This is a genomic window from Kitasatospora sp. NPDC056446, assembly GCF_042796115.1.
GTDB lineage: Bacteria > Actinomycetota > Actinomycetes > Streptomycetales > Streptomycetaceae > Kitasatospora.
Genome location: NZ_JBHTRF010000023.1, coordinates 57,672 through 115,342, shown reverse-complemented (window position 1 = coordinate 115,342; position 57,671 = coordinate 57,672). Strand labels below are relative to the sequence as shown.

Sequence of the window (57,671 nt, the reverse complement as noted above, 5' to 3'; positions counted from 1 at the left end):
GGTTACCCGCGTCGGCGCCGGTGGAGCGGGCGTTCGTTGCCCCGGTAGCGTCGTTGCTCACCGGAGGCTCCTTTCACTTTGTGCGCGCGCAGGGCGCAGTGACGCTGTGGTGTGGGTTCGACGAGTGGATGCGCGCGACCGCGCCGAGGGCGCACGGCTGAGAGCGTGCGCGGGCTGCGGTCAGAAGTGATGGGCCAGCGGAGAGCCGCTGGTCACGTCCCCGCCGGGGGATTCCCCGGTGAGATCGGTTTACCCGGGCCCGGACGCTTGTACCCTTGTGAAGATAACAATTTGTGACTGCGTCAGTCGTGGAACGCTCAGGGCTCCCCGGGCGCTCAGGACTGGCGCTGGGTGGGCACCCGCAGGGTCAGGATCGCCATGTCGTCGGACGGCGGCTCGGGAGCGAAGCGTTCGACCGCGCGCTGGACCCGGGCGGCGACGGCGCCCGCGGTCAGCCCGGTGCAGCCGGTGAGCACCTCGGCGAGGCCGTCGTCGCCCAGCATCCGTCGGCCCTCCCGGCGTTCGGTGACGCCGTCGGTGACGCACAGCAGGACCTCGCCGGGGGAGAGCACCAGCGTCTCGGCGACGAGGTCGAGGTCGTCCATGACGCCGAGCAGCGGCTGCGGGGTGGCGGCGCGGTCGACCCGGCCGTCGGTGCGCAGCCGCAGCGGCAGGGGGTGGCCGGCGCAGACCAGGGAGAGCTCGGTGCTGCCGTCCGGGCGGGGCGTCAGCTCGCCGTAGAGCAGGGTGAGGAAGCGGCTGCGCGAACCCTCGTCCAGGATGGCCGCGTTGAGGCGCCTCAGCACCTGCGGGGCGTCCAGGCCCTCGCGGGCGAGCAGCCGCAGCGAGTGCCGGGCGAGGCCGGTGACCGAGGCGGCCTCCGGGCCGGTGCCGCAGACGTCGCCGATGGCGAAGCCGTAGGTGCCCTCCCGGATGGTGAACAGGTCGTAGAAGTCCCCGCCGACCTCGTTCCCCTCGCCGGCGGCCTGGTAGTAGACGTCCACCTCGACGCCGGGGATCTCCGGGAGGTCCGGCGGGAGCAGGCTGCGCTGGAGGGCCTGGCTGGTGGCGGTGCGCTCGGAGTAGAGGCGGGAGTTGTCGAGGGCGAGGGCGGCGCGGCGGGAGAGGTCCTCGGCGAGTTCGAGGATCTCCTGGCGGAACCGGACGCCGGACGGGACGCCGAGCGTCAGCAGGCCGATGACGCGGTTGCGGGCGGTCAGCGCCAGGACGACGGTCTCGCCGAGCAGGCCGGCCAGTTCGGGGCTGTCGGTGAGGCCGCCGGCCGCGGCGGTCTCGGCCGGTGCCGTCCAGAAGCGGACGCCGTGGGTGGGGCCGGTCTCCGGGACGGGGGTCTTGTCGAGCAGGTCGCGCAGCGGGTCGATGCGGTCCTCGTCCTCGTGCAGGACGAAGGCGAGCCGGGCCGGGGAGGTGTGGTCGCCGGTGGTGTAGACGGCGCACCACGAGGCGAGGGTGGGGACGGCCATCTGGGCCATCAGCGCCAGGGTCTGCTCGTGTTCGAGGGTGCCGGCCAGCAGGTCGGAGGCTTCGACCAGGAAGGAGAGCGAGCCGCGGCGCAGCCGTTCGAGCTCGGTCAGCCGGGTGCTCTCGACGGCGAGGGCGACCCGGTCGGCGGCGAACTGGAGGCGCAGCGCGTCCTCGTTGTCGTAGCGGCCGGGCGCGGTGGCGGCGATGCCGAGCGAGCCGATCAGGCGGCCCTCGACTTTGAGCGGGACGGTGAGCAGCGAGCGCATGCCGCTGTCGGAGAGCAGGGGCAGGCCGGTGGGGCGGGTGGCGAGGTCCTCGTGGACGGAGGGCAGCCGGGCGGAGTCGTAGCGGTTGCCGGTGCCGACCGGGAAGCGGGCGTGCCGGCGGTGTCCGGCGGTGAGCCCGGTGGCGGCGCGGACCTCGAACTCGGTCTCGTCGTCGGTGGTGAGCAGCAGGTAGGCGGCGTCGCCGTCGAGCAGGTCGCGGGCGCGTTCGACGGTGCGCTGCAGCAGGGTGTCGAGGTCGTCGGTGGCGAGCGGGCCGGCCAGCAGGTCGAGCCGGGGGCCGGCCTGGTCGGGGCGTTCGCCGGGCAGGGTGCGGGCGGGGGAGCGCAGCACGGCGCGGTCGGGTTCGAGGACGAGCAGACAGAGGGTGGAGGGGACGCCCTCGGTGTCGCGCACGCGCACCTGGACGCCGTACACCTCGACCTCGCTGTCGTCCGGTCGGCGGACCCCGTAGCCGCCCTCCCAGCGGGCCATCCGCAGGGTGTCGGCCAGGCCGGGGCCCCGGCCCGGGGACTGCGGCCAGACGGCGAGGTCGGCCCAGGGGCGGCCGAGGACGGCGGCGGCGGGGTGGTGGAAGAGGGCCTCGGCGTCCGGGTTCCAGGCCAGGACCCGGCCGTCCTCGTCGAGCTGGACGACGGCGACGTGCACCGGGCCGGGCCCGCTCGGCAGGTCGCTGCCGGGGGTGGCGGGAACGGCGTAGCGGGTGCCGACCACGTGTGCGGGCAGCTTGAGGCGGAACCAGACGGTCTTGCGGCCGGCGCCGTACTCGACGCCCCAGCGCTCGGCGAGGGCGGAGCACATCAGCAGGCCGCGGCCGCCCTCGCCGTCGGGGTCGGCGTAGCGGTCGGAGGCGGTGACGGGCCCGTCGCCGAGGGAGGGCAGGCCGCGTTCGGGATGGTGGTCGGTGACCTCGATCCGGACGGTCTCCTCCTCGCGCAGGCAGCAGACCTCGGCGGCGGTGCCGGCGTGCACGACGGCGTTGGTGACCAGTTCGCTGACCAGGACGACCGCGTCGTCCACGACCTCGGGCAACCCCCAGCCGAGCAGCGCGTCCCGGACGAAGCCCCGGGCGGCTCCGGCGGACCGGCCGTCGGGGTCGAAGGTGGCGGCTGCGCGCGCGGTGACCACGTTGCCACTTCTCCTCTGCTGCTCTTGCGCTGGCTGTCCGGGGTGCGGCGCCGACTTCCCGGTGTGCGCCGTCGGGATGAGCGGCGCCGCTGGGTCGGGTCGTGGCCCGGTGCAGCGCTCCACCCTACTTTCCGCTTGGTTCCCCGTGGGGGCGGGGAGTCGAAACAGGCACCTGAGGGTGATTCTGCCCACCTGTTTCGGACGGTGCGGCACCAACCGTGCGCAACCGGCCGTACACCCGGCGCCGGTGCTGCCAGACTGGGGGGTCCGCGACGACCGGTACGAGCAGTACGGTCGTGTGGTGCCGGTGCGCCGCGGGCCGCCGGTACGCAGCCCAGCCGGGCCGGTGCCCGGGCGCGTGCCGGGACCGGCACGGGTGGTCACCGGACGGTTCACGATGTGGGAGGGGTCCGTTGAGTTCGGCCACCAAGGACGCAACCGGTACGACGGCGCCCGCCCAGCGCGGCGGCCGCTCCGGGACCGCGCCGCGGAACGCGGCCGGCCGACGGGCGAGCCACAACCGCGGCGCGGAGCCCGCCGAGCTGCGCAAGCTGCTGTCGGCGCTGACCGCGATGCGGGACGGCAACTTCCGCCGTCGGCTGACGGTTCCGGGCGACGGGCCGCTGGCGGAGATCGCCGCGGTGTTCAACGAGGTCGCCGAGCGCAACCAGCACCTGACCGGTGAACTGGCCCGGGTGCGTCGGGCGGTCGGCCGGGAGGGCCGGCTGAACGAGCGGCTGGAGACCGGCGCGGGCGAGGGCGCCTGGATGGCGGCGGTCGACAACTGCAACGCCCTGATCGACGACCTGGCGCGGCCGATGGCCGACGTGGGCCGGGTGCTGACCTCGATCGCCGAGGGCGACCTGGACCAGAAGATGGAGCTGCGCTCGCTGCACAGCAACGGGGTGAGCCACCCGCTGCGCGGCGAGTACCTGAAGATCGGCCGGACCGTCAACGGACTGGTGGACCAGCTCTCGGAGTTCACCGACGAGGTGACCCGGGTGGCCCGCGAGGTGGGCACCGAGGGCAAGCTCGGCGGCCAGGCCAAGGTCCGCAGCGTGTCGGGCAGTTGGAAGGACCTGGCGGACTCGGTCAACACCATGGCCGGGCGGCTGACCGCGCAGGTGCGCAACATCGCCCAGGTGACCACCGCGGTGGCCAAGGGCGACCTGTCCCGCAAGGTCACCGTCGAGGTGGCCGGCGAGATGCTGGAGCTGAAGAACACCGTCAACACGATGGTGGACCAGCTGAACGGCTTCGCCGCGCAGGTCACCACGGTGGCCCGGGACGTGGGGACCGAGGGACGGCTCGGCGGCCAGGCCCAGGTGCCCGGTGTGGCCGGGGTCTGGCGGGACCTGACCGACTCGGTGAACGGCATGGCCGACAACCTGACCGGCCAGGTCCGCAACATCGCCCAGGTGACGACGGCGGTGGCGCGCGGGGACCTCTCGCAGAAGATCGAGGTGGACGCGCGCGGCGAGATGCTGGAGCTGAAGAACACCATCAACACGATGGTCGACCAGCTCTCCGGCTTCGCCGAGCAGGTGACCAGGGTGGCCCGCCAGGTGGGCACCGAGGGACGGCTGGGCGGCCAGGCGCAGGTGCCGGGCGCGGCCGGCGTCTGGCGTGATCTGACCGACAACGTCAACTTCATGGCCAACAACCTCACCGATCAGGTGCGGAACATCGCCCAGGTGACGACCGCCGTCGCCAAGGGCGACCTGTCGCAGAAGATCCAGGTGGACGCGCGCGGGGAGATCCTGGAGCTGAAGAACACCATCAACACGATGGTGGACCAGCTGTCGGCGTTCGCGGACGAGGTGACCAGGGTCGCCCGGGACGTCGGCACCGAGGGCATCCTCGGCGGCCAGGCCAGCGTGCCCGGGGTGTCCGGCACCTGGAAGGACCTGACCAACTCCGTCAACCTGATGGCCAACAACCTGACCAGCCAGGTCCGCAACATCGCCGAGGTGACCACGGCGGTGGCGCGCGGCGACGTGTCGAAGAAGATCACCGTCGACGCCCGGGGCGAGATCCTGGAGCTGGTGACGACCGTCAACACCATGGTCGACCAGCTGTCGGCCTTCGCCGACGAGGTGACCCGGGTGGCCCGCGAGGTGGGCACCGAGGGGATCCTGGGCGGCCAGGCCCGGGTGCGCGGAGTGTCGGGCATCTGGAAGGACCTGACCGACAACGTCAACCTGATGGCCAACAACTTGACCGGTCAGGTGCGCAACATCGCCGAGGTCGCCGGTGCGGTGGCCCGTGGCGACCTCTCCAAGAAGATCGCGATCGACGCCCAGGGCGAGGTCGCGGCGCTCGCCGGCACCCTCAACACCATGGTCGACCAGCTGTCCTCCTTCGCGGTGGAGGTCACCCGGGTGGCCCGCGAGGTCGGCACCGACGGCACCCTGGGCGGGCAGGCGAGCGTGCCCGGCGTGGCCGGGATCTGGAAGGACCTGACCGACAACGTCAACCTGATGGCCAACAACCTGACCGGTCAGGTGCGCAACATCGCGCTGGTGATCACCGCGGTCGCCCGCGGCGACCTCTCGCAGAAGATCGACGTCGACGCGCGCGGCGAGATCCTCCAGCTCAAGACCAGCATCAACACCATGGTCGACCAGCTCTCCGCGTTCGCCGACGAGGTCACCCGGGTCGCCCGCGAGGTGGGCACCGACGGGCGCCTCGGCGGCCAGGCCCGGGTGCCCGGCGTGGACGGCACCTGGCAGGACCTGACCGAGTCGGTCAACGAACTGGCCAACAACCTGACCCGGCAGGTGCGCGCGATCGCCCAGGTCGCCACCGCGGTGACCAGGGGCGACCTGAGCTTGCGGATCGACGTGGACGCGGCGGGCGAGCTCGACGAGCTCAAGGACAACATCAACCAGATGATCGCCAACCTGCGCGAGACCACCCGCACCAACCAGGAGCAGGACTGGCTCAAGACCAACCTCGCCCGGATCTCCGGCCTGCTCCAGGGCCGCCGGGACCTGGAGGCGGTCGCCTCGCTGATCATGACCGAGCTGACCCCGGTGGTCTCCGCCCAGCACGGCGCCTTCTTCCTCGCCCAGCCGGCCGGCCGCACCGCCGAGCTGATCACCGAGGACGACGACGAGAACGACACCGTGCTGCGCCTGATCGGCAGCTACGGCTACCAGCGGCGGGCGATGCCGACCACCTTCCGCCCCGGCGAGTCGCTGATCGGCCAGGCCGCCGTGGAGAAGCGGGCGATCATCCTCAAGGAGGCGCCGCCCGGGTACCTCAAGATCGCCTCCGGCCTCGGCGAGGCCTCCCCGGCCCACATCGTGGTGCTGCCGGTGCTGTTCGAGGGCAGGCTGCTGGGCGTGATCGAGCTGGCCACCTTCAGCTCCTTCACCACCGTCGCACTGGACTTCCTGAACCAGATCGCCGACCTGATCGGCGTCACGGTCAACACCATCAGCGTCAACACCAAGACCGAGGGCCTGCTGCTGGAGTCCCAGCGCCTCACGGCGGAACTCTCGATGCGGTCCGCCGAGTTGGAGGCGCGCCAGGAGGAACTGGAGCGCACCAACGAGGAGTTGCAGGAGAAGGCCGAGCAACTCGCCCAGCAGAACCGGGACATCGAGATCAAGAACGGCGAGATCGAGGAGGCCCGGCAGGTCCTGGAGGAGCGCGCCGAGCAGCTCGCCCTGGCCTCCCGGTACAAGAGCGAGTTCCTCGCCAACATGTCGCACGAGCTGCGCACCCCGCTCAACTCGCTGCTGATCCTGGCCAAGCTGCTCTCCGACAACAACGAGGGCAACCTCTCGCCCAAGCAGGTCGAGTTCGCCGACACCATCCACGGCGCCGGCTCCGACCTGCTCCAGCTGATCAACGACATCCTCGACCTGTCCAAGGTCGAGGCCGGGAAGATGGACGTCCGCCCGGCCCGGATCGCCCTGGTCCAGCTGGTCGACTATGTGGAGGCCACCTTCCAGCCGGTCGCGCTGGACAAGAACCTGGACTTCGCCGTCCGGGTCTCGCCCGCCCTGCCGGTCACCCTGCACACCGACGAGCAGCGGCTCCAGCAGGTGCTGCGCAACCTGATCTCCAACGCGGTCAAGTTCACCGACGCCGGCGCCGTGGACTTCTCGATCCGCCCGGCCGGCGCGGAGGTCCCGCAGCACGTGCGCGAGCGGCTGCTGGAGTCCGGGTCGATCCAGGACCCGGACGACCGGCTGATCGCCTTCTCGGTCTCCGACACCGGCATCGGCATCCCCGACAACAAGCTGCGGGAGATCTTCGAGGCGTTCAAGCAGGCCGACGGCACCACGAGCCGCAAGTACGGCGGCACCGGCCTCGGCCTGTCGATCAGCCGGGAGATCGCCCGGCTGCTGGGCGGCGAGATCCACGCCGAGAGCGAGCTGGGCAAGGGCTCCACGTTCACCCTCTACCTGCCGCTGCGCTCCGAGGCCCCCGGCCCCACCGGGGAGCCCCGCTCGGGCGAGCGCCTCTCCGGGGCGGGATCCCCGGCGCTGCGCGCCTCCGTCGGCGTGACCCCGGTGGGCCTGCCGGTGCCGGTCGGCGAGAACCCGGCCGACCACTGGGCCCAGGAGGTCCGCGAGCTGGCCGAGGAGCGCCGCCGGGGCGCCGTGGAGCGCCGGCGCGGCGTGGCCCTGGAGAGCGCCGCCGGGCCGCGCGCGGTGGAGCCGGTGCAGCCCCGGCCGGTCGGCACCGGGCGGCGGTTCGACGGCCAGCAGGTGCTGATCGTGGACGACGACGTCCGCAACGTGTTCGCCCTCACCAGCGTGCTGGAGCAGCACGGCCTGACCGTCCTGTACGCCGAGAACGGCCGCGAGGGCATCGAGATGCTGGAGCAGCACGAGAGCGTGGCGCTCGTCCTGATGGACATCATGATGCCGGAGATGGACGGCTACGCGACCACCGAGGCGATCCGCCGGATGCCCCAGTTCGCCGGCCTGCCGATCATCGCGCTGACCGCCAAGGCGATGAAGGGCGACCGGGAGAAGTCGCTGGAGGCGGGCGCCACCGACCACATCACCAAGCCGGTGGAGACCGACCACCTGCTGTCGGTGATGCACGAGTGGCTGAGCGGGGACCGCTCGTGAGCGGACCGGACGGGACGCGCGCACCGGCCGGCGGGCGCGTGACCGGCAGGGGAGGCGCGAACCCGCGGCCGGGCCCCGGGGTTCGCGCCTCCCGGCCGGTCGGTTTGCTGGCGGTCGGGCCCGGGAACCGGGTAGGGTCACCGATCGTTGCGAACAGTGACCGGATGGCAACGCCCTGCTGAGCGTGCGCCGGAGCACTGGCCGCGCGCCGCTCCGGATCGGGTCACGACGGGGCGATGTGCCGGGCGAGGGGGTGCGGCTAGCATGACCGGGGTAGCGGTGGGCAGTACGCGGGTGCCTGCACCGGGCAGCAGGCAGGCGACAGGAGGGCGGGCCCTGATGCAGAAGGCGAAGATCCTCCTGGTCGACGACCGACCGGAGAACCTGCTGGCGCTGGAGGCGATCCTCTCGGCGCTGGACCAGACGCTGGTGCGAGCCGCGTCCGGCGAGGAGGCGCTCAAGGCGCTGCTCACGGACGACTTCGCGGTGATCCTGCTGGACGTCCAGATGCCCGGGATGGACGGCTTCGAGACGGCCGCCCACATCAAGCGCCGCGAGCGCACCCGGGACATCCCGATCATCTTCCTGACCGCGCTCAACCACGGTCCGCACCACACCTTCCGCGGCTACGCGGCCGGGGCCGTGGACTACATCTCCAAGCCCTTCGACCCGTGGGTGCTGCGGGCCAAGGTCTCGGTCTTCGTCGACCTGTACGTGAAGAACTGCCAGCTGAAGGAGCAGGCCGCGCTGCTTCGGCTGCAACTGGAGGCGGGCGGCGCCGAGCCGGCCCTCGGCGGGGCGCTGCTGGGCGAGCTGTCCGCACGGCTGGCGGCGGTCGAGGAGCAGGCCGAGGCGCTCGGCAAGCAGCTGGACGGGGTCGACGACGCCGGGGTGGCCGCGACCGCCGCGCATCTGGAGCGAAAGCTCGCGGGGCTGCGCCGGGCGCTGGACGCGATGCGTCCCGGCAGTGCGTGATTCCCTGCCGTACGTTCACCCGTCCGAGTGGTTCGGTGTGGCGGCCGGGTGAAACCCGGTCAGTGTGACGGTGTGTCTGCGACACGACCGGGCCGCCCGGCTCGGCCGCATGTGCACGGGTGGTCCACACCGGTAGGCTGCTGACCCATGGCCACTCGCACGCCCGGGAACGCAGCACGTAAGACGAGTCCGGGACCGGCGAGGAAGGCCGCGGCGAAGGCCCCGGGCAAGCCGCCCGCGAAGAAGGCGGCGGCGAAGAAGGCGGCTCCCGCGAAGAAGGCCGCGACCAAGTCGGCCGCACCCCCGGCACCGCCGTCCAGGTCGGTGCTGATGGGCGCGCTCAACGCCCTGGCCAGCCCGATCGCCGCGATCTTCCGGAGCTTCGGCCACGGCGCCAAGAACCTCGACCCGGCCCACCGCAAGGACGGGGCCGGCCTGCTGCTGTTCGCGCTCGCGCTGGTCACCGCGGCCGGCACCTGGTTCAGCGAGCAGGGCTGGCTGAACGACGCCGCCACCGCCGTGGTCTCCGGGCTGTTCGGCCGCCTCGACGTGCTGGTGCCGTTCCTGCCGGCCGGGATCGCGATCCGGCTGTGGCGCCACCCGGACCTGCCGGAGGCCAACGGCCGGATCGCGATCGGGCTGAGCACCCTGCTGATCGGCGTCCTCGGCCTGGTCCACATCGGCTGCGGCGCGCCCATGATGGGCAGCGGCGCCTCCCGGATAAGGGCGGCGGGCGGGATCATCGGCTGGGCCGCGTCCACCCCGATGCTGGCCGCCGCGGGGCCGGCGCTCGCCATCCCGCTGCTCCTGCTGCTGGCCTTCTTCGGCCTTCTGGTGGTCACCGCCACCCCGGTCAACCGCATCCCGGAGCGGCTGCGGGCGGTGGGCATACGGCTCGGCGTGGTCGAGCCCGGGCCCGAGGACGAGCTGTCCGGGGGGCGTGCGCCGGACCGCGAGCTGTCCACCGACCCGCCGGAGGACGCCGACCCGGACGCCCTGCCGTTCACCGTGGACACCGGCGGCGAGGGCCCGACGGACGAGGTGGCCGCCCGTCGGCGCCGCCGCCGGCGCGGGCAGCCCGACGCCGACGACCAGGCGGAGGCCGTCCGGGTCTCCCTCGACAAGGAGCCGCAGGACCCGTACGCCACCCGCGACCTCGCCGCCGGCGCGGCCGCGGACCTGGACGGCGCGCTGGTCTACGGCGTGCCCGCCTCCTCCGCGGTGGCGGACATGATGCACCAGGTCCAGGACCACACCGCCCCGCCCGAGGAGCCCGCCGTCCCGGCCGCCCGCAGCGGCGGCCCGGGCGCGCCCGAGGAGCACGGCCCGGCGCCGGTGCGGATGGAGCAGCTCCAGCTCGTCGGCGAGAGCACCTACACGCTGCCCCCGCTCGACCTGCTGGAGCGCGGCGGCCCGGCCAAGGCCCGCAGCGCCCTCAACGACGAGGTGGTCGCGCAGCTGACGTCCACCTTCAACGAGTTCAAGGTGGACGCCCGGGTCACCGGCTTCACCCGGGGCCCGACGGTCACCCGCTACGAGGTCGAGCTCGGCCCGGCCGTCAAGGTGGAGCGGATCACGGCGCTCGCCAAGAACATCGCGTACGCGGTGGCCAGCCCGGACGTGCGGATCATCAGCCCGATCCCGGGCAAGTCCGCGGTGGGCATCGAGATCCCCAACCGGGACCGCGAGATGGTCAACCTGGGCGACCTGCTGCGCTCGCGCACGGCCGCCGAGGACACCCACCCGATGGTCGTCGGCATGGGCAAGGACGTGGAGGGCCACACCGTGATGGCCAACCTCGCCAAGATGCCGCACATCCTGGTGGCCGGCGCGACCGGCGCGGGCAAGTCGTCCTGCATCAACTGCCTGATCACCTCGATCCTCGCCCGGTCGACCCCGGACGAGGTGCGGATGGTCCTGGTCGACCCCAAGCGGGTCGAGCTGACCGCGTACGAGGGCATCCCGCACCTGATCACGCCGATCATCACCAACCCCAAGAAGGCCGCCGAGGCCCTCCAGTGGGTGGTGCGCGAGATGGACACGCGCTACGACGACCTCGCCGCGTTCGGCTTCCGGCACGTGGACGACTTCAACGCGGCCGTCCGGGCCGGCAAGGTCACCCCGCCGCTGGGCAGCGAGCGGGAGCTGCGGCCCTACCCGTACCTGCTGGTGATCGTCGACGAGCTGGCCGACCTGATGATGGTCGCGCCGCGCGACGTCGAGGACTCGGTGGTCCGGATCACCCAGCTGGCCCGCGCGGCCGGTATCCACCTGGTGCTCGCCACCCAGCGGCCCTCGGTGGACGTGGTCACCGGCCTGATCAAGGCCAACGTGCCGTCCCGGCTCGCCTTCGCCACCTCCGCGATGGCCGACTCCCGGGTCATCCTGGACCAGCCCGGCGCGGAGAAGCTGATCGGCAAGGGCGACGCGCTGTTCCTGCCGATGGGCGCCAGCAAGCCGGTCCGGATGCAGGGCGCGTTCGTCACCGAGGCCGAGATCGCCCGGGTGGTGCAGCACTGCAAGGACCAGCTGGGCGCCGCCTACCGGGACGACGTGTCGGTCGGCGGCGGGCCGAAGAAGGAGATCGACGAGGAGATCGGCGACGACCTGGACCTGCTGATCCAGGCGGCCGAACTGGTGGTCTCCACCCAGTTCGGCTCGACCTCGATGCTCCAGCGCAAGCTCCGGGTCGGCTTCGCCAAGGCGGGCCGGCTGATGGACCTGATGGAGTCGCGCGGCATCGTCGGCCCCAGCGAGGGCTCCAAGGCCCGCGACGTCCTGGTGAAGCCGGACGAGCTGGACGCGGTGCTGATCACCCTGCGGGGCTGACCGGGCGCCGACGGGCCGCCGACGGGCCGGGGCCGGCCGCTGATGGGCGCCCGGGCCGCCGCGGCCCGGGCGGCGGGCCGAGGCGTGGGCCGGACGGCCCCGTGTCCCGGACGAGGTGTCACTCGTTCGGAGGAGGGTAGGCGCGCGGTGGGGAACCGAACGCCCGTGCGCCGCGTCACAGGCCGGAAAGCGAACCCCGGGTTCCGCTCGCACCGCTCCGCTGACGTCCGGTCAGCCGGGTGCCGTACCCGGGTCGGCCCGGGTGCGCGCATTCGGTCCCGTTCCGCTTGAGAAACGATCCGCCCGCGCCCCTAGACTGTTCCCCAGCAGGTGGCCATCCGCTCGAAAGGCGTGCCCCGTGACCATCGGCAAGTCTCCCGACCGCGAGAACGCCCCGTCGTCCGTCGAGCCGACCGACGACACGGCGCAGGCGGCCGATGCCCCGAGCATCGGCCGGGTGCTGTCCGCCGCCCGGATCGACGCGGGCCTCACGGTGGACCAGGTGAGTACCGCCACCCGTGTGCGGGTGCCGATCGTCCATGCCGTCGAGGAGGACGACTTCGGCCGCTGCGGGGGCGACTTCTACGCCCGCGGGCACATCCGTCTGATCGCCCGCGCCGTCGGCGTGGACGGCGACGCGCTGGTGGCCCGCTACGACGCCGCGCACGGCGGCCCGCCGGCCGCCAAGCGCCCGGCGACCCCGCTGATCGACAGCGGCCCGATCAAGGTGCCCGGGCGCAGACGGCCGAACTGGGCGGCGGCCATGGTCGCCGCGATCGTCGCGGTGGTCGCCCTGATCGGCTTCAACCTGGTCAGCGGCAAGGGCGGGCACGGCACCACCGGTTCCGCCAGCGCGCCGCTGCCCAGCGGCTCCGGCACCGGCTCGGTCGCCCCCGCCGTGACGCCCGCCGTCCAGCCGCCGGCGCCCGCGCCCAGCGCCGCCGCGATCGCCGCCGTCCCGGCCGACAAGGTCACCGTGAAGCTGGTCGCCGAGGGCACCAGCTGGGTCTCCGCGATGGACGGCAACGGCAAGTCGCTGTTCCAGAACAACATCAGCGACGGCCAGGACCAGACCTTCACGGACGGCAAGCAGATCAAGCTGGTGCTGGGCAACGGCGGCGCCGTGCACGCGTACGTCAACGGCAAGGACCTCGGTCTCCTGGGCAAGGACGGGCAGGTGGTGCACGTCACGTACACCCCCGGAGATCCGCAGGCGGGCTGACCACAGGGGCCGACGAGGTCCGATGATGATCAGTTGATCCGAGGCGCGCGGCCTCCGGGGCGAACGGCACCGGAGGCCGCGCGTTAATCTTGGCCCTATGCCTGAACGCCGTACTGTCGCCCTTGTCACGCTCGGATGCGCCCGCAACGAGGTGGACTCCGAGGAACTCGCCGGGCGACTGGAAGCCGACGGCTGGTTGCTCGTCGACGACGCCGCCGACGCGGACGTCGCAGTCGTCAACACCTGCGGCTTCGTCGAGGCCGCCAAGAAGGACTCCGTGGACGCCCTGCTGGAGGCCAACGACCTGAAGGGCCACGGCCGCACCCAGGCCGTGGTCGCGGTCGGCTGCATGGCCGAGCGCTACGGCAAGGAACTCGCCGACGCGCTGCCCGAAGCCGACGGCGTGCTCGGCTTCGACGACTACTCCGACATCTCCGACCGCCTCCAGACCATCCTCTCCGGCGGCCACCACGCCCCGCACATCCCGCGCGACCGCCGCAAGCTGCTGCCGATCAGCCCCGCCGAGCGGCAGTCCGCCGCCGAGTCCGTCGCGCTGCCCGGCCACGGCACCGAGACCGCCGCCGAGCCGATCACCGACCTGCCCGCGGGCCTCGCCCCGGCCTCCGGCCCGCGCACCCTGCGCAAGCGCCTGGACGACAACCCGGTCGCCTCGGTCAAGCTCGCCTCCGGCTGCGACCGGCGGTGCTCCTTCTGCGCCATCCCGGCCTTCCGCGGCTCCTTCATCTCCCGCCGCCCCTCCGACGTCCTGAACGAGGCCCAGTGGCTGGCCGGGCAGGGCGTCCGCGAGGTCGTCCTGGTCAGCGAGAACAACACCTCTTACGGCAAGGACCTCGGTGACATCCGGCTGCTGGAGACGCTGCTCGGCGAGATCTCCGCGATCGAGGGCGTCGAGCGGGTGCGGGTCTCCTACCTCCAGCCGGCCGAGATGCGCCCGGGCCTGATCGACGCGATGACCGGGACCACCGACGTGGTGCCCTACTTCGACCTGTCCTTCCAGCACTCGGCGCCCGCCGTGCTGCGCCGGATGCGCCGCTTCGGCTCCACCGACCAGTTCCTGGAGCTGCTGGGGACCATCCGCGGCAAGGCCCCGCAGGCCGGCGCCCGGTCCAACTTCATCGTCGGCTTCCCCGGCGAGACCGAGCAGGACTTCGCCGAGCTGGAGCGCTTCGTCACCCACGCCGGGCTGGACGCGATCGGCGTCTTCGGCTACTCGGACGAGGACGGCACCGAGGCCGCGACCTACGACGGCAAGCTCCCCGCGGACGTGATCGCCGAGCGCCTGGACCGGCTGAGCCGGCTGGCCGAGGAGATGACCGCCCAGCGGGCCGAGCAGCGGGTCGGCACCGAGGTCGAGGTGCTGATCGAGTCGATCGAGGACGGCGTGGTCGAGGGCCGCGCCGCCCACCAGGCCCCGGAGACCGACGGCCTGACCACCCTGGAGGGCGTCGAGGCCCCCGAGGTCGGACAGTTCTGGCGGGCCAAGGTGGTGGCCAGCGAGGGCGTCGACCTGATCGCCGAGGCGCTGGAGCAGGTGCGGGTCCGCCAGGTCCCGGGAGCCGGGGAATGACCAAGGGGCCCGGCGCCCCGGCGGCGGCCCACCCGGGCAGACCGGCGGCCGCCGCGGCGCCGTCGACCCCGGGGGTCTGGAACATCGCCAACATGCTCACGATGGTCCGGGTGCTGCTGGTGCCGGTCTTCGTGGCGCTGCTGTTCGCCGACGGCGGGCACAACCCCAAGTGGCGCGCGGTCGCCTGGGCCTCGTTCGCGGTCGCGATGATCACCGACCTGTTCGACGGCGAGCTGGCCCGGCGCAAGGGTTTGGTCACCGACTTCGGGAAGATCGCCGACCCGATCGCGGACAAGGCGATCATGGGCGCGGCGCTGATCGGCCTCTCGCTGCTCGGCGACCTGCCGTGGTGGGTCACCGCGGTGATCCTGGCCCGCGAGCTGGGCATCACGCTGATGCGCTTCTGGGTGATCCGCTACGGGGTCATCCCGGCCAGCCGCGGCGGCAAGCTCAAGACGCTCACCCAGGGCACCGCCGTCGGCATGTACGTGCTGCCGCTGACCGGCTGGCTGGCCACCGGGCGGGCCGTGCTGATGGGGCTGGCGGTGCTGCTGACCGTCGGCACCGCGCTGGACTACGTCGGACAGGCGCTGCGACTGCGCCGCGAGGGACGGGCCGCGGAGCGCGCGGGCCGTTGAGTGACGGGGGAGACCGGATGGCCGAGGACGACTACCCGCTGGCCGAGCGGGCGCACGCCGCGCTGCGGGCCGAGGGCGCCACGCTGGCCGTCGCCGAGTCGCTGACCGGCGGCCTGCTGGCCGCCGCGCTGGTGGACGTTCCCGGGGCGTCCGCGACCTTCCGGGGCTCGGTCACCGCGTACGCGACCGGGCTGAAGGCCTCCGTGCTCGGCGTGGACGAGGGCCTGCTGGACGTCCACGGGCCGGTCCACCCGGTGGTGGCCCGGCAGATGGCCGAGGGCGTGCGCCGGCTGCTGGGCGCCACGTACGGGCTCGCGACGACCGGGGTGGCCGGCCCGGAACCGCAGGACGGGCAGCCGGTGGGCACCGTACACCTGGCGCTCGCCGGACCGGGGGGAACTCTGGTCAGTTCGCCCCTGCTGTCGGGCGGTCGTGCCACAATCCGTCACGGGGCGGTGACTGCGGCACTGGAGCTGCTGGTCGGCCGGCTCGCACGGTAGCGGCGGCTCCGCACGGCAGGACGCCCGCTCCGGCGGGACGACCCCGCCCGCTCCGACGGGACAGGGCGCCCACTCCGACGGATCTCCACCGAACCGAGATCTGCCGGTCTGGCGCGCGGGTATGGCACAGCTGGAGGATCGTGTTACATCCAACGGCCTGGTTGGGCAGAAACCAGGTGGCGAACGAGTTGCGTGACGGTGGCCGGGTGGCCCGCGTCGGGTACCACGAGGGGCCCGCGGACCCGGGTAGGACACCGGAACGAGGAGGGGGACAGCCTTGCAGCCCAGAGTGAACACGACCAGGGTCCCCGCACGCGAAGCGGGCAAGGCGGTACGGTGGGGTCGTGACATCTCGATCCGCAGTCCGAGGAGGGAGGCACCGATGATCCTGCTCCGTCGCCTACTGGGCGATGTACTGCGTCGGCAGCGCCAGCGCCAGGGCCGCACACTCCGCGAGGTGTCGGCGGCAGCCAGGGTTTCGCTCGGATACCTCTCCGAGGTCGAGCGGGGACAGAAGGAGGCCTCCTCGGAGCTGCTCTCCGCCATCTGCGACGCACTCGACGTCCGGATGTCCGAGGTCATGCGCGAGGTCAGCGACGAACTCTCGCTCGCCGAACTTGCGGCGATGGCCACCCTCTCCGAAGGTGATCTGCTGAGGCCGGTTCTCGAACCGGTTCCGCTGCCCGCCCCCGGCACCGACCGGGCGAACCTCTCGCCCAAGGCCGCCGCGATGGACGTGGTCGCCGCCTGATCCCGGCCTCGACTCCCGGGCGTCCCTGCCCGGGGCGAGCGAAGGGAGGGCGGTCGTGCGGACAACCGCGATGACGCGCCCGGCGGCCCGAATACGGGCGCGGGCGCTGCTGTTGCTCCGGGTACGGCATCCGGTGCGCTGGGTCCTGGTGGCCGTGGCGGCCGGACTCGCCTGGTGGCTCCTGGTCGTCCGGGGCCAACTGGCCGACGGTGCCGCCCTCGGGCTGCTCGCGGCCGGCGGCTGGGGGCTCGGTCTCATCCCGGTCCACGCCGACCGGAACGCGACCGGACCGGTCCGCCGTCGAGCCGGGCAGGGCACGGTGCCGGTGGAGACCACCGGGTCCGTGGCGGTGACGGTGCCGACGGAGCACACGGTGCCGGTGGAGGCACAGCCGCCGCCGACCGGGTGATGTTCGGGTGATATGACGAAACCGGAGGCCGCGGGGCCCTACCCCGCAGCCTCCGGTGCGTTCAGGGCCGTCCGCCGCGGTGCGCCCGGGCCCGGGCCGCACCGATGGCTCACGGGCGCAGGCGCAGCCCGCGCGGGGTGGCGTGGAAGCCGGCCTCCTCCAGGGCGCGGCCCAGCTCCGAGCCGAGCGCGGGCTCGCCGTTGGCCCGCTCCACCGTGACACTGCCGAGCGCGCCCTCGCGGACGGCCCGGGCCAGGGCCTCGGCCGCCGCCGCCCGGGTGGCCCCGTCCTCCGGCCAGGCCAGCAGGGACTTGCCGCCGCGCTCGACGTACAGCGCCAACTCGCCGTCCACCAGGACCACCAGCGCGCCCGCCTTGCGGCCCGGGCGGTGGGCCGAGGACTCCTTGCCCCCCGGGGCGACCGGCGGCTCCGGCCAGGGCAGGGCGGCGCCGTAGGCGTTCGCCGGATCGGCGGCGGCCAGCACCAGCGCCTGCGGCGGCTCGCCGGACGGGGCGGCCGGCCACTCGGCGGCCCCGGCCCGCTCCAGTCGGCCGTTCACCGAGCGCAGCCGGTCGGCCGCGCCCTCCATGGCGAACTGGGCACCGCCGAGGCCCTCGACGAAGTAGCCCCGGCGGGCCCGGCCGCGCTCCTCCATCGCGGCGAGCACCCGGTAGACCCCGGCGAAGCCGCCGGGCACCCGTTCGGCCGCCACCGCGCCCCGGGTGAGCAGGCCGTGCCGGTCCAGCAGGTTCTGCGCCCGGGAGGTGGCCCGGACCGTCGGGTCGGCGGCGAAGGCCGGCAGCAGCGACCAGCGCCCGGCCACCGTGGGCGGACCGCTGCGCAGGGCGCCGCCGGCCCGGCCGAAGGGGCGGCCCGCGCCGCCGTAGCGGCCGCGCGGGGTGGCCCGGGGCGCGCGGTGGGCGGTGGCGCCCGCCGTCCGGCCGGAGCCGAGCAGGGCGCGCAGCGGGGCCAGGGTGTCATTGGTGACGTACCCGGCCCAGACCAGGTCCCAGAGGGCCGCGACGGCCTCCGGCTCCGGGGTCTCCTCCGGGAGCTGCTGGACGAGCTGGCGGAAGAACAGGCCGTAGCCGCCGGCCAGCGCGGACATCAGGGCGCTGTGCAGCGGGGTGAGCGTAGGCGGCACCGGCTCGGGGCGCAGCAGGTGGGCGTTCTCGGTGAGGTGGAGGCTGAGCCAGCCGTCCTTGCCGGGCAGCGCGCCGGCGCCGCACCAGCCGATCTCGCCGGCCGCCGTCAACTCGTCGAGCAGGCCGGGGGAGTAGTCGGCCAGCCGGGCCGGGAGGACCAGCTTCTCCAGGGCGGAGGCGGGCAGGGCGGTGCCCTGGAGCTGCTCGACCACCCGGAGCAGGCCGTCCGGGCCGCGCAGCCGGTGGCCGGCCAGGTGCTGCCACTGCGGGAGGAAGGCGGCCAGGGCGCGCGGCGGGACGGGCTCGACCTCCTGGCGCAGGGCGGCCAGCGAGCGGCGACGCAGCCGGCGCAGCACGTCGGTGTCGCACCACTCGGGGGCGGTGTGCTGCTCGGCGGGCCTGTACTGGCCCTGGACCAGGCGGCCGGCGGCGGTGAGGCGGTGCAGGGTGCCGGTGACGACGGCGGCGCCCAGGCCGTAGCGGGCCGCGGCCTCGGCGGCGGTGAACGGGCCGTGGGTGCGGGCGTGGCGGGCGATCAGATCGCCCAGCGGGTCCTTCACCGGCTCGGTGAACGCCTCGGGGACGCCGACCGGCAGCGGAGTGCCGAGCGCGTCGCGCAGCCGCCCGGCGTCCTCGATCGCGGCCCAGCGCTGCTCGCCGGCGATCCGGACCCGGATCACCCGGCGGGCGGCCTCCAGCTCCAGGGCCCACAGCGGCTCGGCGCCGCGGGCGGTCAGCTCCGCCTCGGTGAGCGGGCCGAGCAGGCGCAGCGCGTCGGCGACGCCCTCGGCGTCCTTGATCCGGCGCTCGGGGGTGAGCCGCCGGAGCTCGGCCTCCAACTCGGCGAGCACCCGGGGATCGAGCAGTTCGCTCAGCTCGGCCTGGCCGAGGAGTTCGGACAGCAGCCGGGAGTCGAGGGAGAGGGCGGCGGCCCGGCGCTCGGCGAGCGGGGAGTCGCCCTCGTAGAGGAACTGGGCGACGTAGCCGAAGAGCAGCGAGCGGGCGAAGGGCGAGGGCTCGGCGGTGGTGACCTCGACCAGGCGTACGGCGCGGGACTCCAGGTCCGCCATCAGCTCGACCAGGCCGGGGACGTCGAAGACGTCCTGGAGGCACTCCCGGACGGCCTCCAGGACGATCGGGAACGAGCCGTACTCGGAGGCGACTTCGAGGAGTTGGGCGGCGCGCTGGCGCTGCTGCCACAGCGGGGTGCGGCGGCCGGGGCTGCGGCGGGGGAGCAGCAGGGCGCGGCCGGCGCACTCGCGGAAGCGGGAGGCGAACAGGGCGGAGCCGCCGACCTGGTCGGTGACCAGCTGCTCGATCTCGCCGGGGTCGAACAGGGCGGCGTCGGCGCCGACCGGGGCCTCGTCCGGTGCCGTCCGGTCCGACGGGGTGGCGAAGTCGAAGTCGGCGGTGAGCAGGTCGGCGTCCGGCAGCCGGAGCACGATGCCGTCGTCGGCGTGCATCACCTGGGGGTCCAGACCGTGCTTCTCGCGCAGCCGGGCGCCGAGGGCGAGCGCCCAGGGGGCGTGCACCTGGGCGCCGAAGGGGGAGTGGATGACGATCCGCCAGTCGCCGAGCTCGTCCCGGAAGCGCTCGACCACGATGGTGCGGTCGTCGGGGAGGTGGCCGCAGGCGGCGCGCTGCTCGGCGAGGTAGTCGAGCAGGTTGGCGGCGGCCCAGTCGTCCAGGCCGGCCCGCCGCAGGCGCTCGGTGGCGTCCTCGGGCCGCAGCCCGCCCAGTTCGCGGGTGAACGCGCCGAGGGCGCGGCCGAGTTCGAGCGGGCGGCCGAGGGTGTCGCCCTTCCAGAACGGAAGCCGGCCGGGGACGCCGGGGGCGGGCGTGACGAGCACCTTGTCGTGGGTGATCTCCTCGATCCGCCAGGAGGTGGTGCCCAGGGTGAACACGTCGCCCACGCGGGACTCGTAGACCATCTCCTCGTCGAGCTCGCCCACCCGTCTCCCACCGCCGCCCTTCTTCTCCGTCTCCCCGTCCGGGCCGGTCGACCCGGCGATGAAGACGCCGAACAGGCCGCGGTCGGGGATGGTGCCGCCGGAGGTGACGGCCAGGCGCTGGGCGCCGGGGCGGCCGGTCACGGTGCCGGCCACCCGGTCCCACACCAGGCGGGGGCGCAACTCGGCGAAGGCGTCCGAGGGGTAGCGGCCGGCCAGCATGTCGAGCACGGCGTCGAAGGCGGACTGCGGGAGCGTGGCGAAGGGCGCGGCGCGGCGGACCACGGCGAGCAACTCGTCCACCGGCCAGACGTCCAGGGCCGTCATCGCGACCAACTGCTGGGCGAGCACGTCCAGCGGGTTGCGCGGGACGCGCAGCGCCTCGATCCGGCCGGCCCGCATCCGCTCGGTGACCACGGCGGACTGCACCAGGTCGCCCCGGTACTTGGGGAAGAAGACGCCGGTGGAGACGGCGCCGACCTGGTGGCCGGCCCGGCCGACCCGCTGCAGGCCGGAGGCGACCGAGGGCGGGGACTCGACCTGGACGACCAGGTCGACGGCGCCCATGTCGATGCCCAGCTCCAGGCTGGAGGTGGCGACCACGGCGGGCAGCCGCCCGGCCTTCAACTCCTCTTCCACCAGCGAGCGCTGCTCCTTGGAGACGGAGCCGTGGTGCGCCCGGGCGATGACCGGGGGCGCGCCCTTGGCGGCGCCCGAGCCGCCCATCAGCTGTGCCGGGGCGTGCGCCGCCGGGACGGCGGTGCCGGTGGCGCGCTCGTGGGCGATCTCGTTCAGCCGGTTGCACAGCCGCTCGGCCAGGCGGCGGGAGTTGGCGAAGACGATGGTCGAGCGGTGCGCCTCGACCAGGTCGACGATCCGCTCCTCGACGTGCGGCCAGATCGAGGCTCCCCCGGCCTGGGGGCCGGGAGGTGCCCCCAGGCGCTGCGGGTCGTCGGCGCCGTCGGTGGCGGGTGCGGCGGGCAGGTCGTCCAGGTCGGGGACGGGGACGACCACGGACAGGTCGAAGACCTTGTCGGCGGGGGGCTGGACGACGACGGCGCCCCGCCCCGGGCTGAGGAAGCGGGCGACCTCCTCGACCGGGCGGACCGTCGCGGACAGGCCGATCCGGCGGGCCGGGCGGTCCAGCAGCTCGTCCAGCCGCTCCAGGGTGAGCGCGAGGTGCGCGCCGCGCTTGGTGCCGGCGACCGCGTGCACCTCGTCCAGGATCACCGTGTCCACGCCGCGCAGTGCCTCCCGGGAGGCGGAGGTGAGCAGCAGGAACAGCGACTCGGGGGTGGTGATCAGGATGTCCGGTGGGTGGGTCGCGAAGCGGCGGCGGTCGGCGGCCGGGGTGTCGCCGGAGCGCAGGGCGACCCGCACCTCCGGCTCGGGCAGGCCGAGCCGGACGGCGGCCTGGCGCAGGCCGGCCAGCGGGGCGCGGAGGTTGCGTTCGACGTCCACCGCGAGGGCCTTGAGCGGGGAGACGTAGAGGACCCGGCAGCGGCGCTTGGGCTCGGCAGGGGGAGGGGTGCTGCTGAGCCGGTCGAGGGCGGAGAGGAAGGCGGCGAGCGTCTTGCCGGAGCCGGTGGGGGCGACCACCAGGACGTCCGTCTCCCGGCCGATGGCGCGCCAGGCCTCGGCCTGGGCGGTGGTGGGGGCGGCGAAGGCACCGGTGAACCAGGCCCGGGTGGCCGGGGCGAAGCCGGCCAGCGGGTCGTCGGCGGGCGGGGTCGGGTGCTGGGGCGCCATGCCCCCATGGTGCCGGGTGGGACTGACAACCGGGCGCGGGGCGGGGCGGGCGCGCGGGTGGGGCGGGCGCCGTCGGGCGGGGCGGGGCCGCGAAGGAGGGGGTGGGGCCGCGAAGGAGGGGCTGGGGGTGCAAGCCGGGGAGCAGAATCGACAATCCGCTCATATGGTGATGATTCGGACTCATGATCCACCCGTGACCCACCGGACCGACGAGCGGAGGCCGTGCGATGGCGCAGGCGCACCCGCCGGGACCCGCCCGCCCCGTCCGTCCCGCCCGGCGCCGCCGGGTCCGCGGGCCCGTCCGGGCGGTGCTCGCGATGCTGCTCACGGCGCTCGTGGTCGGCGGCGCCGTCCCCTCCGTGTCCGGGCCCGGGCGGGCCTACCTCAGCTACCTGGTGCTGGCCGAGCGGGAGGATGCCTCCGGGGCGGACCGGGCCGCGGCGGAGAGCCGGGCGGCCGGCGGGCAGGTGGTGCAGGAGTACCCGCAGATCGGGGCCGTCCTGGCGTACGCGGTCGGAGGCTTCGCGGACCGGGTGCGGACCCGGCCAGGCATCGCGGCCGTCGGCGCGACCAGGACCGCGCCGGTGGTGGCGCCGCCCAGGGCGGTCGCCGGGGCCGGGGACTTCACGGCGGGCTCGGGTTCGGGCTCCGGCACGGGCCTGGGCGCCCGCCCCGGTGCCGACCGGGCGGACAGCGGGACCAGCACCGTGCCCGACCCCGCCGAGGGCGGCGCCTGGAACCTCGCCCTGCTCGGCGCGGCCACCGCCCGCGCCGGTGACGCCTCCCCGGTGCCGAACGGCACCCCGGCGGCGAACGGCACCCCCGCGGGCGGACCCGGCCCCGGGGTGCTGCACCGGGTGCTGGTCGCGGTGCTGGACTCCGGCGTGGACGACACCCATCCGGACCTGCGCGCCGCCGTCGACCCGAAGGCCTCCGCCTCCTGCGCCGACGGCCGCCCCGACGCCCGCACCGGCGCCTGGCGGCCCGACCCCGGGGTCGGCGAGAGCGGCCACGGCACCCACGTCGCCGGGATCGTCGGCGCCGCCCGGGACGGCCGCGGCGTCACCGGGGTCGCGCCGGGCGTGCGGATCGCCGCCGTCCGGCTGCTCGGACCGCTCGGCCAGTACTACGCCGAGAACATCGTCTGCGGCCTGCTCTGGGCCGCCGACCACGGAGCCAAGGCCGTCAACAACAGCTACTTCGCCGACCCGTGGAAGTACAACTGCCCCGAGGACCGGGACCAGGCCGCGCTGGTCGCCGCCGTCGGCCGGGCCGTCGGGTACGCGCGGCACAAGGGCGCCGTGGTGGTCGCCTCGGCGGGCAACGACGCGCAGGACCTCGGTGCCGCCCGGACCGACGAACGCAGCCCCAACGACCGGGTCTCCGGCCCGCCGCGCACCCGCTTCCTGGGCACCGAGTGCGTCCGGCTGCCCGGCGAACTGCCCGGCGTCGTCACGGTCACCGCCGTCAACCGGGACGGCCGTCCGTCCGGCTACTCCAACTACGGGCGCGGCCGGGTCTCGCTGGCCGCCCCCGGCGGCGACCCCGACGGCGGACCGCAGGGCGCGATCGTCTCCGACTGGCCCGGCGGGCAGTACGCGGCGCTGGCCGGCACCTCGATGGCGGCCGCGCACGTGACCGGGGCGGTCGCGGTCGCGGCGGCGCTCCACCCGGACTACGGCTCGGACGCGCTGGCGGCGCTGCTCGCCGACACGGCGACGGCCGGGTGCCCGCCCGGACCGTACGCCTGCGGGGACCGGCAGTACTTCGGGGCCGGGCTGCTGACGATGCCGCGGTGAGCCCGGGTGCGCGCCGCCTCGGGCGGGGCGGGCAGGCGGGCCGGGCGGCGCAGGCAGGGGCGGGCGGGGACGGGCGGGGCAGGCGGGGCCGGGAGGGGCGGAAAACCGGGTGACGGGGGTCGGGCGGGGAGTGAGGATCGGGGCATGACCGATTCCGGCGCGTCCGTGCACCTCACCACCGAGCGGCTGGTCCTGCGCCGCTTCACCCCGGCCGACGTCGACGACCTGGTGGCGCTGGACGGTGACCCGGAGGTGATGCGCTACCTCACCGGCGGGAAGCCGAGCGCGCGGGAGTGGGTCGAGGACACCCTGCTCCCTTGCTACCTGGAGCACTACCGCCGCTACGGCGACCTCGGCTGGTGGGCGGCCGAGGAGCGGGCCGGCGGCGGCTTCCTGGGTTGGTTCGAGTTCCGGCCGACGCAGGAGGGCGAGCGCGCGGAGGTGGAGCTCGGCTACCGGCTGGGCCGGGCCGGCTGGGGGCGCGGGTACGCCACCGAGGGCGCGCGGGCGCTGGTCCGCCGAGGCTTCACCGAGGGGGGCGTCGAGCGCGTGGTGGCGTACACCATGGCGGCGAACGCGCGGTCGCGGCGGGTGATGGAGAAGACCGGGCTCTCGTACGTCCGCACCTTCCACGAGGACTACCCGGAGATGATCCCGGGCAGCGAGCACGGCGAGGTCGAGTACGCGCTGACGGCCGGGCAGTGGCGGGCCCGGGGCGGAGCCGCCGGGTCCGGGATACTTGAGCCATGAGGCTGACGGAGTTCTGGCGACGGATGCACGCGCACTTCGGGGAGGCGTACGCGGAGTCGTTCGCGACCGACCACGTGATGACCGAACTGGGCGGGCGGACGGTGCGCCAGGCGCTGGAGGCGGGCTGGGAGGCCAAGGACGTCTGGCGCGTGGTCTGCGAGACCCAGGGGGTCTCGACGCTGCTGCGCTGACCGCCGGGGCCGTTCCGGCATGGGACAGACTGTTCGGGTGACAAGCAGCGCAGAACAGAAGAATTCGGACAGGGCGGTACGGGCCGCCGACGGTGCGCGGGCCGCTGACGGTGCGCGGGCCGCTGACGGTGCGCCGGGCGACGGTGCCGTCCGTGATGCCGGCGGGGCCCGTGGTGGCGGCGGGGCCCGTGGTGGGGCGCGGGCCGAGGCGGACCGGTCGGACGGCGGCGCCCTGTGGGGCGGGATGCCGCGCTGGCTGCCCCGGGCGATGGTGCTCTTCCTCGTGCTGGTCGGGCTGTTCCAGCTCGCCGACTGGGCCTTCCGGCAGCTGATCGACCTGTTCGTGATGCTGCTGGTGGCCTTCTTCCTCTCGCTGGCGCTGGAGCCGGCCGTCGACCGGATGGCGGCGCGCGGGGTGCGCCGGGGGGTCGGCACCTTCCTGGTGTTCGTCGCGGTCGGGGTGGCCGTGGTCGGCTTCCTCGCGGCGCTCGGCACGCTGCTGGTCGACCAGGTGGCGAAGATCGCGGGGGACCTGCCGCACCTGGTCGACAACCTGATCGGCTGGATCAACCGGACCTTCCACCAGGACCTGTCGCTGGGCGAGTTGCAGAAGAAGCTGCTCAAGGACTCCGGCACCATCGAGAACTACGCCCAGCAGGCCGCCGACAACGTCTGGGGCGTCTCCTCCACCGTGATCGGCGGGCTCTTCCAGGCCTTCACGGTCGGGCTGTTCACCTTCTACTTCACCGCCGAGGGCCCCCGGGTGCGCCGGACGGTCTGCTCGCTGCTGCCGCCCGCCAAGCAGGGCGAGGTGCTGCGGGCCTGGGAGATCGCGCTCGCCAAGACCGGCGGCTACCTCTACTCCCGGGCGCTGCTCGCGGTGGTGTCGGCCGCCGGGCACTGGGTGGTGTTCGCGCTGCTGGACCTGCCGTACTCGGCGGCGCTGGCGGTCTGGGTGGGCGTCATGTCGCAGTTCGTGCCGACCATCGGGACGTACCTGGCCGGGGCGCTGCCGGTGCTGGTGGCGCTGACCGTGCAGCCGGTGGACGCGCTCTGGGTGCTGGTCTTCGTGATCGTCTACCAGCAGGTCGAGAACTACCTGCTGCACCCGAGGATCACCGCGCGGACGGTGGACGTGCACCCGGCGGTGGCCTTCGGCTCGGTGATCGCGGGCGCGGCGCTGCTCGGCGCGGTGGGCGCGCTGATCGCGATCCCGGCGGCGGCGACCCTCCAGGGCTTCGTCGGGACGTACGTGCGGCGGTACGAGGTGGCCACCGACCCCCGGATCGACCGGGGCGAGCAGCGGCGGGCCCGGCGGGAGCTGCGCCGGGAGGCGGCGCGGCGGCTGCGGCGGATGGTCGGCGGCGACGGGAAGTGAGGCCGGGGCGGCGCCCGGTCGGCACCGGGGCCGGCGGCGGAGCGGGGTCGGGGGGCGGGACCAGGCGCGGGGGTCGGCACCGCTCGGACGTGCGAGGCTTGAATCGAACAGATGTTCTTTGTACTCTCCGGCGAAGAGTTTTCCACAGGCCGAGCCCGGTCGGACTCGTTTGTCAGTGGGACGCGCTAGCGTCGATGACGATGAAGCGCACAGCACAGAACCCGAGGGAAAAAGCCATGGCAGGTACGGACCGCGAGAAGGCCCTGGAAACCGCGCTCGCCCAGATCGAGCGGCAGTTCGGCAAGGGCTCGGTGATGCGCCTCGGTGAGAAGGCCAACGAGCCCATCGAGGTGATCTCCACCGGGTCCACCGCCCTGGACGTCGCCCTCGGTGTCGGCGGCATCCCGCGCGGCCGGGTGGTCGAGATCTACGGCCCCGAGTCCTCCGGCAAGACCACACTGACCCTGCACCTCGCCGCCAACGCCCAGAAGGCCGGCGGCACGGTCGCCTTCGTCGACGCGGAGCACGCGCTCGACCCGGAGTACGCCAAGAAGCTCGGCGTGGACACCGACGCCCTGCTGGTCAGCCAGCCGGACACCGGCGAGCAGGCCCTGGAGATCACCGACATGCTGATCCGCTCCGGCGCGATCGACCTGGTGATCATCGACTCCGTCGCGGCACTCGTCCCGCGCGCCGAGATCGAGGGCGAGATGGGCGACTCGCACGTCGGCCTCCAGGCCCGTCTGATGAGCCAGGCGCTGCGCAAGATCGCCGGTGCGCTGAACCAGTCGAACACCACCGCGGTGTTCATCAACCAGCTGCGCGAGAAGATCGGTGTGATGTTCGGCTCGCCGGAGACCACGACCGGTGGCCGGGCGCTGAAGTTCTACGCCTCGGTCCGGCTGGACATCCGCCGGATCGAGACCCTGAAGGACGGCACCGAGGCGGTCGGCAACCGCACCCGCGTCAAGGTGGTCAAGAACAAGGTCGCCGCGCCGTTCAAGCAGGCCGAGTTCGACATCCTCTACGGCGTGGGCATCAGCCGCGAGGGCGGCCTGATCGACATGGGCGTCGAGCACGGCTTCATCCGCAAGTCGGGCGCCTGGTACACCTACGAGGGCGACCAGCTCGGCCAGGGCAAGGAGAACGCCCGCAACTTCCTGCGGGACAACCCGCAGCTCGCCGACGAGATCGAGCGGAAGATCAAGGGCAAGCTCGGCATCGGCCCGAAGACCGAGGAGCCGGCCGAGGGCGAGGCCCCGGCGGCCGCGGCCGCGACCGAGGACGGTGCGAAGCCGATCGCCGCGACCGTCGCCAAGACGGCCGCGGCGAAGAAGACGGCGGCGGCCAAGGCCTGAGCCGTTGACGCGGTACGACACGGTGGACAGGGCGGGCGGTGGCCCGGCCGGCCCGGAGAGCGACGACTACGGGCCGCCGGACTGGTTCGCCGCGGTCGCGGAGGAGCCGGAGCCCGCGCCGGGGCCCGCTGTGCCCTCGCGGCCCCGCAGGGGGCGGCGGGAGCGCCCGTCCGCCGCACAGTGGACATCCGGCGAGGAGCCGGAGTTCGACCGGGCTCCGGTCCGGGCGGTGCGCGGCGCGGCGTCCGGACCGGAGTCGGCGGAGGCCTCGGTCGAGGCGCTCGGGCTGGTCTCCGCCTCCGAGCTGCCCGGCGGGCGCCGCAGGCGGCGTTCGGCCCTGGCGGCCGAGGAGCCCGGAGCGGGTGAGTCCGGTGCCGGGTCCGGATCGACGGCGGTGCCCGCTCGGGGCGAGGCGGCCGGTCACGGGGGTGCGGCCGCCTCCGGCACCCGCTCCGGCGCGCGCCGGAGCCGTACCGGGCGCGGGCGCTCCGCCGAGGGGCCGTCACCGGAGCGGCTGCCGGACGACGGGCTGCCCGACGACGGACTGCCCGACGACGGGTTGCCCGGATACGGACGGCCCGGAGGCGACGAGCGTGGCGGCCGGACGGCCCGGAAGAAGCGGGCCGAGGAGTCCGTCGATCCGGAGAGCCGCGCCCGGGACATCTGCCTGCGGCTGCTGACGGGTGCCGCCAAGTCCCGCAAGCAGCTCGCCGACGCCCTGCGCAAGCGGGAGATCCCCGACGAGGTCGCGGACGAGGTGCTCACCCGGCTCGAAGAGGTCGGGCTGATCGACGACGGAGCCTTCGCGCTGGCCTGGGTGGAGTCCCGGCACGCCGTCCGGGGCCTGTCCCGCCGGGCGCTGGCCCAGGAGCTGCGGACCAAGGGGGTGGCCGCCGACCTGGTCGAGCAGGCCCTCGCGCAGGTCGACCACGACGACGAGGAGGACGCGGCCCGGGCGCTGGTCGAGCGCAAGCTGCGGTCCACCCGGGGGCTGGACCCTCAGGTCCGCACGCGGCGGCTGGTCGGGGTGCTGGCGCGTCGCGGCTACTCGGAGGGGCTGGCGTTCCGGGTGGTGCGCGCCGCGCTGGACGAGGAGGCCGGTGGACTGTCGGGAACCGAGTGGGAGTAGTGGCAGTTCGGTACACGTCTTGGCGGGGACCAGGCCAAGTCTTGACCGTTTCGTGACCCCCACCTAGCCTCGCCTCAGTGCTCGGGCCGCTTCCGGACGGCAGCCCGCGCGGGGGACGGGGAATGGGGCGGCATGACGATTGCGGCGGACACCGGACCGGGCGGTTCGCTGCTGCCGATCGCCGGATCGGCCGTAGCCCTGCTGCTGGTGCTCCTGGTGATCGCCGGGCTGGCCGTCGGACGGCTCCGGGCGGCCCGGCGGAACGCACTGGCCGAGGCCGAGCAGGCCCGCCGGTCGGCCGAGGAGCAGACCGTCCGGCAGCGGGCCGAACTCACCCGCCGGGAGGACGGCCTGACCGAGGAACTGCGCAGGCTCCGCCGCCGCGAGGACGAACTGGCCGATCGCTCGGCCGAGTTGGAGCGATCCCGGGGTGAGGCCGAGGCGCTGGTGACCCGTCGGGCGGCGGAGCTGGAGCGGGCCGCCGGGTTCTCCGCCGAGCAGGCCCGCGCCGAACTCCTGCGGGAGGCCGAGACCTCGGCCCGGCGGGAGGCCGCGGTCACCGTCCGGGAGATCGAACGCGAGGCCAAGGAGGAGGGCGAGCGCCGGGCCCGGTCCATCCTCGCGGGGGCCATCCAGCGGCTGGCCGCCGAGCAGACCGCGGAGACCGCCGTCACCGTCTTCCGGCTGCCGAGCGAGGACATGAAGGGCCGGATCATCGGCCGCGAGGGCCGCAACATCCGGGCGTTCGAGTCGGTCACCGGTGTCAACCTGATCGTCGACGACACCCCGGAGTCGGTGCAGCTCTCCTGCTTCGACCCGGTCCGCCGGGAGACCGCCCGGCTCACCCTGGAGCACCTGGTCGAGGACGGCCGGATCCACCCGACCCGGATCGAGCAGCTCCACGAGCGCAGCCGCAGCGAGGTCGAGCAGTGCTGCGTCCGAGCCGGCGAGGACGCCCTGCGGGACACCCGGGTCGGCGCGATGCACCCCGAACTCGTCCGCACCCTGGGCTCGTTGCGCTACCGGGCCTCGTACGGACAGAACGTGCTCGGGCACCTGCTGGAGTCCGCGCACCTGGCCGGGATGATGGCCGCCGAACTCGGTGTGGACCCGGACCCGGTGCGCCGCGCCGCGCTGCTGCACGACATCGGCAAGGCGCTCACGCACGAGTCCGAGGGCAGCCACGCGGCGGTCGGGGCCGAGCTCGCCCGGCGGTACGGCGAGTCCTCCGAGGTGGTGCACGCGATCGCCGCCCACCACAACGAGGTGGAGCCCGGCACCGTGACGGCCGTGCTGACCCAGGCGGCGGACGCCTGCTCGGGCGGCCGGCCCGGGGCCCGCAAGGAGTCGTCGGAGCTGTACGTCCGCCGGCTGGCGCGGCTGGAGGAGATCGCGCGCTCGCACGCGGGCGTCGCCGAGGTCTACGCGATGCAGGCCGGCCGGGAGGTCCGGGTGATGGTCCGCCCGGACGCGGTGGACGACCTGGGCGCGGAGCTGATCGCCCGCGAGGTCGCCCGGCAGGTCTCCGCCGAGCTGACCTACCCGGGGCAGATCCGGGTCACCGTGGTCCGCGAGAGCCGTGCGACGGCGGTGGCGAGCTGAGTCGGTGGCGGGCCGAGTCGGCGCCGAGCTGAGTCGGGCGCCGAGCTGAGTCGGTCGCGCGCCGAGCAGGTGGGCCGGGCCCGCAGCCCGCAGCCCGCGGCCCATGGGCGGCAGCCCGCGGCCCACGGGCGGCTGTCAGCTCGGCGAGTCGACCTGCTCCGGCGCGAGCCGGCCGGCGTGTTCGGGCGTGTGGTCGGACGGCTGCTCGGGCACGTGTTCGACCGAAGGGCCCGGCGCGGGCTCCGGCTCGGGCTCGGTGCCGGGTTCCGGGGCGGACGTGAGCGTCGCCGGGCCGCCGCGGGCGCGGTCGGCCAGGGCGAGGAGGTCCTCCGCGACGGCGCCCTGGGTGACGCCGACCAGGTGGCCGTCGGGGCGGATCAGCAGCACGGTGTGCGGGCCGGCGCCCGGGTAGTCCTCGGTGACCAGCACCTCGGCGGGGACCGGCAGGGCGGCGGCGACCTCGGCCAGGCGGGGCATCAGTCCGGCGCCGAGCCAGTGCTCGGAGGACCAGACGGCGGTGCCCGGCGCGACCAGCAGCAGCAGGAAGGTGGAGCCGAGGCGGGCGTGCAGGTGGTCGGGGGTGCCGTCGGTGGCGAGCACCGCCAGGTCCGGTACGAGTACGCCGGGGGCGGTGGCGGGCAGCAGTTCGCTGAGCGAGGTGGCGCCGCGCGCGCCGCGCTGCACCGGGACCCGCCCGGGCACGCCGGAGGGCGCCGCCGGGTAGGCGGGCGCGCCGCCGAAGCGGCCGGTGCCGAGCTGGCCGTCGGCGAGCAGCGGGGCGTGCTTGCGGAAGCCGCCGACGAGCAGCGAGCGCCGGGTCTGCTGCCAGCCGCGCAGCGGGCGCAGCAGCGGCATGGACTGGTCGACGGCGCGCAGCCGGGCGCCGACCGCGCCGCGCCGTTCGGCCTCGTAGCCGTCCAGCAGTGAGCCGCCGGGCTGGGGGCCGCCGGAGTGGAGGTGCCAGGCGAGGGCGAGCCGCCAGGCGAGGTTGTCGGCGTCGCGCAGCCCGTCGGCGAGGTTCTGCATGCCGAGCGCGCCGTGCAGGTGGGCGGCGTCGCCGGCCAGGAAGCAGCGGCCGACCCGGAACCGGGCGGCGAGGCGCTGCTGGGCGGTGTGGTCGGCGGCGGCGAGCAGGTCGTAGCGGGGGAGTTCGCCGCACCAGCCGGTGAGGGTGGCGGTGACCCGGGTGAGCAGGGTGTCGCCGGTGACGATGCCCGGCCAGGTGGCGTGCGGGTCGACCGTCTCGGTGGGGGCGGGGCGGCCGGGGGGAAGCCGCCAGTCGAGCCGCCAGACGCCGTCCGGCAGGGGGCGTGCGGAGGCCTCGCGGTCGCCGCGCCACGGGGGCTCGCGGTGCAGCCGGGCGCCGTCGAAGGGCAGGTCGACCCGGACGGTGGCGATGGCGTTGCGGTCGACCGCCGGGCGGCCGGGGAAGCGGATCCTCAGGAGCTTGCGGACGGTGGATCTCGCGCCGTCGCAGCCGACCAGGTGGCTGCCGCGCCACCAGGTGCCGGCCCCGTTCTGGGTGCCCGTGGTGCGGATGCTGACGCCGTCCCGGTCCTGTTCGAGTTCGACGACCCGGTTGAGCGGGATCAGCTTGATCAGCGGGGTGCCGGTCAGGGCGTCCCGCAGGCCGCGCTGGAGGCGGTGCTGCGGCAGGTGGAAGGTGGGGGAGTCGGTGAGGTCGATCCGCAGGACCTCCTGGCGGCGCCGCCAGACGGCGAAGGAGTCCCACAGGGCGGAGTCGGAGACGGCCCGGGGGTAGCCGATCCGGGTCAGGAAGGCGGCGTTGTCGGCGCCGATGACGAGGCTGCGGGGGCCCTCGGGGCAGAGTCCGGAGCCCTCGTCCAGGACGATGGTGGGCACCTCGTGCCGGGCCAGGGCGAGGGCCAGGGCCAGACCGACCGGTCCGGCCCCGACCACGATCACCGGGTCCATGAGGGGACCTCCGGGCACGGACCGGCCGATCGGCCGGCGTCAGTTACCGCTGCCGCATATGCCGCGTGGATGCTCCCGGGAGGTGTCACGAAGAGCAATGCAACAGTTCACCTGCGTGTCCGTCAAGCAGCAGCCGAAGTGCGCCGGTTCGCGCCGCGGCGGCCGCGTGCTTCGATCCAGCGCGCGAGCGCGGTCAGCAGCAGGCACATCGCGATGTAGATCGGCCCGATCACCAGCACCACGGGGATGTAGGGGAAGCCGGCGGAGTTGATCGGCTGGCTGGCGATCGCCTTCCCGACGAACAGCAGCTCGTGGAAGGTGATGACGAAGCCCAGCGAGGTGTCCTTGAGGGTGACGACCAACTGGCCGATCATCGTCGGGAGCATCGTGCGGACGGCCTGCGGGACCAGGATGGACGTCATCACCTGGGTCTTGTGCATGCCGAGCCCGTACGCCGCCTCGCTCTGGCCGCGCGGGACGGCGTTGACGCCGCTGCGGATGATCTCGGCCTGGACGGCCCCGTTGTAGAGGCTGAGGCCGAGGACGAGCGCCCACATCGGCTGCTGGGCGAAGAAGGCGTAGTAGAGGCCGACGATCAGGATCAGCAGCGGCATCGCCCGGAAGAACTGGGTGAAGGCGGTGCACGCCCAGCGGACCGGCTTGTGGTCGGAGAGCTGACCGGCGGCCAGCAGGGCGCCCAGGGTGAGCGAGAACAGTGCGGCGAGCCCGAAGGCCTGGAGAGTGGCGAGCAGGCCGTCCAGGATGCGCTGCTGGACGGTGTTGTACTGGAACGCGTCCCAGAGGCCCGGGTCGAACTGCCCGTTGTCGGCGAGCGCGAGGACGACGTACGCGAGGAGCCCGGCGACGGCGATCAGCGAGACCACGCCGAACAGCCGGTAGCGGGCGCGGGCCCTGGGGCCGGGGGTGTCGTAGAGGACGCTGGCCGTCGCGGGCCGGTTGAGGAGACTCATCGGGCCACCGCCAGTCGGGTTTCCAGGACTCGGAAGAGCGTGGCGACCGCCGCGCTGATCAGCAGGTAGGCGCAGGCCACCCAGAAGAAGATCGCGAAGATCGAGAAGCCGCGCTCGGAGAAGGTCTGCTGGGCGCTGTACAGCTCGCCGACGCTGAACGCGCCGGCGATCGCCGAGTTCCTCGGCAGGGCGATGAACACGCTGCTCATCGGGCCCAGGACGGAGCGGGCGGCCTGCGGCAGGACGACCAGGGTGAGGGTCTGGCCGAAGGTCATGCCGAGGCTGCGGGCGGCCTCCGCCTGGCCGAGCGGCACGGTGTTGATGCCGGAGCGGATCACCTCGCAGACGAACGAGGCGGTGTACCCGCCGAGCGCCAGCACCGCGAAGACCAGGTGGCTGAAGTGCACGCCGAGCGGCGGCAGGCCGAAGGTCACGGCGAAGAACAGCAGGGTGAGCGGGGTGTTGCGGAACAGCGTCACCCAGGTGGTGCCGAAGGCGCGCAGGACCGGCACCGGGGACACCCGGAAGGCCGCCAGCAGGGTGCCCAGCAGCAGGGCGAGCAGTGCGCTGAGCGCGCTCAGCTCGATCGTCTGCAGGAAGCCGTCGCGGAACAACGCGAAGTTGTCGTCCTCGAACAGGAACCCCATCCGGCGGCCCTCCTCTCAGTCAGGGTCGGGAAGTCGTACGTCAGGTCAGGGCAGGTCAGTAGCGCTCGAGGGCCGGGACGTCCGGCGCCGGGGAGCCGGAGGCGCCCAGGGTCGCGTCGTAGGCCTTCTTCCAGTCGCCGTTGTCCTCGTGGGCCTTGAGGGCGTCGCTGATCGCGTCGCGCAGCACCTTGTCGTCCTTGTTGAGGCCGACGCCGTAGTTCTCCTTGGTGAAGGGCTTGCCGACGACCTTGAGCTTGCCGGCGTACTTGGAGGCGTAGCCCTTGAGGATGGCGTCGTCGGTGGTGACCGCGTCGACCTCGCCGGAGAGGAGCTTCTCGACGCAGGCCGAGTAGGTGTCGAACTGCGTGATCTTCGGGCTGTACTGCTGGATGTTCTTGATCGAGGTCGAGCCGGTGGCGGTGCAGACGTTCTTGCCGCCCACGGTCTCCGGGCCGGTGATCGAGGTGTTGTCCTGCTTCACCAGCAGGTCCTGGCCGGCGATGTAGTACGGGCCGGCGAAGGAGACGGACTTCTTGCGCTCGTCGTTGATGCTGTAGGTGCCGACGTAGAAGTCGATCTGGCCCTTGGCGATGGCGGGCTCGCGCTGCGAGGAGACCAGGGTCTGCCACTTGATCTGCTGCGGGGTGAAGCCGAGGTCGGCGGCGATCATCTTGGCGATCTCGATGTCGAAGCCGCTGCGGTCGCCGCTGGCGACGTCCTCCCAGCCGAGGTTCGGCTGGTCGGCCTTGGCGCCGATGATCAGCTGGCCGCGCTTCTTGGCCTCGGTGATGATCGAGGACTCGATCTTGGCGTCGGTCTTGACCGTGTAGGCGGGCAGCTTCGGGGCGTCGCTCGCGCCGCTCGCGGCGGCGCCGGGGGTGCCGTCCTTGCCGCAGGCGGCGGTGGCGGTGAGCGCGACGGCACAGAGTGCGACGGCAAGCGTGCGGGAAGTCCTCATGAGGGTTGTTCTCCTGGGGCTGGGCCGCGGCGTCAACCGGGCTCTGGCGTCTGGAAGTCGTGCACGGGCAGGGCCGGTCGGCGCCGTTGCCGGAGGCGGTCCCGGGTGGTCTCGAAGCGTCGGCGGTCCCGACGGGTCGGTGGTTCCGACGGGTCGGCGGTCCCGAAGCGTGGGTGGTCCCGAAGCGTCAGTGGTGCAGGATCTTCGAGAGGAAGTCCTTGGCGCGCTCCGAACGCGGCGCGGTGAAGAAGGCGTCCGGGGTGTTCTGCTCGACGATCCGGCCGTCGGCCATGAACAGCACGCGGTTGGCGGCGGACCGGGCGAAGCCCATCTCGTGGGTGACCACGACCATCGTCATGCCGTCGGCGGCCAGCTGGCGCATGACCTCCAGCACCTCGTTGACCATCTCCGGGTCGAGCGCCGAGGTGGGCTCGTCGAAGAGCATCACCTTGGGCTTCATGGCCAGCGCCCGGGCGATCGCCACGCGCTGCTGCTGGCCGCCGGAGAGCTGGGCCGGGAACTTGTCCGCCTGCGCGCCGACGCCGACGCGCTCCAGCAGCCCCCTGGCGGTCTTCTCGGCCTCCGGGCGGGGCACCTTGCGCACCTTGACCTGGCCGATGACCACGTTCTCCAGCACGGTCTTGTGCGCGAACAGGTTGAAGCTCTGGAACACCATGCCGACCTCGGCGCGCAGCCGGGCCAGTTCCTTGCCCTCGGCGGGCAGCGGGCGTCCGTCGATGGTGATGGTGCCGGAGTCGACGGCCTCCAGCCGGTTGATCGTCCGGCAGAGCGTGGACTTGCCCGAACCGGACGGGCCGATCAGCACGACCACCTCGCCCTGGGCGATCTCGAGGTCGATGTCCTGCAGTACGTGCAGCGCGCCGTAGTGCTTGTTGACGCTCTTCAGCGCGACCAGCGGGGCGGCTGCGGGGGTGGAGTCCTGGACCGGGCTCTCGGTCATCGCGCCTGCTCCCTCTTGTCGGATCGTGCCTGCCTGAGAAGACTCAACTCCCTTGGGAGGCAATGGTGGTACCAATCCGGGAGCCGCGACCGGCGGAGCCGCAGCCCCCGGTGGGCCGACCATAGGAGCCGTGACCGCACGCCGTCAGCCGATCTGAGCGGAACTTGAGGATCACGAAACGGCCACACGGTCGGCGCGCACTGTTCGCACGGGCGCCGACGGGGCATGTCACAGCGGGAATCCGTGCCGGCGCTCCCCGTCCCCCACGAGCCCGGTGCGCGGTCGAACCTGGCGTCGGGCCGCCCGCTGGCCCATACTGCGCAGGACCGGGACAGGACCGGTCGGTCCGGTGAACACCGGTGATCACGTGGGGGAAGGAGGAGAACAGGATGCGACTTCTACTGGTCGAGGACGACGAACGCGTGGCCGCCGCGCTGGTCGCGGTGCTGGGCCGGCACGGCTTCCAGGTCCGGCACGCCCGCAGCGGGCACGAGGCGCTGGACGCCCTGGTGCCGGACGGGAACGAGCCCTACCGGGTGGTGCTGCTCGACCTCGGGCTGCCCGACCGGGACGGCTTCGAGGTGTGCAGCCGGATCAGGGCCGGCAGCGGCGTGCCGGTGATCATGGTCACCGCCCGGGCCGACGTCCGCTCCCGGATCCACGGCCTCAACCTCGGCGCCGACGACTACGTCACCAAGCCGTACGACATGGGCGAGCTGCTCGCCCGCATCCACGCGGTGTCCCGCCGGGGCGTCTCGCCCTCCTCGGTGTCGGCGCCCGCCCCCGACGCCGTGCCGCGGCAGCGCGGCCCGCTGGAGTCCCGCGGCATCAGGATCGACCGGGAGCGCCGCCGGGTCAGCGTGGACGGCCGCGACGTGCCGCTCACCCGCAAGGAGTTCGACCTGCTCGCCCTGCTCGCGCAGAGCCCGGGCGTGGTCTACCGGCGCGAGCAGATCTTCAGCGAGGTCTGGCGCAGCGGCTGGGAGGGCAACGGCCGCACCCTGGAGGTGCACATCGGCTCGCTGCGCAACAAGCTCGCCCTGCCCGGCCTGGTCGAAGCCGTCCGCGGCGTCGGCTACCGGCTGATCCCCGAGTGCCCGGCGTCCGACGCGACGGACCCGGCCCCCACCACCCCCGCGGAGCACTGACCGCACGTGCGCACCCGCCTGCTCGGCATCCTGATCGCCCTCATGCTCTGCGTCCTGGCAGCCCTGGGGCTGCCGCTCGCGGCGGCGGTCGCGGCGGCCGAGCAGACCAGGGTGGTCGTCGACCGGCTCGACGACGCCGCCCGCTTCGCCCAGGACCTGCCCACCTCGGGCGCCAACGACTCCGCCCGCAAGGGCGACCCCGAGCCCGCCCCCGGCGACCTCAGCCGGCAGCACGCGATCGACGCCGAGGTCCGCCGCTACTACGACCTGTACGGCGTACGGCTGGGCATCTTCCAGCGCGACGGCCTGCCGATCGCCGCCGCGCCCGCCGACTGGCGGGTGCCCGCCGGCGGCTGGGGTGCCCAGGCCTTCCAGGAGGCGCTGGACGGGCGGCGCAGCCACAACCCGCCGCAGGTCTGGCCGTGGACGCCGGACCGGACGATCACCGTCGCCGCCCCGGTGGTGCGCGACGGCGACGTGGTCGCGGTGGTGCTCAGCGAGTCCCCGACCGGGGCGCTGCGCACCCGGGTGGTGCACAAGTGGCTGGTGCTGGTCGCGGGCGAGGCCGCCGCGATGATCGTCGCCGTGCTGCTGGCCGTCCGGCTCACCGAGTGGGTGCTGCGCCCGGTGCGCACCCTCGACCGGGCCACCCACGACATCGCCACCGGCCGGATGGCGGCCCGGGTCGCCCCCGGCGGCGGGCCGCCCGAACTCCAGCGGCTGGCACGCTCGTTCAACGAGATGGCGGACCACGTGGTGCTCGCCATGGACCAGCAGAAGGCCTTCGTCGCGGACGCCTCCCACCAACTGCGCAACCCGCTCTCTGCCCTGCTGCTGCGGGTCGAGGTGCTCGGCCTGGAACTGCCCGAGGGCCACGAGGAGGAGCTCAGCGGCGTACGGGAGGAAGGCGTCCGGCTGGCCCGGGTGCTGGACGACCTGCTCGGACTGGCCACCGCCGAGCACGCCCGCCCGGAGCCGGAGCGCACCGACCTCGCCGGGCTCACCCTGGACCGGGTGGACGCCTGGCGGCCGGTCGCCGAGCAGCGCGGCATCGGGCTGCGCTGGGACGGCCCGGCGCTCGCGGTCGGCATGGCGGACCCGATCGGCTTCGGCTCCGCGCTGGACGCCGTGGTGGACAACGCGCTCAAGTTCAGCCCGGCCGGGAGCGAGGTCCGGCTGCGGGTCTCGGTGCGCCGGGACGAGGTCGCGGTGACCGTCACCGACGCCGGGCCCGGCCTCACCGAGGACGAGCTGTCCCGGGCCGGCGACCGGTTCTGGCGCAGCCCGCGGCACCAGAACGTGGACGGCTCCGGGCTGGGGCTGTCGATCGCCCGCACCCTGCTGGCGGCCGGCGGCGGCTCGCTCGGCTTCGCCCCGGTCAAGCCCACCGGGCTCGCGGTGACGCTGGCGGTGCCGCGGCCGGAGCGGTGACGGCCGCCCCGCGCGCCCGGCCCGGGTAGCCGCGGGGCCGGCGCGGCCGCGCCCTGGGGTTTCACCGAGCCTAGGGCTTCACCGAGCGGTAGTAGCGGGCCGCGCCCGTGTGCAGCGGGAGCGGGTCGGTGTAGACGGCGGTGCGCAGGTCGACCAGCTGGGCGGCGTGCACCTGGGCGCCGATCTGGTCGCGGCTGTCGATCACCGCCCGGGTCATGCCCTCGACCAGGCCCGGGTCCACGTCGTCCCGGGTGATCAGCAGGTTGGGCACGGCCATCGTGGCGACGGCGTCCTTGGGCTCGGCGTTCGGGTAGGTGCCCTTGGGCATGGTGGCCGCCCGGTAGGCGTCGGTGCCGCCGCCCTCGGCCTTGTGCAGGGCCTCGGACAGGTCGCCCAGCGGCACGATCCTGATCCGGACGTGGTCGGAGAGGTCGGTGAGGGCGCTGGTGGGCAGGCCGCCGGACCAGAAGAAGGCGTCCAGCTTGCCCGCGCGCAGCTCGTCGGCGGCGTCGCCGACCCCGGCCGCGACCGGGACGATGTCATGGTCCGGGTCCAGCCCGGCGGCGGCCAGCAGCCGCTTGGTCACCAGGTTCACCCCGGACTGCGGCAGGCCGACGCCGACCCGCAGGCCCTTGAGGTCGGCGGTGCGGCGCACCGGGGAGGAGGCCGGGACGACCAGCTGCAGGTAGTCGTCGTAGAGCCGGGCGATCGCCCGCAGCCGGTCCTTGCCGGGGCCCTGGTAGTCGGCGACCGCGTCGGCGGTGGCGATCGCGAAGGTGTCCCGGCCGGTGATCACCCGGGTGAGGTTGTCTATCGAGCCCTCGGTGTTGTCCAGGGCCAGCCGCACCCCCGGCATGGTCCGGGAGACGTGCGCCTGCAGCAGCTGCCCGTACCGGTCGTAGACGCCGCGCTGCACGCCGGTGGCGAAGCGCACCTCGCCGCGCGGGTAGCCGGGCGAGCGGCCCGCCGACAGCCACCAGCCGCCGAACCCGGCGACCAGCAGCACCAGCACCAGCACCGCCCGCCACAGTGGGCTGCGGGCCGCGGTGCGCACGGCGGCGCCGAGACGGGTCGGGACGGTGGGGGCCATGCAGGGGATACTGCCAGGCGCCCCGGCCGAACGGGAGGGGAACGGGAGGGGCAAAGCTCCGGGAAAACCGTTCGGCGGCTGCCCGTACCCTGGTCTGGTGAGCGGTGAGAGCGGATTGAAGAGCTACAAGGTCGTCACGCACGGCTGTCAGATGAACGTCCACGACTCCGAGCGGCTGTCCGGGCTGCTGGAGGACGCGGGCTACGTCAAGGCCGGGCAGGACGGCGACCCGGACCTGGTCGTGTTCAACACCTGCGCGGTGCGCGAGAACGCCGACAACAAGCTGTACGGCAACCTCGGACAGCTCGCGTCGGTCAAGGGCCGCCACCAGGGCATGCAGATCGCCGTCGGCGGCTGCCTGGCGCAGAAGGACCGCGACACCATCGTCCGGCGCGCCCCCTGGGTCGACGTGGTGTTCGGCACCCACAACATCGGCCACCTGCCGGCGCTGCTGGAGCGGGCCGCGGTCGAGAAGAAGGCCCAGGTCGAGATCCTGGAGTCGCTGGAGACCTTCCCCTCCACGCTGCCGACCCGCCGCGAGTCCGCGTACGCCGCCTGGGTCGCCATCTCGGTCGGCTGCAACAACACCTGCACCTTCTGCATCGTCCCCGCGCTGCGCGGCAAGGAGGAGGACCGCCGCCCCGGCGACGTCCTCGCCGAGATCGAGGCGCTGGTGGACGAGGGCGTCATCGAGGTGACCCTGCTCGGCCAGAACGTCAACGCCTACGGCTCCGACCTGGGCGACCGCGAGGCCTTCTCCAAGCTGCTGCGCGCCGCGGGCCAGGTCGAGGGCCTGGAGCGGATCCGCTTCACCTCGCCGCACCCGCGCGACTTCACCGACGACGTGATCGCGGCGATGGCCGAGACCCCGGCCGTGATGCACCAGCTGCACATGCCGCTGCAGTCCGGCTCGGACCGGGTGCTCAAGGCGATGCGCCGCTCCTACCGGCAGGAGCGTTTCCTCGGGATCATCCGCAAGGTCCGCGAGGCGATGCCGGACGCGGCGATCTCCACCGACATCATCGTGGGCTTCCCCGGCGAGACCGAGGAGGACTTCGAGGAGACGATGCACGCCGTCCGCGAGGCCCGCTTCACCAACGCCTTCACCTTCCAGTACTCCAAGCGCCCCGGCACCCCGGCGGCCGAGATGGCGGACCAGGTGCCGAAGGAGGTCGTGCAGGCCCGCTACGACCGGCTGGTCGCCCTCCAGGAGGAGATCTCCTGGGACGAGAACAAGAAGCAGGTCGGCCGCACCCTGGAGGTCCTGGTCGCCGAGGGCGAGGGCAAGAAGGACGACCGGACCCGACGGCTCTCCGGCCGCGCGCCCGACAACCGGCTGGTGCACTTCACCAGGCCGGAGGAGCCGGTGCGCCCCGGCGACATGGTGACCGTCGAGATCACCTACGCCGCCCCGCACCACCTGCTGGCCGAGGGCCCGACGCTCTCGGTGCGCCGCACCCGCGCGGGCGACGCCTGGGAGAAGCGCCAGGCCAAGCCCGCCGCCAAGCCGGCCGGCGTGCTGCTCGGCCTGCCGAAGATCGGCGCCCCGGCCGAGCTGCCGCTCGCCGCACCCGCGGGCGGGGCCTGCTGCGCCGACTGACGCGCCGCGTCCGGCGCGGCGACCGCCGCGCCGGGCGCACCGGCGGCCCGGTGGGACTCCCGAGTCCCGCCGGGCCGTTCGGCTTCCCGGCTAGAGTGATCCACATGCTGGTAGCCGCCGCCGTGTGCCCCTGTCCGCCGCTGCTCGTCCCGGAGGTCGCGGCCGGGGCCGCGCCCGAGCTGGACGCGCTGCGGGCCGCCTGTGACGAGGCGCTGGCGGCGCTGGTCGCGGCCGGGCCGCAGCTGGTCGTGGCGGTCGGCACCGGCCCGGCCGCCGAGGTGTGGACCGAGGGCGGGGCCGGGTCCTTCCGCCGTTACGGGGTGCCGCTGGTCGCGAAGCTGCCCGGCGGCCGGGTCGAGGGGCCGGAGCTGGCGCCCTCGCTGACCGTCGGCGCCTGGCTGCTGGAGCGCGCCGGGGTGACCCTGCCGACGCACGCCTGCGCGGTGCCCGCCGACGCCCCGGCCGACCGGATGCTCGGCCTCGGCCAGGGCCTGGCCGGGCTCGCCGACCGGGTCGCCCTGCTGGTGCTCGGCGACGGCAGCGCCTGCCGCTCGGTGAAGGCGCCCGGCTACCTGGACGAGCGGGCCGAGGGCTTCGACGCCGCCCTGGCCGCCGCCCTCGGCTCGGCCGACCTGCCCGCGCTCGCCGCCCTGGACCAGGACCTGGCCGCCGAGCTCAAGGCCGAGGGCCGGGCGCCCTGGCAGGTGCTGGCCGGCGCGGCGCAGGGCGCCGGCCTCACCGGGCGGCTGGGCTACCAGGACGCGCCGTACGGGGTCGGGTACCTGGTGGCGTCCTGGTCGTGACGGGCCCCTCCCGGTCGTGACGGGCCCGCGGGCCTGACGGGCCCGGCGGGGTCAGGCCCGCGGCGGCTGCTCCGGCTCGCCCGGCTTCGGCTTGTGGGCGAAGTCGCCGACCGCGCCCTTGGCCTTGTCGGCCCCGTGCTCGATCTTGTCGCTGTACTTGCCCTTGGTCGCCTTGTCGATCGCGCCGCCGGCCTTGTCCACGGCCTTCTCGATCTGGTCGCTGTGCTTGCCGGCCAGTTCGCTCGCCTTCTCCTTGAGCTCCTCGGCCTTGCCCTTGAGGTTGTCCATCAGACCCATGGCGGTCTCACCCTTCCCTGTCTCCTGTCCTGCCCCGTTCCCCGCACAACGTCCGTACCCGGCAAAGCGTTCGCAAACCGGGCATCAACTGGGGAAACGTCCGGAAACGTTCCCGGAAACAGTCATATCGTCGCGCAGGAGCGGGCGTGCGGCAGCCCGGTCCGCGCCGCCGCCGGGCTTTTGCGAGACTGGAGCGGTGAGCAGCTCCCGTACCCCGCGTGCCGTCCCTCCCCGGGCCGTCCCTCCCCGTGTCGTCTCGGTCGTCGGCGCGACCGCCGCCGGCAAGTCCGACCTGGCCGTCGCCATCGCCCGCAGCCTCGACGGCGAGGTGATCAACACCGACTCGATGCAGCTGTACCGGGGCATGGACATCGGGACCGCCAAGCTCACCCTCGACGAGCGCGGCGGAGTGCCGCACCACCTGCTGGACGTCTGGGAGGTCACCGAGGCCGCCAGTGTCGCCGAGTACCAGCGGCTGGCCCGGGCCGAGATCGACCGGCTGCTCGCGGCCGGGCGCACGCCCGTCCTGGTCGGCGGCTCCGGGCTGTACGTCCGGGCGGCCATCGACGAGATGGAGTTCCCCGGCACCGACCCGGAGGTCCGGGCCCGACTGGAGGCCGAGCTGGAGCAGGTCGGCCCGGATGCGCTGCACCGGCGGCTGGCCGGGCTGGACCCGGCCGCCGCCGAGGCGATCCTGGTCGGCAACGGCCGCCGGATCGTCCGCGCGCTGGAGGTCATCGAGATCACCGGGCAGCCGTTCACCGCCAACCTGCCGAGCAACACCGCCGTGTACGAGACGGTTCAGATCGGCGTCGCCGTGCCGCGCCCCGAGCTGGACGAGCGGATCGCCCTGCGGGTCGACCGGATGTGGGAGGCCGGGCTGCTCGACGAGGTGCGGGCGCTGGAGCCGGCCGGGCTGCGCGAGGGCAGGACCGCCTCCCGGGCCCTCGGCTACCAGCAGGTGCTCGACCACTTCGCCGGCGAGTGCACCGAGGAGGAGGCGCGGGCCGAGACCGTCCGCGCGACCAAGCGCTTCGCCCGCCGTCAGGAGTCCTGGTTCCGCCGGGACGACCGCATCCACTGGCTGTCCCGGCCGGCCGGCACCGACCCCGTCGAGCTGCTGGGGACCGCCCTGGAACTGATCGACCGTCAGGAAGTTCCGGCCTCGTAGGACGGGTTCCGGCCAATTCGGCGGTGCACCTGCGCGCGCAGGTGGCCGTGCAGAACGAACCGGCGGTCACGGCCCGATCACGTGATGGCCACGGATCACCCGTCGACCCCGGTCAGGCCCGGAACGCCCCCCTGGACATGCCATCATCGATGCCATAGGGGTCGGCCGGAGGGGCCGACCGTGCCCGGCCGCGAGTCCGCTCGTGTCGAACTGTCAGGGGAGGCCGTGTGTCGACGGGTACCGGCCCCGACTCCGGTCAGAGCGGGAGCGTCACCGCCCCGGCCGAGGAGTTCGACGAGTCGACGATGGGCGACCTCCCGGTGCTGACCGGACTGGAGGCGCCGACCTCCTACGCGGTCGCGACGCCGGCCCTGGACACCCGCACCCCGCCCAGCGGCGCGGTGCACGAGCGGGAGATCCGCCCGCTGCGCCGGCTGCGCTGGTGGCAGACCCTGCCGATCGCCCTGCTCGGCACCCTCGGCTCGCTGATGTTCGCCTTCCCGCTCGCCTTCGGCTCGGCCGGGGCGCGTGCCACCATGGTCGGGATGCTCGGGCTGCTGTTCACCGCGGCCTCGGTCGGCTGGGGCGCGATGGCCGCCCGGCACGCCGGCTACAAGTGGCCCGGGCTGCCGCGCCGGGGCTCCCGGCAGCGGGCCGGCTGGAAGGCGATCGTGGTCTACACCCTGATCGCGCTGGTCGCCTGCGCGCTCGCGGTCTGGCGGGTCGCCTCCCTGCGGTAGGGCCTCGGTACCGGCGGCGGGGCCTCGGTGCCCGGGGCCTCAGTACCATCGGAGGGGTGAGCGCATCCTCTCCCCAGCAGCACGGCGTCCCCTTCTTCAAGGGGCACGGCACCCAGAACGACTTCGTCATCCTCCCGGACCCGGACGGCGCCCTGGAGATCGGCCCCGAGACCGTCGCCGCGCTGTGCGACCGGCGGGCCGGCATCGGCGGTGACGGGCTGCTGCGCGTGGTCCGCTCGGCCGCCGACCCGGCCGCCGCGGCACTCGCCGACCGCGCCGAGTGGTTCATGGACTACCGCAACTCCGACGGCAGCGTCGCCGAGATGTGCGGCAACGGCCTGCGGGTCTTCGCCCGCTTCCTGGTCGAGGCCGGCCTGGCGAAGCCCGGCGTGCTGGCGGTCGCCACCCGCTCCGGGGTGCTCGCCGCGACCGTCGCCGAGGCCGCCGAGGACGGCACGCCCGGCGACGTCACCATCGACATGGGCCGCGCGCGGCTGCCCGGGCCGGACGGCATCGAGGTCGCGGTCGGCGAGCGGCGCTGGCCGGCGCTGAACGTCAACATGGGCAACCCGCACGCGGTGGCCTTCGTCGAGAGCCTGGACCACGCCGGGGACCTGTTCACCGCGCCGCTGACGAGCCCCGCGGGCGCCTATCCGGAGGGCGTCAACGTCGAGTTCGTGGTGGACCGAGGGCCGCGGCACGTCGCGATGCGGGTGCACGAGCGCGGCTCGGGCGAGACCCGGTCCTGCGGCACCGGGGCCTGTGCCGTCGCGGTGGCCGCCATCCGCCGGGACGGCGCCGACCCGGCGGTCACCGGTGAGGCCGTCGCGTACACCGTGGACGTGCTGGGCGGCCGGCTGGTCATCACCGAGCACCCGGACGGCCGGGTGGAGATGGCCGGGCCGGCGGTGATCGTGGCCGAGGGGCGGCTGGACGAGCGCTGGTGGGCGTCGCTGCAGCGGAGCTGACAGCCCGGTTTGCCCACTTCGTACGGCGACGAATCCCCCCGATCGGGTGATACCGGTCGCGGACGGGAATCACGGCGTCGCGGAACGTGCTCTGCTCGGTAGCATGGACCACCGGGTCGATCACCCCACGGGGAGGGGTAGCGCCCGGCGACCGTTGCCGGAGGTGCGCCGATGACCATCGAAGCCGGGCAGTCCCTGACGGGGCAGCCGACGACCGTACGGCAGGCCGGGGCCAGGAGGCCCCTCGGAGAGCTCGGCCGGGCCGCCCTCGGCCGGGCCGGGCGGGCCGCGTTACTGGCCACCGGCCGGCCGCTCGTGCCCGACGCCCTGGAGCCGCTCGTCCGGGTCCACCGGGAGCACCATCCGCAGGGCGACCTCGGCCTGCTCGCCCGGGCGTACCGGCTCGCCGAGGCCAGCCACCGCGGCCAGAAGCGCAAGAGCGGCGAGCCGTACATCACCCACCCGCTGGCCGTCACCATGATCCTGGCCCAACTCGGCGCCGGGACCACCACCCTGGTCGCCTCGCTGCTCCACGACACCGTCGAGGACACCGAGTTGACACTGGACCAGGTGGGCGCCGGGTTCGGTCCCGAAGTCGCCTACCTGGTCGACGGGGTGACGAAACTGGAGAAGGTCGACTTCGGCGCCGCCGCCGAGGCGGAGACCTTCCGCAAGATGCTGGTCGCCACCGGGGACGACGTCCGGGTGATGGTGATCAAGCTGGCCGACCGGCTGCACAACATGCGCACCATCCGGCACATGAAGCCGGCCAGCCAGGTGCGGATCGCCAAGGTCACCCGGGACGTGCTGATCCCGCTGGCCGAGCGGCTCGGCATCCAGGTGCTCAAGGCGGAGCTGGAGGACATCGTCTTCGCCACCCTGCACCCCGAGGAGCACGCCCGCACCCGCGCCCTGATGGCCGGTCACGAGGCCGAGCCGGACGCCCTGCTGGAGCCCTTCGCCCGGCAGCTGGCCCGCCAGCTGGCCGAGACCGGGGTGGCCGCCGAGGTGACCGTACGGCCCCGGCACTGCGTCTCGCTGCACCGGGCGCTGCTCAAGCGCTCCGGCGGGCCCGGGCCGGACGGCCGTCCGCAGGAGCCCAGGCCGGCCGACTTCGGGCGGCTGCTGGTGGTGGTCGAGGAGAACGCCGACTGCTACGCCGTGCTCGGCGAACTGCACACCTGCTGGACGCCGCTGCCGGGGGAGTTCAAGGACTTCGTCGCCGCGCCCAAGTTCAACCTGTACCAGTCGCTGCACACCGCCGTGGCGCTCAGCGGCGGCGCGGTGGTCGAGGTGCTGGTCCGCACCCGCCGGATGCACGCCGTCGCCGAGACCGGGGTGGTCGCGCTCGGCGACCCGTCCCCGGCCGGCGCCGTCCAGGACGCCGACGAGCTGGACCGCACCGACCCGGCCCGGCCGGGCTGGCTCAGCCGGCTGCTGGAGTGGCAGCAGGAGACCCCCGACCCGGACGCCTTCTGGTCCGCGCTCACCGCCGACCTGGCCGGAGACCGCGAGATCACCGTGGTGACGGAGAGCGGCGAAACGCTTCAGCTGAGGGCCGGCGCCACCTGTGTGGACGCCGCCTACCTGCTCGGCGAGGACACCGGCCACCGATGTATCGGCGTCCGGGTCAACGGGCGGCTCAGCGCGCTCTCCACCGTGCTGGAGGACGGCGACCTGATCGCGGTCCTCACCGAGACCCTCCCGGCGGGCGGCGGGCAGCCCTCCGGTCCCGCCCCCGAATGGCTGGCGCACGCCCGCACCCCCGCCGCCCGGCTGGCCATCGAACGCTGGCTGGCCGACCCCCCGGCCCGGCTGCCGGCGGTCCGCACCGGCCCGGCCGGGCGCCGCACCGCGCAGGGCGGCACGGCCCCGGCGGGCACCGCCCCGGCCCGCCGGGCCGCCCCGGTCGCGGTCACCGGACGGCCGGGCGCGACGGTCCGGCTGGCGCGCTGCTGCACGCCGGTGCCCCCGGACGAGGTCTCCGGCTACCCGATCCGCGGCGGCGCGGTGGCCGTGCACCGCACCGGCTGCCCGGCCGGGGAGCGGATGCGGGCCGACGGGCGGGCCGCGCTGGAGGTCCGCTGGCAGCCGCAGGACGCCCCGGCGCCCGGGCACCGGGCCACCCTGCGGGCCGAGGCGCTCAACCGGCCCCGGCTGCTCGCTGACCTCACCGCGGCGATCTCCGCCGAGGGCGTCGGCATCGTCTCGGCCGAGGTCGAGCCGCCGCAGGAGTCGCGGGTCCGGCACACCTACACCGTCGAACTGCCGGAGCCGGGCGCGCTGCCCGGGCTGATGCGGGCGATGCTGCGGGTCTCCGGGGTGTACGACGTGAACCGGCCGCACGCCCCGGGGCTGGGGTAGGGGCCGGGGCGGGGCCGGGGCGGACCAGGCCGCGGGCCCGCGCCCCGGGGCCGCCGCGCAGGGGAAATGGGATGACCGGCCCGCGCCGGGCGTGCGACCATCATGGGGAATTCACGGCCGGTCCACGGCGTTCACAGGGCACAGGAGCCCCGGAGCATCCCGAGGACCCAGGGGTAGCTCACCCCGCCCGGACGGTAGCCGGGGCGGCAGCTGGGCAGACTCCGTAGGGGACCGCACCCGACGGTCCCCGAAGGCCACCCATACCTGCAGCCAAAGGACAGAATGACCTCCACGTTCGACACCCGCGACCACGCCGACGCGCCGCGCCGCCTCGACGGCATGCGGGCGGAAGCCCTCATGGACGAGGACCTCGCGGCCATCGACGAGGACCTCGGCAACCACTACGACGGCGACCAGTACGACCGCAGTGAGCGCGCCGCCCTCCGCCGGGTCGCCGGCCTCTCCACCGAACTCGAAGACGTCACCGAGGTCGAGTACCGCCAGCTCCGCCTGGAGCGCGTGGTGCTCGTCGGCGTCTGGACCGACGGCACGCTGGAGGAGGCGGAGAACTCCATGGCGGAGCTCGCCGCGCTCGCCGAGACCGCCGGCTCCGAGGTGCTCGACGGCGTCATCCAGCGCCGCGACAAGCCCGACGCGGCCACCTACATCGGCTCCGGCAAGGCGCAGGCGCTGCGCGACATCGTCGCCTCCACCGGCGCCGACACCGTGGTCTGCGACGGTGAGCTCACGCCCGGTCAGCTGATCCACCTGGAGGACGTGGTCAAGGTCAAGGTCGTCGACCGGACGGCCCTGATCCTGGACATCTTCGCCCAGCACGCCAAGTCCCGGGAGGGCAAGGCGCAGGTCTCGCTCGCCCAGATGCAGTACATGCTGCCGCGCCTGCGCGGCTGGGGCCAGTCGCTGTCCCGGCAGATGGGCGGTGGCGGCTCCGGCTCGTCCGGCGGCGGCATGGCCACCCGCGGTCCCGGTGAGACCAAGATCGAGACCGACCGGCGCCGGATCCGCGAGAAGATGGCGAAGCTCCGCCGGGAGATCGCCGACATGAAGAAGGGCCGCGACACCAAGCGCCAGGAGCGCAAGCGCCACCAGGTGCCGTCCGTGGCCATCGCCGGGTACACCAACGCCGGCAAGTCCTCCCTGCTCAACCGGCTCACCGGCGCGGGCGTCCTGGTGGAGAACTCGCTGTTCGCCACCCTGGACCCGACCGTGCGCCGGGCCCAGACGCCGAGCGGGCGGGTCTACACCCTGGCCGACACCGTCGGCTTCGTCCGGCACCTGCCGCACCACCTGGTCGAGGCCTTCCGCTCGACCATGGAGGAGGTCGCCGACGCCGACCTGATCCTGCACGTCGTGGACGGCTCGCACCCCGAGCCGGAGACCCAGCTCGCCGCCGTCCGCGAGGTCATCGTCTCGGTCGACGCGCAGGCCGTGCCGGAGATCGTCGTCATCAACAAGGCGGACGCCGCCGACCCGCACGTGCTGCAGCGCCTGCTGCGCCGCGAGCCGCACGCCATCGTGGTGTCGGCCCGCAGCGGCGCGGGCATCGACGAGCTGCTGAAGCTCATCGACGACGAGCTGCCGCGTCCGGCCGTCGAGGTGCGGGTGCTGGTGCCGTACACCCAGGGCGCGCTGGTCTCCCGGGTGCACGCGGAGGGCGAGCTGCTCTCCGCCGAGCACACCGGCGAGGGCACGCTGCTGCACGCCAAGGTGCAGGCCGAGCTGGCCGCCGAGCTGGAGCTCTTCGCGGTGGCGCTGAAGGGCTGAGGCCGAAGCTCCGAAGGGCCCCGGGACGCACGCGTCCCGGGGCCCTTCGCATGCCGGCCGTTCGCGTGCCGTCGGGGCGCGGCCGCCCGGCGTTCCTCGCCGGCCGGCCTCCTCGGCTACCTGACGTCCTCGGCTACCTGACGTTCTTGGCGAAGTAGTCGAAGGCCTGCTTGGCCTGCTCCTGCAGCGAGGGCCCGGCCCGGTACCCGGCCGGGTTGCGGTCGCCGAGCGCGACGACGCTGACCAGGTTGGGCTTGCCGTCCTTGGTGACGAACCAGCCGCCGCCGCCGGCCCCGCCGGTCATCGTGCAGCCGATCACGTACATCGTCGGGCGGGTCCGGTCGAAGGAGAGCCGGGCGGGCGGGACCGGGGAGTCGCAGTGGTCCAGCTCCATGCCGTCGAAGGGCCGCTCGGCCGGGTAGCCGTAGGCGGCGACCGAGGTGACCTGGTCGCGCGGGGCGTTGAACCAGACCGGGACCGAGCCGCCGACCGCCTCCTCCAGGGACGTCCCGGCGCCGCCCTCGGCGCGCACCCGCAGGATCCCGTAGTCGAACTGGCTGTGCGCGCCGACGCCGCTCTCCTGGAGCCAGGTCGGGGACACCAGCGCGCGCACCGCCGTCCACCGGCCGTACGGGGCGGCCTGCTGCTCGGGGTACGGCTTGCCGTGGTTCGCCTGGCCGTCCCGGTTGAAGCCCGGCACGAAGACCAGGTTCTTCAGCCAGCCGCCGCCCCGGCCGTCGTGCAGGCAGTGCGCGGCCGTGTAGACGAGGTTGCTGCGGCCGGGGTTGAGCGGGTCGGCGACCACGGTGGCCGAGCAGGCCGCGTCGCCCTGGGGCGTGGTCACGAACAGCCGGCCGACCACGGCGGCGGCCTGGCCGTACGGGTGCGGCTGCGGCTTGGCCGGGACGGCGGCCGGCGCCGGGTCCCGGTCCACGCCGGCGGCGGCGGGGGAGGCGAGCGAGTACTCCGGGGTTGGCCGGGGCCTGGCGGCGTCCATCCGGGCGGCCGACCAGTAGCCCGGGGCGGTCTCGTTGGCGAACCGGCTGTCGGCGACGTACTTCGTCCAGTCCTCCAGCTTCCAGCCCGTCAGGTCGCCCAGGCTGGTGGGCGCGGACTTGGGCAGGGCGTGGGGCGTGCCGGCGGGCCGGGCCGGGCCGTCCGGGCCGCACCCGGCCGCGGCGAGGGCGGTCGTGGCGAGCAGCGCGGCGCCGGCCGTCCGGGCCCGGCGCCCGCGGCTGGTGGTCCTCGGCATGGTGCATCGTCCCCCGTGCTGTGCTGGTGGTTCCGTTCCGCCCCCTCGCGGCGGCTACTGCTTCCTGGAGATCCAGTCCAGGGCCTGCTTGGCGACCGCCTCCAGGTACGGGCCGCTCAGCGAGGTGTGCTCCTGGGTGCCGATCGAGGTGTTGCTGACCAGGGCCGTCCGCCCGTCCGGCATGGTGGCGAACCAGCCGCCGCCGCTGGAGCCCTGGGTCATGTCGCAGCCGATGGTGAGCATCGAGGGGCGCTTGGCGTCGAAGGAGAGCCGGGTCGGCCTGCCGCCGTCGCACTTGTACAGCTCCTGGCCGTCGAACGGCTTGAGCAGCGGGTAGCCGACGGCCGATACGGCGAGCTTGTCGCGCGGCGCGTCGAACCACACCGGGACGGCCGAACCGACCGTCTCCTCCAGGGACTTGCCGGTGTCGTTCTGGTTGTGCACGCGCATCACGGCGAAGTCGTACTGGTTGGCGGCGTTGCCGGTGCCGCCGCCCTCGACCATCCACTGCGGCGAGGTGGTGACCTGGTCGGCCCACCAGGTGCCGAGCGGGGCGAGTTCGGAGAGCGGGGCCCGCTTGCCGCCGCTGGAGGCGCCCGAGTTGTTGTAGGCGGGCACGAAGACCAGGTCCTTGTAGAAGTTCCCGCCCTTGCCCTCGTGCACGCAGTGGCCGGCCGTCCAGACCAGGTTGCTCCTGCCGGGGTGCTGCGGGTCGGCGATCACCGTCGCCGAGCAGTTGCCGCGGCCGCCCTGGGCGGAGAAGAACACCTTGCCGGAGGGCTGCTTGGTGTACGGGCGGGGCACGGTGACGGCCTTGACGACGGCCGGCTCCGGGTCGGTCACGCCGTCGTCGGTGGCGGGCGCGGGCGTCGTCGGGGCGGGCTTGGCGGTGGGCGGGGCCGGCTCGGCGGGCTTGGAGTCGCCCATCTTGTCCGGGTCCCAGAAGTCCTGCACCACCGGGTTGTGGAAGACGTGCTTGGACGCCCACTTGTCCCAGTCGTCGAACTTCCACTTCTTCAGGTCGTCCCAGGACTTCGGCAGGCCCTCCAGCAGGCCGGTCGGCAGGCCGGACGGCAGGGTGATCCCGCCGATCACGCCGCCTCCCCCGGTGCTGCCGGTCGCCGAGGCCGCCGGCGGTGCCGCGTTGGCGCCCCCGTCGCCCGCCGGGCCGTCAGGCCCGCAGGCGCTGACGGCGAGCAGGGCTCCCGCGACCACGGCGGCGGCCAGGGCTGACCGGTGGATCGTAGGCATCTGTGCGCTTCCCCCTGTGCTCGGTCGGTCTGTGCTCGATCGGTCTGTGGTGCGGCGGTCCGCCGCCCTGGAGTCTTCCATCGCAGACGAGGACGGCCTTGCCCGCCCCCCGGGTTGCGGCACCGGCCGGAGGTCACCGATCCGTGATGCGGGCCCGGTCGGCGCGCAGGCGCAGCAGGGCCTCCGGGTCCGGCGGCGGACAATCCCCGATCTTCACCCGGACGAGTGAGCCGTCCTTGTGATCACCCCTCAGGGATAGGTAACCCTTACCTGACGCGACGGTGCGAGCGCCCGCCGGAACCCTTCTCCACCCGTGCGCGTCGGCACCCCCACGCGCCCCAAGGAGCAGCCTTGAGCATCGCCCTCACCGGAGCCCCGCCCGCACCGCCGCTGACCGTGGAGCGGGCGCACGAGCCCGACCCGCTGCTGCACCACGACCCCGCGGTCGCCGCCGAACAGGCCGCGCTGGAAGCCCTGTTGCGCTGCTGGACCCGGGAGACCGGCGCCCGGCCCGGGCCCGGCGACCGGCTGCGGATCGCCGTCCTCGGCGGCGCCGCCCGGCTCACCGCCCCGGTCCGCCACTGGTCGCCCGGCGGCTGGCACCGCTTCGGCCCGGCCACCATCTCGGCCGGCGACGGGAGCGCCGCCGCCCCCGTGGACGCGGTCACCGCCGCCGCGCTGCTCGCCGCCGCGGCCGCCGACCGGCCCGACCCCGGGCAGGTCGCCGACCTCGCCGCCCGGGTCGCCGACTCGGTCGTCCGCACCGCCGAGATCCTCGCCCACCGACGGACCGCGGCCCCGGCCGGCGGGCCCGAACGCTCGCACTTCCTCGCCGCCGAACAGTCCCTGCTGCTCGGCCACCCGCTGCACCCCACCCCGAAGAGCCGCGACGGCCTCGGCCCGGCCCAGAGCGCCGCCTACTCGCCCGAACTGCACGGCTCCTTCCAGCTCCACTGGTTCGCGGCCGACCGCGAACTGCTCGCCGCCGGCTCCGCCGTCGAGCAGAGCGCCGACCGGCTCACCGCCGGCCTGCTCGGCGGCGGCCTCGCCCTGCCGCCCGGCACCGCCGCCCTGCCCCTGCACCCCTGGCAGGCCCGCGAACTCGCCCACCGCCCGGCCGTCGCCGCGCTGCTCGCCGACGGGCTGCTGCACGACCTCGGCCCGGCCGGCGAACCCTGGTACCCCACCTCCTCGGTGCGCACCGTCTACCGGCCCGGCACCCCCTGGATGCTCAAGCTCTCGCTCGGCCTGCGGATCACCAACTCCCGCCGGGAGAACCTGCGCAAGGAACTGCACCGCGGCCTGGAGGTGCACCGGCTGCTGGAGAGCGGGCTCGCCGCCGAGTGGCGGGCCGCCCACCCCGGCTTCGACATCGTCCGGGACCCGGCCTGGATCGGCGTCGACCACCCCTCGCTCGGCGACCCGGGCGGCCTGGACACCGTGCTGCGCGCCCAGCCCTTCGCCCCGGCCGAGCGCGCGCTGTGCGTCGCCGGACTGGTCGCCGAACAGCCGCTCGGCACCGGCGACACCGTGCCGTCCCGGCTGGGCGACATCCTGCGGACGCTCGCCGCGCGCTGCGGCCGTCCGCTGCCCACGGTGGCCGCCGAATGGTTCCTGCGCTACCTGGACGCGGTCGTGCTGCCCGTCCTGTGGCTGGACGGCCGGGGCGGCATCGCCCTGGAGGCGCACCAGCAGAACAGCATCGTCCTGCTGGACGAGGACGGCTGGCCCGACGGCGGCCGCTACCGCGACAACCAGGGCTACTACTACCGGGAGAGCGCCGCCGACCGGCTCACCGCCCGGCTGCCCGGGCTCGGCGCCGAGAGCGACACCTTCCTGCCCGACCCGGTGATCGACCACCACTTCGCCTACTACCTCGGCATCAACCACGTCCTCGGCCTGATCGGCGCCTTCGGCTCCCAGCGGCTCGCCGACGAGACGGTGCTGCTGGCCGCGCTGCGCCGCTTCCTGGCCGGACCGCGCGCCGCCGCGACCGGCTCCGCGCTGCCCCGGCTGCTGCTGGACGCGCCCACCCTGCCCTGCAAGGCCAACCTGCTGACCCGGATCAACGGCATGGACGAGCTGGTCGGACCGGTCGCCAGCCAGTCCGTGTACGTGGACATCCCCAACCCGGTGGCGGGCCGCTGATGCTGGACGACGTGCCCGGGTGGGGCGCGATCCCCACCCCGGCCGGCGAGTTCCGGCTCAGCCCGGTCCGGCTGCCCGCCGACCTGGACCTGCTCGCCGGCTGGATGAACGACCCCGAGGTCGCCGCCTTCTGGGAACTCGCGGGGCCGCCGGAGGCCACCGACCGCCACGTCCGGGCCCAACTGGACGGCGACGGCCGCAGCCTCCCCTGCCTCGGCCTGCTCGACGGCGAGCCGATCAGCTACTGGGAGGTCTACCGCGCCGACCTCGACCCGCTGGCCGGGCACTACCCGGCCCGGCCGCACGACACCGGCGTCCACCTGCTGCTCGGCCCGGCCGCCAGCCGCGGCCGCGGACTGGGCGCCGTCCTGCTCGCCGCCCTCGCGGAGCGCATCCTGCGCCGCCGGCCGGCCTGCGAACGGGTCGTCGCCGAACCGGACGTCCGCAACCGGCGCTCGGTCCGGGCCTTCGAACGGGCCGGGTTCCGGGCGGCCGGGGAGCTCGACCTGCCCGACAAGCGGGCCGCCCTGATGGTGCGCGACCGGGCCGCCTGACCCCGGCCTCCGCCCGGACCCGCCCCGGACCCCGACCCCGGACCCGCCCCGGCCTCCGCCCGAACCCCGACCCCGACCCCGTCTAGGACTCCCCGTGGACACCCCAGCACCCCCGCCGCCGTACGACCTGCTCGGCGTCGGCATCGGCCCGTTCAACCTCTCGCTCGCCGCGCTCGCCGAGCCCGTCCCCGGCCTGCGCACGCTCTTCTGCGACCAGCGCCCGGAGTTCCGCTGGCACCACGGGATGCTGGTCGACGGGGCCCGGATGCAGGTGCCGTTCCTCGCCGACCTGGTCTCCCTGGTGGACCCGACCAACCCGTGGTCCTTCCTCAACTACCTGCGCCAGCAGGACCGGCTGTTCCCGTTCTACTTCGCCGAGCGCTTCCAACTGCCGCGCCGCGAGTACGACCACTACTGCCGCTGGGCCGCCGAACGGCTGGCCAACTGCCGCTTCGGCGCCGAGGTCACCGCCCTGCACTGGGCCGCGACGGCGGAGGACGGCCCGTACTACCGGGTCGAGCTCACCGACACCGCGACCGGCCGGCGCTCCTCCGTACGGGCCCGGAACCTCGCCCTCGGCGTCGGCACCCGGCCCGTCCTGCCCGAGGCCTTCGCCGCACTGGCCGGACACCCGCGGGCCTTCCACTCCGCCGACTACCTGGACCGCCGCGCCGACCTGGCCGGCGCCCGGGACATCACCGTGATCGGCAGCGGGCAGTCCGGCGCCGAGGTCTTCCTCGACCTGCTCCGCCGCCACCAGGACGACGGCGTCCGGCTGCGCTGGCTCACCCGCACCCGCGCCCTCGCCCCGATGGAGTACTCCAAGCTCGGCCTGGAGCACTTCACCCCCGACTACACCCGCTACTTCCACGGCCTGCCCGGCCCGGTCCGGGACGCCCTGGTCACCGCCCAGTGGCAGCTGCACAAGGCCGCCAGCGCCGAGACCCTCGCCGACATCCACGACCACCTCTACGAGCGCACCATCGGCCGCCCGATCGACACCGCCCCGGTCGAGATCACCCCCGGCACCGCCGTCACCGACGCCCGCCCCGGCCCCTGCGGCGGCCTCGAACTGCGCTGCCGGCACACCGACTCCGGCGCCGAACACGTCCTGCGCACCGACGCCGTGGTCCTCGCCACCGGCTACCGGGCCGCCCGCCCGGCCGCGCTCGAACCGCTCGCCGACCTGATCGACTGGGACGAGGCCGGCCGCTACCGCGTCGACCTCGACCACCGGGTCGCCACCCGGCCCGGCCTCACCGGCGGCCTCTACGTCCAGAACGCCGAACTGCACACCCACGGCGTCGGCACCCCCGACCTCGGGCTCGGCGCCCACCGGGCCGCCGTGATCCTCAACGCCGTCACCGGCCGGACCGTCCACCGGCTGCCCGACCGCACCGCCTGGACCGGCTTCGCGCCGCCCGCCCCCGCTGTCCCGAACAGCACCCCCGCCGTCCCCCGCCCCCAGGAGCTGACCCGTGCCGCAACCGTCGGCCGCTGAACCGCCGCTCTACCTGCCCCCGCACCTCACCGCCGGGAACTGGCGGCGGGCCGGCCGCGCCCTGCTGGCCAAGATGCTCGGCGAGTTCGCCTACGAGGAACTGCTCACCCCCGTCCCCGGCGCCCTCGACGGCGAGTACCTGCTGAAACTGCCCGAGGCCGAGTACCGCTTCACCGCCCGGCGCGGCGCCTACGACAGCTGGCAGGTCGACCCGGAGTCCGTCCGCTGCTCCCGCCCCGACGGCCTGGACCCGCTGCGCTTCCTCCCCTACGCCCGGCAGACCCTCGGGATGCGCGCCGAGACCACCGCCCACCTGATCCGCGAACTCTCCGCCACCCTGACCGCCGACGCCCGCCAGCTCGCCACCGAGCTCACCGCCGCCGAACTCGCCGGACTCGACCACGCCGAACTGGAGGGCCGGCAGGGCGGCCACCCCTGGATCGTCCCCAGCAAGGGCCGGATCGGCTTCTCCGCCGGCGACGCCGCCCGCTGGACCCCGGAAGCCCGCAGCCCGCGCCCGCTGCCCTGGATCGCCGTCCACCGTCGGCTCGCCGAGTACCGGGGCGTCCCCGGCCTGGAACGGCCCGAGCAGCTGTACGCCCGCGAACTGGACGACGTGGACGCGCTGCGCGCCGCCCTCGGCCCGGACGCCGACGACTACCTGCTGCTGCCCGTCCACCCCTGGCAGTGGGACGAGACGGTCCTGCCGCTGTTCGCGCCCTGGATCGCCTCCGGCGAGATCGTCCCACTGCCCTCGGACGGCGACCCACGGCTGCCCCAGCAGTCCATCCGCTCCTTCTTCAACACCGCCCACCCCGAACGCTGCACCGTCAAACTGCCGCTGTCGATCCTCAACACCCTGGTCTGGCGCGGCCTGCCCACCGAACGCACCCTCGCCGCGCCCGCCGTCACCGCCTGGCTGCTCGGCCTGCGCGACGCCGACCCGTTCCTGCGCGACGAGTGCCGGGTGATCCTGCTCGGCGAGATCGCCTCCGTCACCGTCGACCACCCGCTGTACCGGGAGATGCCCGAGGCGCCCTACCAGTACAAGGAACTGCTCGGCGCGATCTGGCGCGAACCGCTCGGCCCCTGCCTGGACGGCGGCGAACGCGCCCGCACCCTGGCCGCCCTGCTGCAGACCGGCTCCGACGGGCGCGCGCTCGCCGCCGAACTGATCGCCCGCTCCGGCCTCACCCCGGCCGAGTGGACCGGCCGGCTGTTCGCCGCGATGCTCCCGCCGCTGCTGCACTTCCTCTACCGGTACGGGCTGGTCTTCTCCCCGCACGGCGAGAACGCCATCGTCGTCTTCGACGAGCGGGACACCCCGACCCGGCTCGCGGTCAAGGACTTCGTGGACGACGTCAACCTCAGCGCGCACGACCTGCCCGAGCTGCGGGACCTGCCCGCCGACGTGGCCGGCGTCCTGCTCCGGGAGCCCCCCGAGGGGCTCTGCCAGTTCATCCACTCCGGGCTGTTCATCGGCGTCTTCCGCTACCTCGCCCCGCTGCTGGAAGCCCAGGCCGGACTGCCCGAGGCCGAGTTCTGGGCCCTGCTGCGCGCCGAGATCCACCGCCACCAGGACCGCTTCCCCGAGCTGCGCGAGCGCTTCGAGCTGTTCGACCTGTTCCGGCCCCGGCTCGACCGGCTCTGCCTCAACCGCAACCGGCTGCTCCTCGACGGCTACCAGGACCGCCCGCACCGCCCGCACGCCGCCCGGTTCGGGACCGTGCCCAACGCGCTGGTGACCGTGGACGTCCGGCTGCCCGTGCGACGGGACCGGATTGTCACCCCCGCCCCGTAGGCTGGGAGGGTCATGACGAACGACTCCGAATCCCAGCTCGCGGCGGACCTCGGCGAAGACGCCGGCGAGCCCGTCGCCGTCCCCCGCTCGCAGATCCCCGAGCTGCTGCACGCCGCCGTGGCGGCCGTCGGCGGCGTGGAGCGCGCCGGCCAGGCCCGGATGGCCGAGGCCGTCGCCGACGCCGTCGACCACGGCGAGCACCTGCTCGTCCAGGCCGGCACCGGCACCGGAAAGTCCCTGGCCTACCTGGTGCCCGCGCTCGCCCACGGGGACCGCGTGGTGGTCGCCACCGCCACCCTGGCCCTGCAACGCCAGTTGGTGGAACGGGACTTGCCGCGCACCG

42 protein-coding genes (2 of these 42 cut by a window edge) are annotated in these 57,671 nt (G+C 74.2%); 30 read left to right on the top strand and 12 right to left on the bottom strand.

The features are described 5' to 3' along the window. Together ACFQ6N_RS17065 and ACFQ6N_RS17060 are read right to left on the bottom strand one after the other, a co-directional pair. Positions 1 to 61 carry the 5' portion of an acetate uptake transporter gene (locus ACFQ6N_RS17065; protein WP_380649818.1) on the bottom strand. The gene continues 503 nt to the left of window position 1, outside the view, so 61 of the gene's 564 nt are visible here — the first part of the coding sequence; it begins with the start codon at positions 59 to 61; its stop codon lies beyond the left edge, outside the window. A gap of 274 nt (positions 62 to 335) precedes the next feature. Then, positions 336 to 2,897 (bottom strand): SpoIIE family protein phosphatase, encoded by a 2,562-nt coding sequence (locus ACFQ6N_RS17060; protein ID WP_380649817.1) that lies wholly within the window; start codon positions 2,895 to 2,897, stop codon positions 336 to 338. Positions 2,898 to 3,310: 413 nt separating this feature from the next. Here ACFQ6N_RS17060 and ACFQ6N_RS17055 point away from each other — a divergent pair, with 413 nt between their 5' ends. The 9 genes from ACFQ6N_RS17055 (at position 3,311) to ACFQ6N_RS17015 (ending at position 16,902) form a co-directional block, all read left to right on the top strand. Next, on the top strand, positions 3,311 to 7,990 hold the full coding sequence (locus ACFQ6N_RS17055) for a HAMP domain-containing protein (protein ID WP_380649816.1): 4,680 nt from the start codon (positions 3,311 to 3,313) through the stop codon (positions 7,988 to 7,990). 336 nt (positions 7,991 to 8,326) lie between these two features. Continuing rightward, positions 8,327 to 8,965, top strand: a complete 639-nt coding sequence (locus ACFQ6N_RS17050; protein WP_380649824.1) for a response regulator — start codon at positions 8,327 to 8,329, stop codon at positions 8,963 to 8,965. A gap of 147 nt (positions 8,966 to 9,112) precedes the next feature. Next, positions 9,113 to 11,794: a DNA translocase FtsK gene (locus ACFQ6N_RS17045; protein WP_380649815.1), complete on the top strand. Its 2,682-nt coding sequence runs from the start codon at positions 9,113 to 9,115 to the stop codon at positions 11,792 to 11,794. A 358-nt stretch (positions 11,795 to 12,152) separates the two neighbouring features. Next, a complete protein-coding gene (locus ACFQ6N_RS17040; RefSeq protein ID WP_380649814.1) occupies positions 12,153 to 13,016 on the top strand; it encodes a helix-turn-helix domain-containing protein in 864 nt (287 codons plus the stop codon). A 97-nt stretch (positions 13,017 to 13,113) separates the two neighbouring features. After that, positions 13,114 to 14,604: a 30S ribosomal protein S12 methylthiotransferase RimO gene (gene rimO, locus ACFQ6N_RS17035; protein WP_380649813.1), complete on the top strand. Its 1,491-nt coding sequence runs from the start codon at positions 13,114 to 13,116 to the stop codon at positions 14,602 to 14,604. After that, positions 14,601 to 15,242: a CDP-diacylglycerol--glycerol-3-phosphate 3-phosphatidyltransferase gene (pgsA, locus tag ACFQ6N_RS17030; protein WP_380649812.1), complete on the top strand. Its 642-nt coding sequence runs from the start codon at positions 14,601 to 14,603 to the stop codon at positions 15,240 to 15,242. Before rimO ends, pgsA begins: the two co-directional genes overlap by 4 nt. 17 nt (positions 15,243 to 15,259) lie before the next feature. Beyond that, positions 15,260 to 15,742: a CinA family protein gene (locus tag ACFQ6N_RS17025; protein ID WP_380649811.1), complete on the top strand. Its 483-nt coding sequence runs from the start codon at positions 15,260 to 15,262 to the stop codon at positions 15,740 to 15,742. Positions 15,743 to 16,124: 382 nt separating this feature from the next. Beyond that, complete coding sequence (locus ACFQ6N_RS17020; RefSeq protein ID WP_350739875.1) at positions 16,125 to 16,493, top strand: helix-turn-helix transcriptional regulator; 369 nt, start codon at positions 16,125 to 16,127, stop codon at positions 16,491 to 16,493. A gap of 55 nt (positions 16,494 to 16,548) precedes the next feature. Continuing rightward, entirely contained in the window at positions 16,549 to 16,902 is a 354-nt protein-coding gene (locus tag ACFQ6N_RS17015) for a hypothetical protein (protein ID WP_380649810.1), read from the top strand. Positions 16,903 to 17,011: 109 nt separating this feature from the next. On the opposite strand, the gene ACFQ6N_RS17010 is transcribed toward ACFQ6N_RS17015, so the two are convergent. Further along, positions 17,012 to 21,745 (bottom strand): ATP-dependent helicase, encoded by a 4,734-nt coding sequence (locus ACFQ6N_RS17010; RefSeq protein ID WP_380649809.1) that lies wholly within the window; start codon positions 21,743 to 21,745, stop codon positions 17,012 to 17,014. A 227-nt stretch (positions 21,746 to 21,972) separates the two neighbouring features. On the opposite strand from ACFQ6N_RS17010, the gene ACFQ6N_RS17005 reads away from it, so the two are divergent. The 7 genes from ACFQ6N_RS17005 (at position 21,973) to rny (ending at position 29,952) form a co-directional block, all read left to right on the top strand. Beyond that, a complete protein-coding gene (locus ACFQ6N_RS17005) occupies positions 21,973 to 23,544 on the top strand; it encodes a S8 family serine peptidase (protein ID WP_380649808.1) in 1,572 nt (523 codons plus the stop codon). Positions 23,545 to 23,688: 144 nt separating this feature from the next. Continuing rightward, a complete protein-coding gene (locus tag ACFQ6N_RS17000) occupies positions 23,689 to 24,294 on the top strand; it encodes a GNAT family N-acetyltransferase (protein WP_380649806.1) in 606 nt (201 codons plus the stop codon). Further along, positions 24,291 to 24,485, top strand: coding sequence for a DUF3046 domain-containing protein (locus ACFQ6N_RS16995; RefSeq protein WP_380649805.1), 195 nt, complete (start codon positions 24,291 to 24,293; stop codon positions 24,483 to 24,485). Before ACFQ6N_RS17000 ends, ACFQ6N_RS16995 begins: the two co-directional genes overlap by 4 nt. Positions 24,486 to 24,522: 37 nt before the next feature. Beyond that, positions 24,523 to 25,863 carry an AI-2E family transporter gene (locus ACFQ6N_RS16990; protein WP_380649803.1) on the top strand — a complete coding sequence of 447 codons (1,341 nt, stop codon included), beginning with the start codon at positions 24,523 to 24,525 and terminating at the stop codon, positions 25,861 to 25,863. A 236-nt stretch (positions 25,864 to 26,099) separates the two neighbouring features. After that, positions 26,100 to 27,221: a recombinase RecA gene (recA, locus tag ACFQ6N_RS16985; protein ID WP_380649802.1), complete on the top strand. Its 1,122-nt coding sequence runs from the start codon at positions 26,100 to 26,102 to the stop codon at positions 27,219 to 27,221. Between the two features lie 4 nt (positions 27,222 to 27,225). Continuing rightward, positions 27,226 to 28,350 carry a regulatory protein RecX gene (locus ACFQ6N_RS16980; protein WP_380649800.1) on the top strand — a complete coding sequence of 375 codons (1,125 nt, stop codon included), beginning with the start codon at positions 27,226 to 27,228 and terminating at the stop codon, positions 28,348 to 28,350. 132 nt (positions 28,351 to 28,482) lie between these two features. Further along, on the top strand, positions 28,483 to 29,952 hold the full coding sequence (gene rny, locus ACFQ6N_RS16975) for a ribonuclease Y (RefSeq protein ID WP_380649799.1): 1,470 nt from the start codon (positions 28,483 to 28,485) through the stop codon (positions 29,950 to 29,952). Positions 29,953 to 30,087: 135 nt separating this feature from the next. On the opposite strand, the gene ACFQ6N_RS16970 is transcribed toward rny, so the two are convergent. The 5 genes from ACFQ6N_RS16970 to ACFQ6N_RS16950 form a co-directional block, all read right to left on the bottom strand. Next, entirely contained in the window at positions 30,088 to 31,887 is a 1,800-nt protein-coding gene (locus ACFQ6N_RS16970) for an FAD-dependent monooxygenase (protein WP_380649798.1), read from the bottom strand. Positions 31,888 to 32,009: 122 nt separating this feature from the next. Then, positions 32,010 to 32,858, bottom strand: coding sequence for an amino acid ABC transporter permease (locus ACFQ6N_RS16965; RefSeq protein ID WP_380649797.1), 849 nt, complete (start codon positions 32,856 to 32,858; stop codon positions 32,010 to 32,012). Further along, entirely contained in the window at positions 32,855 to 33,505 is a 651-nt protein-coding gene (locus ACFQ6N_RS16960) for an amino acid ABC transporter permease (RefSeq protein WP_380649795.1), read from the bottom strand. Before ACFQ6N_RS16960 ends, ACFQ6N_RS16965 begins: the two co-directional genes overlap by 4 nt. A gap of 55 nt (positions 33,506 to 33,560) precedes the next feature. Further along, positions 33,561 to 34,463, bottom strand: coding sequence for a glutamate ABC transporter substrate-binding protein (locus ACFQ6N_RS16955; RefSeq protein ID WP_380649794.1), 903 nt, complete (start codon positions 34,461 to 34,463; stop codon positions 33,561 to 33,563). Between the two features lie 187 nt (positions 34,464 to 34,650). After that, positions 34,651 to 35,424 carry an amino acid ABC transporter ATP-binding protein gene (locus tag ACFQ6N_RS16950; RefSeq protein WP_380649792.1) on the bottom strand — a complete coding sequence of 258 codons (774 nt, stop codon included), beginning with the start codon at positions 35,422 to 35,424 and terminating at the stop codon, positions 34,651 to 34,653. 389 nt (positions 35,425 to 35,813) lie between these two features. Between ACFQ6N_RS16950 and ACFQ6N_RS16945 the strand changes: the two genes are divergently transcribed. Together ACFQ6N_RS16945 and ACFQ6N_RS16940 are read left to right on the top strand one after the other, a co-directional pair. Then, entirely contained in the window at positions 35,814 to 36,572 is a 759-nt protein-coding gene (locus ACFQ6N_RS16945; protein ID WP_380649790.1) for a response regulator transcription factor, read from the top strand. 6 nt (positions 36,573 to 36,578) lie between these two features. Beyond that, positions 36,579 to 38,003: a sensor histidine kinase gene (locus ACFQ6N_RS16940; RefSeq protein ID WP_380649789.1), complete on the top strand. Its 1,425-nt coding sequence runs from the start codon at positions 36,579 to 36,581 to the stop codon at positions 38,001 to 38,003. Positions 38,004 to 38,073: 70 nt separating this feature from the next. Here ACFQ6N_RS16940 and ACFQ6N_RS16935 read toward each other — a convergent pair whose 3' ends face one another. Next, positions 38,074 to 39,093, bottom strand: a complete 1,020-nt coding sequence (locus tag ACFQ6N_RS16935) for a TAXI family TRAP transporter solute-binding subunit (protein WP_380649787.1) — start codon at positions 39,091 to 39,093, stop codon at positions 38,074 to 38,076. A 97-nt stretch (positions 39,094 to 39,190) separates the two neighbouring features. On the opposite strand from ACFQ6N_RS16935, the gene miaB reads away from it, so the two are divergent. Together miaB and ACFQ6N_RS16925 are read left to right on the top strand one after the other, a co-directional pair. Beyond that, positions 39,191 to 40,693, top strand: coding sequence for a tRNA (N6-isopentenyl adenosine(37)-C2)-methylthiotransferase MiaB (miaB, locus tag ACFQ6N_RS16930; RefSeq protein ID WP_380649786.1), 1,503 nt, complete (start codon positions 39,191 to 39,193; stop codon positions 40,691 to 40,693). Between the two features lie 104 nt (positions 40,694 to 40,797). Beyond that, positions 40,798 to 41,496, top strand: coding sequence for a class III extradiol dioxygenase subunit B-like domain-containing protein (locus ACFQ6N_RS16925; RefSeq protein WP_380649785.1), 699 nt, complete (start codon positions 40,798 to 40,800; stop codon positions 41,494 to 41,496). 51 nt (positions 41,497 to 41,547) lie between these two features. Here ACFQ6N_RS16925 and ACFQ6N_RS16920 read toward each other — a convergent pair whose 3' ends face one another. Then, the gene (locus tag ACFQ6N_RS16920) at positions 41,548 to 41,793 is read right to left on the bottom strand and encodes an antitoxin (RefSeq protein WP_380649784.1); all 246 of its coding nucleotides are present in this window, start codon (positions 41,791 to 41,793) and stop codon (positions 41,548 to 41,550) included. Between the two features lie 196 nt (positions 41,794 to 41,989). Between ACFQ6N_RS16920 and miaA the strand changes: the two genes are divergently transcribed. The 5 genes from miaA to hflX all read left to right on the top strand — a co-directional run bounded on the left by miaA (position 41,990) and on the right by hflX (position 48,821). Beyond that, entirely contained in the window at positions 41,990 to 42,964 is a 975-nt protein-coding gene (gene miaA / locus ACFQ6N_RS16915; RefSeq protein WP_380649783.1) for a tRNA (adenosine(37)-N6)-dimethylallyltransferase MiaA, read from the top strand. A 227-nt stretch (positions 42,965 to 43,191) separates the two neighbouring features. After that, positions 43,192 to 43,704 carry a hypothetical protein gene (locus ACFQ6N_RS16910; protein WP_380649782.1) on the top strand — a complete coding sequence of 171 codons (513 nt, stop codon included), beginning with the start codon at positions 43,192 to 43,194 and terminating at the stop codon, positions 43,702 to 43,704. A 56-nt stretch (positions 43,705 to 43,760) separates the two neighbouring features. Beyond that, the gene (dapF, locus tag ACFQ6N_RS16905) at positions 43,761 to 44,672 is read left to right on the top strand and encodes a diaminopimelate epimerase (RefSeq protein WP_380649781.1); all 912 of its coding nucleotides are present in this window, start codon (positions 43,761 to 43,763) and stop codon (positions 44,670 to 44,672) included. Between the two features lie 171 nt (positions 44,673 to 44,843). Beyond that, complete coding sequence (locus tag ACFQ6N_RS16900; RefSeq protein ID WP_380649780.1) at positions 44,844 to 47,036, top strand: RelA/SpoT family protein; 2,193 nt, start codon at positions 44,844 to 44,846, stop codon at positions 47,034 to 47,036. 282 nt (positions 47,037 to 47,318) lie between these two features. Further along, entirely contained in the window at positions 47,319 to 48,821 is a 1,503-nt protein-coding gene (hflX, locus tag ACFQ6N_RS16895; RefSeq protein ID WP_380649779.1) for a GTPase HflX, read from the top strand. Between the two features lie 133 nt (positions 48,822 to 48,954). Here the strand turns inward: hflX and ACFQ6N_RS16890 are convergent, their stop codons facing one another. Beyond that, positions 48,955 to 50,073 carry a trypsin-like serine peptidase gene (locus ACFQ6N_RS16890; protein ID WP_380649778.1) on the bottom strand — a complete coding sequence of 373 codons (1,119 nt, stop codon included), beginning with the start codon at positions 50,071 to 50,073 and terminating at the stop codon, positions 48,955 to 48,957. A 54-nt stretch (positions 50,074 to 50,127) separates the two neighbouring features. Then, positions 50,128 to 51,324, bottom strand: a complete 1,197-nt coding sequence (locus ACFQ6N_RS16885; protein WP_380649777.1) for a trypsin-like serine peptidase — start codon at positions 51,322 to 51,324, stop codon at positions 50,128 to 50,130. A gap of 351 nt (positions 51,325 to 51,675) precedes the next feature. Between ACFQ6N_RS16885 and ACFQ6N_RS16880 the strand changes: the two genes are divergently transcribed. The 5 genes from ACFQ6N_RS16880 to ACFQ6N_RS16860 form a co-directional block, all read left to right on the top strand. Beyond that, entirely contained in the window at positions 51,676 to 53,472 is a 1,797-nt protein-coding gene (locus ACFQ6N_RS16880; protein ID WP_380649776.1) for an IucA/IucC family protein, read from the top strand. Beyond that, entirely contained in the window at positions 53,364 to 54,026 is a 663-nt protein-coding gene (locus ACFQ6N_RS16875) for a GNAT family N-acetyltransferase (protein ID WP_380649823.1), read from the top strand. The genes ACFQ6N_RS16880 and ACFQ6N_RS16875 overlap by 109 nt, the downstream gene beginning before the upstream one ends. Before the next feature lie 94 nt (positions 54,027 to 54,120). Next, complete coding sequence (locus ACFQ6N_RS16870) at positions 54,121 to 55,527, top strand: lysine N(6)-hydroxylase/L-ornithine N(5)-oxygenase family protein (protein ID WP_380649775.1); 1,407 nt, start codon at positions 54,121 to 54,123, stop codon at positions 55,525 to 55,527. Continuing rightward, complete coding sequence (locus ACFQ6N_RS16865) at positions 55,505 to 57,328, top strand: IucA/IucC family protein (RefSeq protein ID WP_380649774.1); 1,824 nt, start codon at positions 55,505 to 55,507, stop codon at positions 57,326 to 57,328. The genes ACFQ6N_RS16870 and ACFQ6N_RS16865 overlap by 23 nt, the downstream gene beginning before the upstream one ends. A gap of 12 nt (positions 57,329 to 57,340) precedes the next feature. After that, positions 57,341 to 57,671 carry the 5' end (the start) of an ATP-dependent DNA helicase gene (locus ACFQ6N_RS16860; protein WP_380649773.1) on the top strand. The gene runs 1,784 nt beyond the window's last position, so 331 of the gene's 2,115 nt are visible here — the first part of the coding sequence; its start codon is at positions 57,341 to 57,343; its stop codon lies beyond the right edge, outside the window.

Coding starts and splice junctions, on each gene's coding strand:
- ACFQ6N_RS17045 (WP_380649815.1), top strand. CDS start 9,113: ATGGCCACTCGCACGCCCGGGAACGCAGCACGTAAGACGAGTCCGGGA.
- rimO (WP_380649813.1), top strand. CDS start 13,114: ATGCCTGAACGCCGTACTGTCGCCCTTGTCACGCTCGGATGCGCCCGC.
- pgsA (WP_380649812.1), top strand. CDS start 14,601: ATGACCAAGGGGCCCGGCGCCCCGGCGGCGGCCCACCCGGGCAGACCG.
- ACFQ6N_RS17025 (WP_380649811.1), top strand. CDS start 15,260: ATGGCCGAGGACGACTACCCGCTGGCCGAGCGGGCGCACGCCGCGCTG.
- ACFQ6N_RS17020 (WP_350739875.1), top strand. CDS start 16,125: ATGATCCTGCTCCGTCGCCTACTGGGCGATGTACTGCGTCGGCAGCGC.
- ACFQ6N_RS17010 (WP_380649809.1), bottom strand. CDS start 21,745: ATGGCGCCCCAGCACCCGACCCCGCCCGCCGACGACCCGCTGGCCGGC.
- ACFQ6N_RS17005 (WP_380649808.1), top strand. CDS start 21,973: ATGGCGCAGGCGCACCCGCCGGGACCCGCCCGCCCCGTCCGTCCCGCC.
- ACFQ6N_RS17000 (WP_380649806.1), top strand. CDS start 23,689: ATGACCGATTCCGGCGCGTCCGTGCACCTCACCACCGAGCGGCTGGTC.
- ACFQ6N_RS16995 (WP_380649805.1), top strand. CDS start 24,291: ATGAGGCTGACGGAGTTCTGGCGACGGATGCACGCGCACTTCGGGGAG.
- recA (WP_380649802.1), top strand. CDS start 26,100: ATGGCAGGTACGGACCGCGAGAAGGCCCTGGAAACCGCGCTCGCCCAG.
- rny (WP_380649799.1), top strand. CDS start 28,483: ATGACGATTGCGGCGGACACCGGACCGGGCGGTTCGCTGCTGCCGATC.
- ACFQ6N_RS16970 (WP_380649798.1), bottom strand. CDS start 31,887: ATGGACCCGGTGATCGTGGTCGGGGCCGGACCGGTCGGTCTGGCCCTG.
- ACFQ6N_RS16965 (WP_380649797.1), bottom strand. CDS start 32,858: ATGAGTCTCCTCAACCGGCCCGCGACGGCCAGCGTCCTCTACGACACC.
- ACFQ6N_RS16960 (WP_380649795.1), bottom strand. CDS start 33,505: ATGGGGTTCCTGTTCGAGGACGACAACTTCGCGTTGTTCCGCGACGGC.
- ACFQ6N_RS16955 (WP_380649794.1), bottom strand. CDS start 34,463: ATGAGGACTTCCCGCACGCTTGCCGTCGCACTCTGTGCCGTCGCGCTC.
- ACFQ6N_RS16950 (WP_380649792.1), bottom strand. CDS start 35,424: ATGACCGAGAGCCCGGTCCAGGACTCCACCCCCGCAGCCGCCCCGCTG.
- ACFQ6N_RS16945 (WP_380649790.1), top strand. CDS start 35,814: ATGCGACTTCTACTGGTCGAGGACGACGAACGCGTGGCCGCCGCGCTG.
- ACFQ6N_RS16935 (WP_380649787.1), bottom strand. CDS start 39,093: ATGGCCCCCACCGTCCCGACCCGTCTCGGCGCCGCCGTGCGCACCGCG.
- ACFQ6N_RS16925 (WP_380649785.1), top strand. CDS start 40,798: ATGCTGGTAGCCGCCGCCGTGTGCCCCTGTCCGCCGCTGCTCGTCCCG.
- ACFQ6N_RS16920 (WP_380649784.1), bottom strand. CDS start 41,793: ATGGGTCTGATGGACAACCTCAAGGGCAAGGCCGAGGAGCTCAAGGAG.
- ACFQ6N_RS16900 (WP_380649780.1), top strand. CDS start 44,844: ATGACCATCGAAGCCGGGCAGTCCCTGACGGGGCAGCCGACGACCGTA.
- hflX (WP_380649779.1), top strand. CDS start 47,319: ATGACCTCCACGTTCGACACCCGCGACCACGCCGACGCGCCGCGCCGC.
- ACFQ6N_RS16890 (WP_380649778.1), bottom strand. CDS start 50,073: ATGCCGAGGACCACCAGCCGCGGGCGCCGGGCCCGGACGGCCGGCGCC.
- ACFQ6N_RS16885 (WP_380649777.1), bottom strand. CDS start 51,324: ATGCCTACGATCCACCGGTCAGCCCTGGCCGCCGCCGTGGTCGCGGGA.